The following is a 56950-nucleotide window of genomic DNA, read 5'->3' as shown; positions in this document are numbered from 1 at the left end:
CGTGACATTCCGCTGACGGTTGTGGATGATCCGGGTGTGCATCCGGATGATGTCGGTGCCATTAAAACTAATAATATGCGCTTATTTTAAGCGCTACATCGGGGAACTGCATGCTAGATCGGCTACTTGATTTTATGAAAGACATTCAGCAGAGCGTCATGGGGGAGCCTGCTGAGAATTTTTCTGATGATGATCCCCGTCTGGCAGCAGCAGCCCTTCTTTTACACATCATGGATGTGGACGGGGATCGTCGTGAAGCGGAACGCGATGTGCTTTACCGCACCCTGTCGGAAGCCTATGCCCTGCCCCGAGAAGCCGTCGAACGTCTGATTAAAGCCGCTGAAAAAGCCGATCAGGAAGCTATCGATATTTACGGATTTTCGATGGTGCTGAAACGGCATCTCAATCAGGCTGCACGGCTCGAATTTATCGAGCTGATGTGGGAAATGGTTTACAGCGACGGCGAAGCTCATGAACTGGAAGATGCCGTGATGTGGCGGCTGGCCGATCTGCTGGAAGTGGCAGAACCGGATCGCATGACCATCAAGCAGCGCGTTGAAAAACGCTTTTGCCCGCAAGCATAAATCCGGTTCTTATTCACCCATATCAAAGGCTGCAATTTTTAGTCTTTGCCGAGGAAGACTTTCCACGTCATGGCGCCGAGCGCCGCTCCTAATAATGGTGCCAGCCAAAACAGCCAGAGTTGGCCAAGAGCTGCTGTTTCTGCAAAGAGTGCCACACCTGTTGAACGCGCCGGATTAACCGAGGTATTAGTCACCGGTATCGATATCAGATGAATGAGGGTCAGGCTCAAGCCAATAGCAATCGGTGCAAAACCTTTAGGCGCTTGTTTTGATGTTGCCCCTAAAATGATCAGCAGAAAAAATGCGGTCAGCACGATCTCAATAATCAGTGCCGAAACCATATTAAACTCACCGGGGGACAAGTCTCCATAACCATTTGAAGCGAAGCTTTCAGGTGCAAAGGTGTCGTTGCCGGAAGCAATGATGAACAGCACCAGTGAAGCCGCTATAGCCCCTGCCAGTTGTGCCGCCCAATATGGCAATAGCTCACGACTTTGCATGCGGCCACCGATCAAAAGCCCCAGCGAAACAGCCGGATTGAAATGGCCGCCGGAGATATGCCCGACCGCATAAGCCATAGTCAGAACACTTAAACCGAAAGCAAAGGCAACGCCTAAAAAGCCAATGCCAAGCTCAGGAAATGTTGCAGCCAGAATTGCACTGCCGCAACCACCAAAAACCAACCAGAAGGTGCCGATAAATTCAGCCGTCAATTTATTAAGCATTTGTTAATCCTTCAATTAATAAAGTATTGTTTTTTTAAAATATTATTTAAACAAAGAATTACTATTAATTTGCACAGCCAATAAATGTATTCAATTCGAAATATTTATGTAATATTAATTTTAAACTGCTGCAGTGGATGAGTTAACAAAATAGTCGACCTAAGCCTTATTTAATTATAGACTGATTGAAAATGCTCTTTATTATTAGGAGCAACTAAGCCTGCCTTAAAACGTAGCGAGAATGCACAAAAAATGGATTTTAGCGTGTTATCATCATCTCATATCCGGCCTATAGCTGTGTTACTGCCGCTGCTGGCTTTCATGCAGGGGTGCAGCGTTAATACCTATGCTGAAAAAATCACGCTGGATAAAACGATTATGCCAACCGAATGCGCCGGCTGGGAAAAGATCGAACTCAAACAACGAACATCACTTTTCCTGATGCGTGAAGATCCGCGTCTGATCGTTGAAATCGACAGCCACAATCTTAAAGGCAAAAACCTCGGCTGCTGGCAATAATCATGCCTATGGTTTTCATGGTGCATACGATAAGGTATTGCGATGCATCCTGATATTATTGCTCTGCGCTCTTTTTACGATAGTAAACTCGGCATGATGGCCGAGCGCTCCATCACCATGACACTGAGCGCCCTTTGGGCGCGCATGCCCGATGAGCGCCTTGTAGGGCTTGGCTATACACTGCCTTTTCTTGACCGTTTCAAAGGCGATGCAGAGCGCACCTTTGCCTTCATGCCTGCCGGTCAGGGTGCCGTTGCATGGCCGCAACGGCAAGCAAACACCACAGCTCTGGTTTTTGATGAAGAATTGCCGCTGCCGGACACCTCCATTGATCGCATCCTGATGATACATTCACTGGAGTTTTCTGAAAACCCGGCCGAGACACTCAATGAGATGTGGCGGGTTCTTGCTCCCAATGGCCGCCTTTTGATTGTCGTGCCGAACAGGCGCGGTATCTGGGCCCGTTTTGAGCACACGCCTTTTGGCAGCGGGCGACCTTATAGTCGCGGCCAAATTATGTCCGCGCTACGTGAAGCCAATTTTACTGTGACAGCCACCAAAGATGCCCTGCATTTTCCGCCCACCTCAAAAAGCTGGCTGCAAAAGCCTGTCTCGGGGCTAGAACGGATTGCCCGTACATGCTGGCCGGTTTTTGCCGGTGTTTTGGTGGTGGAAGCGCAAAAGCGACTTTATCAAGGAGTGCCTGTAGCAAGGCGCACTTCACGGCGGGTTTTTGTGCCGGTTCTGACCCCGCAAGGCACTGCACGCAGTTCAGCCCGAAATGCGGCTCTACATAAAAGAAATAAAAACGGTCAGGCACAAAGCACCTGACCGCTTGTAAGAATTGTGATTAAAGATCAAAGCTCGCGATTACCGGCACATGGTCAGACGGACGCTCCCAACCGCGTGCTTCACGCAAGACCTGCAAATCCTTGATGTGATTTTCCAAATCCTGTGAGCCCCAAACGTGATCCAATCTGCGGCCACGGTCGGATGCATCCCAATCCTTGGCGCGGTAGCTCCACCACGTGTAAATCTTCTGATCCGCCGGAATAAGATGACGCATCAAATCGCTCCAGCCACCTTTGACGCGCAGATCTTCCAGCGTTTCGGTTTCAATCGGCGTATGGCTGACGATTTTCAACATCTGCTTATGTGACCAGACATCGTTTTCCAGTGGCGCAATATTGAGATCACCAACCAGAATAGATGAAAAACCGTCGCCTTGATCAGCAACGACATTGCGCATTTCTTCCAGAAAACCAAGCTTATGGGCAAATTTAGGATTGATATCCGGCTTTGGTTCATCGCCACCGGCAGGCACATAAAAATTATGTATGCGGATTTTTTTATTTCCGGCTTCCACCACCGAGCTTAGATGGCGGCAATCGCCCATATCGCAAAAACCGATTACATTGACATCGCTTAAGCGGCGGCGCGAAATTGTAGCAACACCGTGATAACCCTTTTGACCGCTAATCGCGATATGCTCATAGCCAAGCGCTTTAAAAGCATCATGAGGAAATAAATCATCCGGACATTTTGTTTCCTGCAAACACAAAACATCAGGCTGATAGGTTTGCAAAAACTGCTCGACCAAAGGCAGCCGCAGGCGCACAGAGTTGATATTCCAGGTCGCAACAGAAAATGCCATTTCACTCACTCGCTTTCATTAAAAAACGCGAGCACAGTAGCACTAAAGTCAAAAATAAAAACCGCTCTTCTCACGCATCCACAATAGAGACGGAAAAAAGCGGTTTCCCTGTTCTTTATTTATTTTTCTTGCCCTTCATGGCAATGCGCTGATAGTCAATTTTGAACATATCATCGGTAAAACGTACGCCGGTGCGCACATTGAAAACCATTACCGTGGTATCAAGGTTTTGCGCATCAGTGATTGTCCACTGCTTCAGCTCATAGGTCTTGGGATCAAACATCATGGTGATTTTGGAATCACCGAAAATCGACTTATCACCGACCACCAAAGTGGTCATGTCCGGTTCTTGTTTGATCTGTTTCAGGCGGCCGCCGCCTAAATCAATACGATCATCAAGAAGCATTTTAAGCGGTGTGGTCGAGAGTTTGTACTGATCCCATGTATCGAGCTTGCGGTTGTTAATCACCACAGACTGACCATCGGAAATCACACGGATCGGCGAGTTTTCATAGTTGAAACGAATTTTACCCGGACGCTCCAGATAAAATGTGCCGCCCTGCTGGTCGCCCTTCGGGCCGAACTGAACAAACTCACCTGTCATAGTGCGAATTCCGGAAAAATGATCTGCAATTTTCTGCGCTTGTGCATCGGCATTTTGTGCCTGCGCACTTACCGGTACCAGCGCTGCCATTGGCAAACTCATACCAACAGCTGCACAAACTGTTCCTGCAACAGAGATCGTTTTTACTTTATCAACCAGCTTGGAAAACAGCATATTCATTCGCTTCCAAATCTCTCTTTTCATTATCATCAAATATTATGTAGGTCGCCAGTTTGTCGTTAGTAAGGCGCTCGACATCACATCTGCCACAATCAACTTCAGGTACGCTCAGACCTTCTCAGGCACTTTGCCTTAGTAGTCGTCACCGTCGGTTGGCACTAAAATTTCGCGCTTACCGGCATGATTGGCCGGACTGATCAGGCCTTCTTCTTCCATCCGTTCAATGATGGTGGCTGCACGGTTATAACCAATGCCGAGACGACGCTGAATATAAGAGGTCGAAACCTTTTTATCACGCAATACGACAGCCACAGCCTGATCATAAGGATCATCGGAATCTTCCAGATTGGAAGTGCCGCCGGGCCCCATTCCTTCATCTTCATCGTCTTCAGTAATGGCATCCAGATATTCCGGCACACCTTGGCTCTTCAGGTGCTGCACAACCTGTTCAACCTCTTCATCGCCGACAAATGGCCCGTGAACGCGCTGAATACGACCGCCACCCGCCATAAACAACATGTCACCCATGCCAAGCAGCTGCTCGGCGCCCTGCTCACCCAAAATGGTGCGGCTATCAATTTTAGAAGTGACCTGAAAGGAAATACGGGTCGGGAAGTTGGCTTTGATCGTACCGGTGATGACATCCACAGACGGGCGCTGTGTTGCCATGATCACATGGATACCCGCCGCACGCGCCATCTGTGCCAGACGCTGCACCGCACCTTCAATATCCTTACCCGCAACCATCATCAAATCAGCCATTTCGTCGATGATAACGACGATATAAGGCATTGGCTGCAAATCGAGCTCTTCTGTCTCGTAAATTGCTTCGCCGGTGTTTCGGTCAAAACCGGTTTGCACGGTACGGGAAATTGATTCACCGCGTTTTTGCGCCTGCGCGACACGGGCATTGAAGCCGTCAATATTACGCACGCCCACTTTGGACATATTACGGTAGCGCTCTTCCATCTCGCGCACTGTCCATTTCAGCGCGACAACCGCCTTTTTCGGATCAGTCACCACAGGCGTAAGCAAATGCGGAATACCGTCATAAACCGACAATTCCAGCATTTTCGGATCAATCATGATCAGACGACATTCCTGCGGCGTCATCCGATAGACCAACGACAAGATCATCGTATTGATGGCCACCGATTTACCCGAACCAGTCGTACCCGCCACCAGCACGTGAGGCATCTTGGCAATATCGGCAATCACCGGTTCGCCATTGATATTTTTACCCAGCGCCAGCGCCAGCTTGGCCTTGTTCTGTTCAAAGTCACGGCTCGCCAGCATCTCACGCAAATAGACCATTTCACGTTTCTGATTTGGCAATTCAATACCAATGGCATTACGCCCCGGAACCACCGCCACACGTGCAGCAATAGCGCTCATGGAACGGGCAATATCATCGGCCAAACCAATGACACGCGAAGATTTAATACCAGGTGCCGGTTCAAGTTCATAAAGCGTTACCACCGGCCCCGGCTTAACGCTAATAATCTCGCCGCGCACACCAAAATCTTCCAGCACACCTTCCAGCATACGGGCATTTTGATCCAACACATCTTTCGACAATGTCGCATCGCGCATTACCGCTTTCGGCTCGGCCAATAGTTGCAAAGACGGCAGTTCGAAAGCGCCGCTGCGTTTACCACGCGCGGCACGGGCATTGCTACGGTTTGAAAATGCACGTTTAGTCGTTTGCGCGACTGCTGCTGGCTGCTCCTCATCCGACCAGTCATCATGATCATCATCACCCCCCATCGCAAATGGCGGTTCATCATGCGCGATATCATCGCCACCAAAGCCAGGTTCACGACGACGGCCGCTACCACGCAGATCACCAAAAGGATCATCATCGCGGCGCGCATCGCGTTTTTTGGTTGAACCCGTCAAGCGACGCATTAGTGCCTGTGCACTTAAATACCAATGGGTAACAGCACCGACAAACTGGAAGCGCGAAGGTGCTGGCTCGTCATCCTCTTCATCTTCATCGTAATAATCATAGTCCTCCGGCTCGGCATCATCGGCCGGCTGTGCACCAGATTTAATCAGACCGTTTTTACGGCCTGTCAGACCACCGGCAAAAGCACAAAGCCAAATAGCGGGAAACAGTAAAACCAGTGCGATAACAGAAGCGATAGCGCCGTGCGGAAACACGCCCAGAAAAAGGCCGGGCAGTTTCAGCATCATATCACCGAAAACACCGCCCAAGCCGATTTGCATCGGCCAGCTTGGCGGTACAGAAAAACAACTGGCAATGGCAGCAAACAGTAATGCCGATAAAATCCATGCCATAATTCTTTTTGGCAAACGGCCGATTTTACCCTGAACCATCAGCAAAATGCCCCAGAACACCAAGGGCAAAAGGGCTGTAACACTGGCAAGCCCCAAAAACTGCATGGCGAAATCGGCAAAAACCGCACCCGGATAACCAAGCGCATTGGTCGCTTCTTGCGATGTTGCATGGCTAAAACTCGGGTCAGTTACATTCCATGTAGCCAGCGCACCGATCGCCAAACCGACCAGAACCAGCAAAAACAGTCCGAGCAGAATATCGACCTGACGCCGCAACAACGTCATCAATCGTAATCTGTCACCATTTAGCCGTTCATCGTTGACCGGATATCCCTGCCGCATGAAATCTGTCCTGAATAACCCTGCTCTTTAAGCTCCTGCAAAATCAGCATGCCAAACACGATAATTTTGCAGATTCGGGACATCATAAAACACCGATAGTTAAGACCTCATTAACCATCGCCGAGCGCGATTATATATAAGAACTAAATTCGCGACCGTTTAAGCTTAATGTCATCAGATCTTTCTTTGCTTATTAAAATAGCAAATAAGATATGCTTGTATCAAACGTTTTGAACAATGCAAAAAGTGGAAAAAATCTCCTTCACGCAAACATGCATAAAGCGCATAAAGCGTAGTTTTTCCATGTATTTTTTTAAACTCATTCAAACACTGTTCAATTAAAAAAGCACATTTTTGCTTATCTGGATGTTTCGCTATTGCTTTGATAATTTGACGCAATTGCCAAGTTGCGAAATAAGTCGTGACCATATGAGATTTCTTGCTTAAAGCGCCTATGTTTTTCTCATATTTACTTTTTAGTTCATTGATTGCTTTAAGGCTTTCAATTTCCTTCTCAGCACTAAGCGACGATAAAATACTCCCTTCCCTGATACGATAAGCAAGGAACGGTTGATTTAGATAATAAGCTGTTTCGGCATATGCTGACAAAAGAGGAACAACAGCTACATCTTCAAATATTTTTCCGACCGGAAATTCTGTTCCAACCTTAAATAAATTTCTATTATAAACCTTTGACCAGGCATGTAATCTCGTACTTTTAACAGTTAAGTTATATAAAGAATTATCAATATTATGATGAAAACCTGGCTTTCCATCAAAACTAGTGCGCTGAAAGCCTTTACGTATCATACGTGGTGTAGGATCCTGATACCAAGTATTATAATCAAAAAATATAATATCAGGCTTGGATAATTGAATGCAATTAATCAAATTATTAATTGCACTATCAAGTATCTTATCATCAGAATCTAAAAACCAAACATATTGCCCGTTGGAGTGCTTGAGTAAACTGTTACGCGCATAGCTTAAGCCACGGTTCTCTTGCGCTAATATAAAACGCGCACCTGAATCTAAAACAATTCTATGCTCAGAAATTTTTTGAACTGTATCATCCTTAGAACCATCATCGTAAATGATAACCTCACACTCATCAGTCATCTGATCAGCGATGCTATCCAAACACTCATTTATGTATTTAGAAACATTATAACATGGAACAAGGATACTTAATTTAACATCACGATGATCAATATTCTGCATTTCTGACCATAATTTTTACCCGCAATGGGGTATCCATTTCTAATAATGATCCTTATTTATACCAAATAACAATCCAAAACCATATCTTCTTTCATATTAAGGCGAATGAAACACTCTACTTAAGTAGCAATATTTATTTTCAATTATAATGAAATCTATCTACGAACTCGGATCAAGCCTTCCTGCGTCACCGACGCGATCAGTATTCCGTCACGCGTATAGAAGGAGCCACGCGTAAAGCCTCGCGCGCCGGAAGCGCTGGGGCTGTCTTGCGTATATAGCAACCAATCATCCAGTTTACATGGCCGGTGAAACCACATCGAATGATCAAGGCTGGCAATCTGCAAATCAGGATCGAAAATCGAACGCCCATGCGCAAATAAAGACGTATCAAGCAGTGTCATATCCGACAGATAGGCCAGCACTGCCGCCTGTAATGTTCGCTCATCCGGCACCACATCCACTGCACGCACCCAGACCTGCTGGCGCGGCTCCAATTTTTCACGCGAGAAATAATGATCAAGCGAAACCGGCTTGATCTCAACCGGACGTTCGCGCTCCCAATATTTGCGCACAGCCGGTGGCGCTTTATTCAAGAACTTATCTTTCATGTCACCGTCGCTGAGCAATGCTTCCGGCATAACAACGCCAACCGGCATTGGCAGCTGATGATCAAACCCCGGCTCATCCAGCTGGAAGGAGGCCGAAAGGGTGAATATGTCTTTACCATGCTGCTTTGCCAGCACATGTCGCGTAGCAAAGCTCGAACCATCCCTGATCCGGTCCACCTCATAAATAATCGGAATAGACGGGTCCCCCGGCCGCATAAAATAACCGTGCAAAGAATGGACAAACTTGTCACGATCGACAGTACGCTGTGCCGCCACTAAGGCCTGCCCGATTACCTGCCCGCCAAACACACGCTGCCAGCCCACTTGCGGGCTATTACCGCGAAAAAGATTATGCTCCAACGTCTCCAGATCAAGAATGGTGAGAAGTTTTTGCATAGCGGACGGCGCAGATGCAGCAGATGGGTTCGCGTCATGTGACATAGACAAAACAACTCCCGATACACATATAAAAGACGACGAAATACGGAGGTTTGGTTATTAAAATCAATGATCAAAGCACGTTATCGTCAAAGATGCTCAAGCAAAATGCGTCAAAATTGCTGCGACAACAAGATATGCCTTTTGCTTGTGATATCATGTAGTAAATGCGAATATGCATATGTGCATAAGAACTGCAAAAAGGATGCCGGACATGAGTGCTAAAAAAAGCCAAGCTAAAACAGAGCAAGCTGACCTGACAGCCGATCTGGTAATTGCGGGTGCTGGCTATGTCGGGCTCACCACCGCAGTTGCTGTCAAAGCTGCCTCGCCGCATTTAAACGTGACCATTGTTGACGGTGCGCCAGCCGGTGCATGGAAAAAAGACCCGCGCGCCTCTGCGATTGCAGCCGCTGCCTCGCGTATGCTCAACCAGCTTGGCTGCTGGAAAGAAATTCTGCCGGACGCTGAACCAATCACTGAAATGGTGATTACAGATTCGCGCACATCCGATCCTGTGCGTCCTGTTTTCTTGACTTTTGACGGTGAAGTGGAGCCCGGCGAACCTTTTGCCCATATGGTCGAAAATCGTGTTCTTAATGGCTCCCTGCACAAACGTGCGAGCGAATTAGGCATCAAATTTATCGAAGCCACCAGTGTGGATGGTTTTGAAACACTGCCACAGGAAGTGCAGGTTCACCTCTCATCGGGTGAAACCATTCACACCAAATTGCTGGTAGCAGCCGACGGCGCAAAATCGAAATTGCGCGATCTGGCCGGCATTAAAACCGTTGACTGGGAATATGGACAGTCCGGCATTGTCTGCAATGTTGCCCATGAAAAACCACATAACGGCGTAGCCATTGAACATTTCCTGCCTTCAGGCCCATTTGCCATTTTGCCCCTGAAAGGCAATCGCTGCTCTTTGGTCTGGTCTGAACGCACAGCGGATGCTGAGCGCTTGATTAAAGAAGATGACTTCATCTTTGAAGCCGAGCTGGAACAACGCTTCGGCCATCATCTGGGGCCATTACGTGTCGATGGTATGAAACGCGCCTTCCCGCTTGGCCTTTCGCTCTCACGCGAGTTTGTCAAACCGCGCTTTGCGCTTGTGGGTGATGCGGCACACCGCATTCATCCCGTGGCAGGCCAAGGTCTGAATCTCGGCTTTAAAGATGCCGCAGCACTTGCACAGGTGATTGTCGAAACTGATCGTCTGGGGCTCGATATCGGTTCCTTTGCAGCCCTGGAGCGCTATCAGGCATGGCGTCGTTTTGATACGGTACGTATGGGCGTCACCAGTGACGTTTTAACCAGATTGTTCTCCAACGATCATCTGGCGCTGCGCACAGCGCGTACCATCGGTCTGGGGCTGGTGGATCGTCTGCCGGTATTGAAACAATTCTTCATTCGCCAGGCCTCCGGCCTGACACAAGATATTCCACGCCTTTTACAAGGTGAGCAAATCTAAGTTTGCGTATTTTAGATGATAAAAAAGGCAGGGAAATCCCTGCCTTTTTTATTGAAGTTTTCAAGAGGCCGATTGCCGTGATTACACGCGGCGCTCAACCATCATCTTCTTGATTTCGGCAATCGCCTTGGCAGGGTTCAGACCCTTAGGGCAAGTCTGCGCACAGTTCATAATAGTGTGGCAACGGTAAAGACGGAACGGATCTTCAAGGTTATCCAGACGCTCACCTTTTGCTTCATCGCGGCTGTCAATCAACCAGCGATAAGCCTGCAACAGAACAGCAGGGCCCAAATAGCGGTCGCCATTCCACCAATAGCTCGGGCAAGATGTCGAGCAGCAAGCACACAAAATGCACTCATACAAGCCATCAAGCTTAGCGCGATCTTCATGGCTCTGCAGCCATTCTTTCGCAGGCTCTGGGGAAACAGTCTTCAGCCATGGTTCAATAGAGCGGTGCTGAGCGTAGAAATTGCTCATATCCGGCACTAAATCCTTGACCACTTTCATATGTGGCAAAGGATAAACCTTAACTGTGCCCTTAACCTCATCCATACCTTTGGTACAAGCGAGCGTATTGGCACCGTCAATATTCATGGCGCAAGAGCCGCAAATACCTTCACGGCATGAACGACGCAGGGTCAGGGTCGGGTCAACTTTGTTTTTAATCCAAAGCAAACCATCAAGAACCATAGGGCCGCAATCATCGCGATCGACAAAATAGGTGTCCATGCGCGGATTTTCATCATCATCCGGCGACCAGCGATAAATTTTAAACTCTTTCAGATTATTGGAGCCGCTTGGGCGTTCCCAGGTTTTACCCTGTTTAATCTGCGAATTCTTGGGAAGTGCTAATTCAGCCATTGCTCTGTCCCCCGATCAATATACACGCGCTTTTGGCGCAATTTTTGCAAGGCTGATGCCGCCGTCTTCTTCTTTGACAAGCGGATCAACATGCACCGGACGATAACCGAGCTTCACGTCGCCATTTTCCGACAACCATGCCAGTGAGTGCTTGCGCCAGTTGACGTCATCACGATCCGGATAATCCTCATGCGCATGTGCGCCGCGGCTTTCCTTACGGGCTTCCGCTGCCACCACAGTGGTGATCGCATTGGCCATCAGGTTTTCCAGTTCCAGTGTTTCCACAAGATCAGAGTTCCAGATCATCGAACGGTCGGTTACTTTAATATCCGGCATTTCCTTCCAGATGGCGGCCATACGGACACAGCCCTCCTTCAAGGATTCGGATGTACGGAACACAGCCGCCTCTTCCTGCATAGTGCGCTGCATCTTATCACGCAGCACAGCCGTTGGTGTGGAACCATTGGCAAAACGCAGACGGTCAAAACGCTCCATGATCACATCACAGGCAGCTTCGTTAATGGCAGGAATTTTTGCTTCACGGTCGATCACTTCACCAGCGCGGATTGCAGCCGCACGGCCAAAGACCACCAAGTCGATCAGCGAGTTGGAGCCAAGGCGGTTTGCACCGTGAACGGACGCACAACCAGCTTCACCAACAGCCATCAGACCCGGCTGTACGCGATGCGGATCGGCTTCAGTCGGGTTCAGCACTTCGCCCCAATAGTTGGTCGGAATACCGCCCATATTGTAGTGAACTGTCGGGATAACCGGAATGGGTTCCTTGGTCAGATCTACACCGGCAAAAATCTTGGCGCTTTCTGAAATACCTGGCAGGCGCTCATGCAGAACAGCCGGATCCAAGTGATCAAGGTGCAGATAGATATGATCTTTATCTTTACCAACGCCGCGACCAGCGCGGATTTCCAGTGTCATACAACGCGAAACCACGTCACGCGACGCCAGATCCTTGGCAGAAGGAGCATAACGCTCCATGAAGCGCTCGCCTTCTGAGTTAACCAGATAGCCGCCTTCACCGCGCGCACCTTCTGTAATCAGGCAGCCTGCACCGTAAATACCGGTCGGGTGGAACTGAACAAATTCCATATCCTGCAAAGGCAGCCCCGCACGAGCCACCATACCGCCACCGTCACCGGTGCAAGTATGGGCTGATGTCGCGGAGAAATAAGCACGGCCATAACCACCGGTCGCCAACACAACCATTTTGGCCGAGAAGCGGTGGATGGTACCGTCATCGAGGTTCCATGCCACAACACCGGTGCAGACACCGTCAGTCATGATCAGATCAAGCGCGAAATATTCAATGAAGAACTGCGCGTTGTTTTTCAAAGACTGGCCGTAAAGCGTGTGCAAAATGGCGTGACCGGTACGGTCAGCAGCTGCGCAAGTACGCTGTACCGGCGGGCCATCACCAAAGTTCTGCATGTGACCGCCGAACGGACGCTGATAAATCTTGCCTTCTTCGGTACGTGAGAACGGCACACCGTAATGTTCCAGCTCGTAAACAGCAGCCGGTGCTTCACGCGCCAGATATTCCATCGCATCCATGTCGCCGAGCCAGTCCGAACCTTTGACGGTATCGTACATGTGCCACTGCCATGAATCCGGCCCCATATTGGACAGCGAAGCGGCAATACCGCCCTGCGCCGCAACGGTGTGCGAACGGGTCGGGAAAACTTTAGTGATACAGGCTGTTTTGAAGCCCTGTTCAGCCATACCGAGCGTTGCGCGCAAGCCCGCACCACCCGCACCAACGACAACTACATCAAATTTATGGTCAACATAGGTATAAGTACGACCACCAAATTTAACTTTATCAGCGCCTGCTGCTTTATTTTCTGTTTTAGCCATCGGGCTTATCAACCTCCGAAGCTGAGCTTGAGAACCGCAAATACAGCGGCAAAGCCAATCACAAACGAGAAGAATGTGTTGAGCATCACCAGAGCGATTTTCATGCCTTCGCTATGAATATAATCTTCCACAACAACCTGCATGCCAAGACGCATGTGGTAGGCGCCTGTTGCGATGAAAAGTGCCATAATGATGGCAATCACCGGATGGCCAAGTGTTGCTTTTACTGTCGCATAATCAGCGCCATTGAGAGAAACCAGCAAGCCAACAAAGAAAAGAACCAGCGGCACCAGAGCCACAGCGCTCATACGCTGTGCCCAAAAGTGGCCGGTGCCTTCTTTGGCAGAACCAAGTCCGCGAACCTTACCAAGAGGAGTACGCATATCTTTCATAGTCATCTCCTTTTAGCGCACCGAATAACCGATGACCCAAACCAGCACAGTTGCAACCAATGAAAAAATCAAAGTCGCCCATGCAATCTTGGAAGCAGTATGTTTTTCCATTGCCGCACCCATGTCCCAGATGAAGTGACGGATACCGCCAGCCATATGGTGCAACAAAGCCCAAGTGTAGCAAAACAGGATAATACGACCGATAATGGAGCCGTAAATCATGTTGACAAAATTGAAGCATTCTTCACTGATCGCAGCTGACAAAAGCCAGGCAGCGAGCAAAACCGTACCGGCATAAAGCGCGATACCGGTCAGTCGCTGCATGGTCGACATGGCCATCGTAATGGTCCAGCGATACACCGACAAATGGGGAGATAAAGGGCGCTGACGCGTTGATGTAGGTTGAGTCATGGCTTTTCGTAGGCTTCCCTTGCGTAACGTCCCGATCATAAGGGCTCGTAAATCCACGAACTCTTAAAGACATTAGTGCGCAATCCAGTCCTCACTTGCGCACCCGATCGGGTAAAATACGTTGAGATCGCAAAATACGATCATCTACTTGGTGGTTTACTGCTCTTTTGTGACCACGTCAAAGTCGCTTTTGGCTTAGATTTAAACATTTAGTCGCAGCTTTTGCCAAAATCCGCCATTCAGTGCACTTCAATCGGTTAAAACAGGAAACCCTTAAAAGTTGCTGATTTTAATCAACTTTTTAATCCTATATCCGGCACTTGCTTTTTTCAGGTGCCGAAGCGAATCACATAGCTGGACCAGTCAGCAGCGGTTGCTACCTGCTCATAAAGCTTGCGTCCGTCTTCCGGCACGCGCGGAGCATTAAGCATCAATTTACTCCAGCCGCGCTCTTCGGCTTTATCGGCCAGCACATCAATCAGCGCCTTGGCAATGCCTTTGCCGCGATGCTCATGATGCACGTAAATGTGATCGACCTGACCGGCACGCATACCTGAAACAGGCTCAGGCAGATCATAGAAAATCGTGAAACCGACGATTTCGCCGTTCAGACGTGCGCCTAAAATTTCGGCACTGCGATCCTGCAACAAATGTTCAGCATAATATTCATCAGGACGGCGCGGTGCGCCACGCTTCAAAGCTTGCGCGTAGCTTGCCAGCAAAGGGGCAAATTCATGGGCATCACGCAAATGCAACAAAGCAATATCAAAAGCATGCTCATTCGTCATTTAGGTCAGTCCTCCAAATCATATATGCCTCATCAGCATAAACCAGTTTCAAGAACGATCGTCTTGTTATTCCAAACTGACTTACCTTCTAGAGCATTTCAGACAAAAGTGCGAAGCGCTTTTACGTCACGGGTAAAAGCCAGCTATTTATCATCCGGTCTTAATAAAAAAGGGCACAGCCTGAACTGCACCCTTTTGAAATTCAATCGCCAAGGAAGGCTTATTTCCAATCGCGAATATCAACAAAATGGCCGGCAACAGCAGCGGCTGCGGCCATCGCAGGCGACACCAGATGGGTGCGGCCTTTAAAACCCTGACGACCTTCAAAGTTACGGTTTGAAGTCGAAGCGCAACGCTCGCCCGGTGCCAGACGATCATCATTCATCGCCAAGCACATTGAGCAGCCCGGCTCGCGCCAGTCAAAACCTGCTTCGATGAAAATCTTGTCCAGACCTTCTGCTTCAGCCATTTCTTTCACGAGGCCTGAGCCCGGAACGATCATCGCATTGACGGTGGAAGCAACTTTTTTGCCTTCAACCATGCGCGCAGCATCACGCAAATCTTCAATACGGCCATTGGTGCAAGAGCCGATAAAGACGCGATCAATCGCAATATCGGTGATCTTGGTGCCCGGCTTCAGATCCATATATTCCAGCGCACGCCATTTGGATGAACGCTTGGTATCATCCTTAATGTCATCCGGATTTGGAACAACATCGGTTACGAAAACCACATCTTCAGGCGAAGAGCCCCATGTGACAACCGGTGAAATTTCAGCTGCATCAAGGGTTACGACTTTATCGAAATGAGCGCCTTCATCGGAGCGAAGAGTCTTCCAATAAGAAATGGCCTGTTCCAGCTGCTCACCTTTCGGAGCGCGTGGCTTGCCACGGATATAATCAAATGTGGTATCATCCGGCGCAATCAGACCAGCGCGTGCACCGCCTTCAATTGACATATTGCAGACCGTCATACGGCCTTCCATGGTCAAGGAAGTGATTGCATCGCCAGCATATTCGATCACGTAACCAGTACCGCCAGCGGTGCCGATTTTACCGATGATTGCCAGTGTAATGTCTTTAGCGGTTACACCCGGTGCCAGTTTGCCATCCACACGCACCAGCATGTTTTTAGCCTTTTTCTGGATCAGTGTCTGAGTTGCCAGAACGTGTTCCACCTCAGATGTACCGATACCATGCGCCAAGGAGCCGAAAGCACCGTGGGTTGAGGTATGGCTGTCACCGCAAACAATGGTCATGCCCGGCAGCGTAAAGCCCTGTTCCGGACCAACGATATGCACAACGCCCTGTCGCTTGTCGCGTTCGGAATAATATTCAACGCCGAAATCAGCGGCGTTTTTCGCCAGTGCTTCAACCTGAATGCGGCTTTCTTCATTTTTGATACCGTTGATACGGTCAGGCGAAGTCGGCACGTTATGATCAACCACAGCCAGAGTGCGCTCCGGATGACGAACTTTACGTCCTGTCATACGCAGACCTTCAAAAGCCTGCGGGCTTGTCACTTCGTGGACAAGGTGGCGGTCAATATAGAGGAGGCAGGTACCATCATCCTGCTGATCCACCAGATGATCGTCCCAAATCTTGTCATAAAGTGTACGCGGCGCGCTCATTGCGGAGTATCCTTTGAACGGTTCTAAAAATAATGGTTGTCTATGCACTGACAGCACGGTTTCGTCAAGAAACAGCAAGCGCAACAGGGTGTCGCAGCAAGATTCCGAAACAAAATCGACCGAAAACATGCAAAAAACTTCGTTTGCACCCGGATTATAGCAGAATTACAGCCAGCAAGAATAGCGAAAAACGCTGTAAAACCCGCATTTTGAGCCATTCAGGCGGGATAAAAAGCCGCAGTACCAATGTTTTCTGTAACTTATCAGCTGTTTTGCATCATTCAGCACTGAAAAATTGCATATCCGCTTTTGTTTAACATGCGTTTTCACGCATCTTAATTGAGTCGGGATAAGGGACATTTTCGGTAATTCAGCCAATAAAAAAGGCGGCCCGAGAGCCGCCTTTTTCATATAGATTTTTACTGATCTTATTCAGCAGCAGCAGCTTTTGCAGCGGCTTCTTTAGCGGCAGCAATTTTGTCAGCTTCACGTTCTGCTTTGGTGCGGTTGTCTTTCTTTTCAGCAATACGAGCTGCTTTACCGGTCAGACCGCGCAGGTAGTAGAGCTTGGCGCGACGTACTTTACCGCGACGAACAACTTCAACACCTTCAACCAGTGGGGAGTAAACTGGGAATACGCGTTCAACGCCTTCACCGTAAGAAATCTTACGAACTGTGAAGTTTTCGTTGAGGCCTGCACCAGCGCGTGCAATGCAAACGCCTTCGTAAGCCTGTACACGTGTACGTGTACCTTCAGTTACGCGAACCAAAACACGTACAGTGTCACCTGGCTGAAAATCTGGAAGCTTGCGCTTTTCTTCGATTTTAGCAACCTGTTCAGCGTTGAGCTGGCTAATGATATCCATCGTTCTAATCCTTAGTAGTTCTTCTCAAACAGCCAGAGCGCCCAACGCTTCACTTGTAGCAACATGGCCACAAATTTATGCTTTTCAGCAGGGGCGGTTCACCATTTATTGATTTAGCGAACGTCCGGTTAGTTCCGGAACTGGCGTCGCAATACACTATTAGCACGAGTTAATCAACTCTATGTGCATCAGCAGCACGCAAGTTTTAATAGCTTCTTATATTTTTCTCCGGCCAATACGCCCCATATGCGTATCCTGAAAGCTCGACGCATATTTCAGCCCATAACCAAGCATCCGGTCAAAAGCGATATGCGCAAACCAGATCAGCATATAAGGCCACAACCATTCCTGATCGAAGATATGAATGAATATGGCTAAAGCAATCACGCCCAAAAAACTATGGCCGATATTATAAATGACCGCCCCTGCCCGATTGCCGAAAACATAACCGAGCATGGTTAAATCCGGCACCAGAAAACAAAGGGCAAACAGCCACCAGCTTGCGCCGCTGATCGCATAAAACCATAGAGCAATCAGTAAAACCGCCCCATATTCTGCGCGGCGCAAAATCAGCATTATTTCTTATGTCCTTTAAACGCTTCCCATAAATCAGGGCGGCGTGTTTTGGTAATTTCTTCAGCCTGCGCACGGCGCCATTTATCAATCGCACCATGATTGCCCGATGTCAGGATTTCAGGAATAGAGCGCCCTTCCCACACTTGCGGACGGGTATAATGCGGATGTTCCAAAAGCCCTGTTTCAAAGCTTTCGGTTTCCCCTGATTCCTGATTGCCCATAACGCCTGGCAGTAAGCGCACGATAGCATCAAGCAGAACGATGGCAGCAGTTTCGCCGCCTGAGAGAATATAATCGCCGATGGAAATCTCTTCCAGCTCGCGGCTTTCAATCACCCGCTCGTCCAGCCCTTCAAAGCGCCCGCACATGATGATTGCGCCATCACCTGCCGCAAGCTCACGCACGCGTTTTTGCGTCAAAGGTTTGCCGCGCGGGCTCATCAGCAGTTTCGGGCGATGATCGGCAACCGAATCGATGGCTCTTGCCACCACATCCGCTTTCATCACCATACCGGCACCGCCGCCAGACGGCGTATCATCGACCATGCGATGTTTATCTTCGGCAAAATCACGAATCTGAACTGTTTCCAGTGACCATTTGGCCTCGTTCAAAGCTTTCCCAGCCAAGGACACACCCAAAGGGCCCGGAAACATTTCTGGATAAAGCGTCAGCACCGATGCCTGAAATTTTTTCAATGTCATATCAGCGCTCATGCTTCACGATCACGTTCATCATCATAGCCATCGTCAGGATAATCATCATCCTGATCGGCGATAAGACCGGCTGCATAAGGATCAACAATGATCTTGCCATTGGTCAGATCGATCTCGGTGACTGCGGCTTCGGTAAACGGGATAAGCATTGGCTTGCGCCCTGTTAGACGCAGTTCAATCAGATCACCACCACCAAAATCAAACAAAGCATGGACACGGCCGTGATTGTTGCCTTGCTGGTCATAGGCTTGTAAGCCAATCAGATCGGCATAATAAAACTCGTCATCATCCAGATCTTCCGACAATTGCGAACGATCAATGAATAATTCAGTGCCGTTCAGCGCTTCGGCGGCATTGCGGTCATTGACACCGCGGAAACGAACGATGACTACTGTCTTCGCGTTGCGCACATCCAGCACTTCATAAGATTTGCCCTGCTTATCATAAAGCAGACCATAATCACCGATAGCCAACGGATCTTCCGTATAAGGTTTAACCCGCACTTCACCACGTATGCCGTGTGCAGCACCGATAACGGCGAGTTGGACAGGATTTTCCGGACGCGACATGATGGTTCCTAACATTCATCTGATCTTTCCCTTCCGATTAACCAATCTTCAGGCAAAGTCCAAGATAATTGATCGAGAAAAATAATATGTAAGCTCTGAGTAATAACTCAATGGCACAATAGTTGCATCGCTTAACTCATCAAACGGCATATTTTAAAGCGCATGAGCACAGTTTCCAAATCACAAGAATTTCTGATCCCTGCGCGCGCAGATTTGCAGGCTGCGCGTGAAGAATGGTTGAAAAGCTTAAGCGAAACCCGCCGCCTCTCCGACAATACGCTGCAAGCCTATGAACGCGATACACGCCAGTTCCTGCAATTTTTAACCGGTCATTTGGGTGAACCGCCGAGCCTGAAAGATGTCAGCGCTTTGCGGGTTGCTGATTTACGTTCATTTTTAGCCAATCGCCGTAATGATGGTGCCGGTGCGCGCACGCTTGGGCGCGGCCTTGCCGGTGTGCGCTCGCTATTGCGCCATCTGGAGCGCCGCGGCCTTGCCAATGCGGCAGGGGCAAGCGCTATCCGCGCACCCAAACAGCCAAAATCATTACCGAAACCTTTAACCACGCAAGATGCGCTTAAAGTTGTCAGTACAATTGAGCAACTGGCAGAAGAGCCGTGGATTGCCGCCCGCAATGCAGCCGTGCTGACACTGCTTTATGGTTGTGGTTTGCGTATTTCAGAAGCGCTCAACCTTAACGGAGATGCGCTCAGTGATCCCAATGAGCGCTCAATCGTCCTCATCGGTAAGGGCGGCAAAAGCCGCATGGTGCCGCTATTGCCCGTCATCCACCGTGCCGTGGCCGATTATCGCAAACTCTGCCCCTATGATTTAAGTGCCGATCAACCGCTTTTTCGCGGTGCCAAAGGTGGCCGCTTGCAGCAAGGCATCATCCAGCGTGAAATGCAAAAAATGCGCTCCGCTCTTGGTCTGCCGGACAGCGCCACACCGCACGCTTTGCGCCATTCTTTTGCGACCCATTTATTAGGGCGCGGCGGCGATTTGCGCACGATTCAGGAACTGCTCGGCCATGCCAGCCTTTCCACCACACAGGTCTATACCGGTGTGGACACCGATCGCCTGTTGGAAATTTACGATAAAGCGCATCCACGTATGTAATTTCACAATTTTACGCCTATATTCTTCTCATGAAAAATATGTGGCACCACCTCAAAACCCCCGCGCGTTTTTTAACGCTGACATTATTATTGGCAGCCGGATCCTTTGCTTTCACGCAAAATTCTTATGCACAAGAAGCACAAACGGCGGCTTGTAAGCCCGCTAAAAATCTGCTGCCGGATTTTATCAAAAAACATCCGGACACCTATCAAAAACTGCAAGCTGAAGCTGAAAAAACACCCAACCATTCCGGCCTGTTGTGGAAAATCACCAAGCCGAATGTAAAAACCTCTTATCTTTTCGGCACAATGCATTTAAGCGATCCGCGTATTTCCAATGCGCCTGCCCCCGTTTTGGCCTTACTGGACAAGTCTGAAACCATGATTATCGAAACCACCGATGTACTTGATCCGGCGTTTCTGGTTCAAATTCTGAGTACCCAGCCTAACCTCATCCAAATGCAAGGCAATGACACATTGTCCAAGCTGTTTTCCGAAGAAGAACAACTGGAAATTCGTCAGCAATTATCCAAACGCAATCTCAGCCTCGCCGCCTTTGATAAGCTTCAGCCATGGATTGTCACCAATCTATTGAGCATACCGCAATGTGAAAGCGTGCATCAGGCACAAGGTAAAGTCGCGCTGGACATGATGCTGGCAAAACGCGCTCAAGAACTGGATAAACATCTGGTCGGCTTGGAAACAGCAGCAGAGCAATTGGAAGCTATGAAAGCGCTGCCGATGGAGTTTCATCACAAAGGCTTGCTCGCAAGTGTACGCGCCCTTGATGAGATCGATGATTTCATGGAAACACTCACCCATCTTTATCTCGAAGGGCGTATCGGCCTGATGGCGCCTATCTTACAGGCTCTTGATGAAGACGGTCTCAGCGATGAGGATTATCAAAAATTTGAAGAAATCATGGTCAACAAACGTAACCACAATATGATGGAACGTGGCCTGACCTTCTTCAATCACGGCGATGTTTTTATGGCTGTTGGCGCGCTGCATTTACCGGGCGAAGACGGCCTTGTGGAATTGTTGCGCGCACAAGGCTTTACCGTCGAGAATGTGCCGCTGAACTAACAAGCGCATCCCGCCGCATATCAAAACAAAAAAGCCCGGAGGAACCATCCGGGCTTTTCTCATTTGCACAATGCAAATTACATATGGATTGGTTTTCCACTGGTTGCCATGGCCGATTCACGGACAGCTTCCGACATGGTTGGATGCGCATGGCAGGTACGCGCCAGATCTTCTGACGAGCCACCAAACTCCATCAGCACGGTCAGTTCATGGATCATTTCACCGGCATTGTAGCCGAGGATATGTGCGCCCAGAACTTTGTCGGTGGCTTTGTCTGCAAGAATTTTTACAAAACCATCGGTGTGCTGCATTGCACGCGCACGACCATTTGCAGTGAACGGGAATTTGCCGACTTTATATTCAACGCCGGCAGCTTTCAGTTCTTCTTCGGTTTTACCAACAGAAGCTACTTCCGGCTGGGTGTAAACAACGCTTGGGATAACGTCGAAATTCACATGTCCGGCCTGACCGGCGATCAATTCAGCAACGGCCACGCCTTCATCTTCAGCTTTATGCGCCAGCATCGGGCCTTTAACCACGTCACCGATGGCATAAATGCCGGCAACATTGGTCTGCCAATGATCGTTAATCGCAACGCGGCCACGTTCATCAAGCGCCACACCGGCCTCTTGAAGACCCAGACCATCGGTGTAAGGACGGCGACCGGTTGCAACCAGCACCACATCGGCTTCCAGCACTTCCGCATCGCCGCCTTTAACCGGCGAATAGGTCACTTTCGCGCCCTTACCAGCTTTTTCAACGCCGGTGACTTTCGCACCCAGCTTGAAAGCCAGACCCTGTTTTTCCATCATGCGCTGGAAGTGTTTAGATACATCACCGTCCATCGCGCCCAGAACCTTGTCGAGATATTCAACAACGGTCACCTTGGTGCCAAGACGTGACCAGACAGAACCCAGTTCCAGACCGATAACACCGCCGCCCACAACGATCATGCTTTCCGGTACTTTGTCAAAAGACAGAGCGCCGGTTGAAGAAACGATGATCTTTTCATCGAATGCAACTTCAACGCCCGGAATACCGGCAACATCAGAACCCGTAGCGATAATGATGTTTTTGGTGGTCAGTTCTTCAACTTTACCATCTTCGGATGTGACCGAAACTTTGCCCTGCGCAACCACTTTACCGGTACCGGTGAAAGCAGTGATCTTGTTCTTCTTGAACAGGAACTCAACGCCGGTGACGTTCGCTTTAACAGTGTTGTCTTTATGCGCCAGCATTTTTTCCAGGTTCAGCTTCGGCTTGCTTACTTCAACGCCGAGTGCATCAAAAGAATGGCCAGCTTCTTCATAAACTTCAGAAGCATGCAGCAGTGCTTTTGAAGGAATGCAGCCAACATTGAGGCAGGTGCCGCCATATGTCTTACGCTTTTCAATAACCGCTACTTTAAGGCCTAACTGCGCGGCTTTAATAGCTGCCACATAACCGCCTGGTCCGGTTCCGATGACGACGACATCGTAAGACATTCAATAATCCTCTTTACTTTCAACGAGAGCAAATCTGCCCTTTGATTGATGGTAACCCACGTTTTCCATAACGATGAGTCATTGATCTTCACATCTGCCTTATCAGGCAGATTTAAACTTATTCTGCTTCCTGCGTGCAGGTTTTGAAACGGAACGCTTCCCATGTCAGCGGTTCGGCTGGCTTTGCTTCGCCAAAATCATAAACATCCAGCGCACCGAGCAAATCCGGAAACAGCACTGTCTGGGCGGCAGGTTCTTCTGCCTTTGGCAATGGCTCAGCTTCGGCTGTCTCTTTCAGCGCATAAACAACGCCCTGCCAAATGCTGCAATCTTCCAGATCTTCGGAGGACGCACCCGCACCACCACAATTATACATAATCATCGCCAGCGGACGTTTAACCGCCTCTTCCGGCCAAACCACCAGACCTGTCAGCTTGAATTCCGGCTTTTCATTATAAGTGATTGTAAATTCATTGGTCGGAGCCGGACTGAAATTCAGATCATTGGGCTCTTCAGGACGGAAAGTCAGCGTATAATTATCATCGCGATCTGTATAAACCGCACGATTTTGCATGCAGGCCGCAAAGGCGCCCGAAGGGGCAGCCACGATACCAGCCAACAACATGACAGAAGCAGTTTTTAAAATCGTGCGATAACAGCTCATATGTTTTCTCCTTGAGAATCCCCGTCAATATGCTCAGTGAATAGAAAATCACATGCGATTAGATATGGGCCTTTTCTGTGGCCAGTTTCAGTCCCAGCGTGATAAAAACCAAACCACTGACCCGATCAATCATTTTGCCCGCCCGCGCAAATGCTGCCTGCATATGCGGCGTTGTCATAAACAGTGACACACAGACAAACCAGCTAATCAGACATACGGCCATCAGCACGCCATAGCCAAGCTTGATCTGCGTCGGCGTACCAACGCTCACCACGGTTGAAAAGATCGAAAGGAAGAAAAACACAGCCTTAGGGTTCAACGCATTGGCTGCAAATCCAAGGCTGAAAGCTTTCATGAAGCTTTGCTGTTTGCCAAGAATTTTTGATGCAGTCTGCGCAGTGCCTTCAGGGCTGATTTGCACGAAGCCGCCCGAAGAGCGCAATGCCTTGATGCCGATATAAACCAGATAGGCCACACCGCACCATTTCACCAGATTAAACAAATAGATCGATTTGGAGATAATGAGGCCAAGCCCCAGCACTGTATAGCTTACATGCATCATCAGTGCGGCACCAATACCAAAACTGGTGATAATTGCCTGTTTGCGCCCGTGCACCATAGCCTGCCGCATAACCATAGCCAGATCAGCGCCGGGCGAAATCACTGCAAAAGCAAAAATCGCCATCAATGATGCCAGTTCGATCAGGTATGCGTGCATGGTTCTGACCCGGTAAAATGCGACAAAACAAACAAATCAAGAGAATGAGCGGCGGCTATTATAACCGCCGCTCTGAGCAATATTAGAGATCGAGAACCAGACGTTCCGGATCTTCCAGGCTATCCTTGACGCGAACGAGGAAGGTTACTGCTTCCTTGCCGTCAACGATGCGGTGGTCATAAGACAGAGCCAGATACATCATCGGACGGATAACAATCTGACCACCAACAACAACCGGACGCTCCTGAATCTTGTGCATGCCAAGAATACCGGACTGCGGTGCATTGAGGATTGGTGAAGACATCAGGGAGCCATAAACACCACCATTGGTGATGGTGAAAGTGCCGCCCTGCATGTCAGCGACAGAAAGCGAACCGTCACGGGCAGCTTTTGCCAGACGACCCAGTTCCTTTTCAACGCCGGCAATCGACATCTGATCGGCATCACGGATAACCGGAACAACCAGACCCTTATCGGTGCCAACAGCCATACCCACATGAGCAAAGTTCTTGTAGATGATGTCGTTGCCGTCGATTTCAGCGTTAACAGCCGGAATTTCTTTCAAGGCATGGGTTACAGCTTTGGTGAAGAAGCCCATGAAGCCGAGCTTCACGCCGTGTTTCTTCTCAAAGATATCCTTGTAGCGCTTACGCAGATCCATAACCGCAGACATGTCCACTTCGTTGTAAGTGGTGAGCATGGCAGCAGTGTTCTGCGCGTCCTTCAAACGACGTGCAATGGTCTGGCGCAGACGGGTCATTTTCACGCGTTCTTCACGCACTTCATCACCAGCCGGTGAAGCCGCACGGGCAACAGCCGGAGCTGCCACAGGTGCTGCTGAAATGCCCTTGGCAACGGCATCAAGCACATCGCCTTTAAGAACCTGACCACGCTTGCCGGAACCGGCAACCTGATCAGCACTCACGCCGCTTTCAGCCAACAGCTTGGCAGCAGATGGTGCTGGTGCCATTGCCAAGCCCGAAGAGGCTGCAACTGGTGCTGGGGCAGCTGCAGGTGCGCTAGCGGCTGGCTTTGGGGTGGCTGCAACAGCTGCACCATCAGTAGAAATCTGGCCAAGAAGAGCGTTTACTTCAACAGTATCGCCTTCCTGTGCAGTGATTTCTGCCAGAACGCCGGCAGCAGCGGCTGGAACTTCAATCGTTACTTTATCGGTTTCCAGTTCGACAAGCGGTTCATCGAGAGCGACAGCTTCGCCGACTTTTTTGAACCATTTGCCAATGGTTGCCTCAGAGACGGATTCCCCAAGTGTAGGAACGCGGATTTCGGTGGCCATGGTTTTATCTTCCGTTGATCTCAAGTCTGAAAATTCTGATGAAAGGCGTCCGGCTCATTAAGAGCCGAGCGCATCTTCAAGGAATGCTGCAAGCTGTTCCAGATGTCTGGACATCAAGCCTGTTGCAGGTGATGCCGCAGCCGGACGGCCTGTATAACGAGCGCGCGGATATTTTGCATCAATATGCGCAAGTACCCATTCCAGATAAGGCTCGATGAACGACCAGGCGCCCATGTTCTTCGGCTCTTCCTGACACCATACAATTTCCGCACCGCGGAAACGGGACAGTTCATTGATGAGCGCCTTAGCCGGGAACGGATAGAGCTGCTCGACGCGCAACAGATAGATGTCGTCGATACCGCGTCTCTCACGCTCTTCGTAAAGATCATAATAGACCTTACCGGAGCAAAGAACCACACGACGGATTTTCGCATCTTTTTGCAGCTTGATCGGCTGATCTTTCAGATATTGCGCATCATCCCACAACAGACGGTGGAAGGATGAATCGCCTGAAAGTTCACTCAATGTCGAAATCGCACGCTTATGACGCAGCAATGACTTTGGTGTCATCATGATCAAAGGCTTGCGGAAATCGCGTTTCATCTGACGGCGCAGAATATGGAAGTAGTTCGCCGGTGTGGTAACGTTGGCCACTTGCATATTATCTTCCGCGCAAAGCTGGAGATAACGCTCGAGACGGGCGGATGAATGCTCAGGACCCTGACCTTCATAACCATGCGGCAGAAGGCAGACGAGACCGGACATACGCAGCCACTTGCGTTCACCTGACGAGATGAACTGGTCAAACACAACCTGTGCACCGTTGGCGAAGTCACCAAACTGGGCTTCCCAAAGGGTCAGCGCACGCGGATCGGACAGCGAATAACCATATTCGTAACCAAGGACGGCCTCTTCGGAAAGCATCGAGTTGATGGCTTCGTAAATTGCCTGACCCTTCTGAATATTATTCAGCGGTGTATAGCGGTTCTGGTTTTGCTGATCGTAGAGAACAGTGTGACGCTGGGAGAAGGTACCGCGTTCCACATCCTGACCCGAAAGGCGGATCGGATTGCCTTCAGAAACAAGAGTACCGAAAGCCAGCGATTCTGCCGTTGCCCAGTCAATGCCCTCACCGCTTTCAATCATCTTGGCGCGGTTATCGAGGAAACGCTGAATGGTGCGATGCACGTTGAAGTCGCTTGGAACTTCAACCAGCTTCTTACCGATTTCTTTCAGAGTTTTCAGCGGTACGCCGGTTTTACCGCGGCGCTGCTCATCTGCATTATCCGCAGTGCGCAAGCCTGTCCATGCACCGTCCAGCCAGTCAGCCTTGTTTGGCTTATAGCTCTGACCTGCTTCAAACTCTTTTTCCAGATTTTCGCGCCATTGCGCTTTCATCTGGTCAACTTCTTCCTGTGTCACCAGACCTTCAGCAATCAGCTTGTCGCTATAGAGCTGCAAAGTGGTCTTGTGCGCACGGATTTCCTGATACATCAAAGGCTGGGTGAACGCAGGCTCATCACCTTCGTTGTGACCAAAGCGACGGTAGCAGAACATATCAACCACAACTGGCTTATGGAATGTCATGCGGTATTCAATCGCGACCTTGGCTGCAAATACAACAGCTTCCGGATCATCACCATTAACGTGGAAAATCGGCGCTTCGATCATCTTAGCCACATCGGACGGATATGGGGACGAACGGGAGAAAGCCGGATTGGTGGTGAAACCGATCTGGTTATTGATGATGAAGTGAACAGTACCGGCAACGCGGTGACCGCGCAGACCGGAAAGCCCCAGACACTCAGCCACAACACCCTGACCGGCAAAAGCCGCATCACCATGAAGCAGCAATGGCAGCACTTTGGCACGTTCAGTCAACGGCACCAGATCATCACGGGTGCGGCCGACAAGCAGATCCTGCTTGGCGCGTGCTTTACCCATCACAACCGGATTGACGATTTCAAGGTGGGACGGGTTGGCTGTCAGCGAAAGATGCACTTCATTGCCGTCAAATTCACGGTCGGATGATGCACCCAGATGGTACTTCACGTCGCCTGAACCTTCCACATCATCAGGAGCGTAAGAACCGCCTTTAAACTCGTGGAAAATAGCACGGTGCGGTTTGCCCATAACCTGAGAAAGCACGTTGAGGCGGCCACGGTGAGCCATACCAAACACGATTTCTTTCAAGCCCATGGAGCCGCCGCGCTTGATGATCTGCTCAAGAGCAGGGATCAGCGATTCACCGCCATCCAGACCAAAACGCTTGGTGCCTTTATATTTAACGTCGATGAACTGTTCGAAGCCTTCTGCTTCAACCAGCTTCGACAGAATTGCTTTTTTACCTTCAGGGGTAAATGCAAAGCCTTTATCCGGGCCTTCGATACGTTCCTGAATCCAGGCTTTTTCAGCCGGATTGGAAATGTGCATGAACTCTACGCCCATGGTGGAGCAGTAGGTGCGCTTCAAAATAGCCAGCATTTCCGGAATAGTGGCATATTCCAGACCAAGCACATTATCGATGAAAATTTTGCGGCTATAATCAGCCGGTGTAAAACCGTAATTTTCCGGTTCCAGCTCATTATAAGCATCAGGCTTGTCGGCAAGACCGAGCGGATCCAGATTGGCATGCAAATGGCCGCGCATACGATAAGCGCGGATCATCATAATGGCATGAACGGAATCGCGGGCAGCCTGTGTCAGCTCTTCTGCGGTCAGTGTCGCTTTCGCGCCATTGTCTGACTTAGCTTTCAGCTTGTCGGTGACGTGTTTTTCAACATCTGCCCAGTTACCGTCCAGCGCTGAAACCAGTTCGCCGCTTTCAGCAAGCGGCCAGTTCGGCTTGGTCCATGATGCTCCCTGCGCATTTTTGCGCACATCGTCAGCATCGTCATTCAGTTCTGAGAAGAAATCACGCCACTGCTGATCGACAGAGTTCGGATCATCCTGAAACTTAGCGTATAGTTCCTCAATATAATCGGCATTTCCGCCGTAAAGGAACGAAGTGAGGGCGAAAACGTCGTTAGCCTGTTCTTGCCTTGCCATAACTTATCCGGAGGCCGAGCCCCGTCTCCTCTTAGCAGTTCATCTTCGCGCGGGTTGAAAGCTTCTCCCCTCACGCGGTCAGGGCGGAACTGTGCGGCACCCCTGACATTATGGACCGTATAAAACTTCAAAAATCAGGCCGATTTAAGGGCAGTTTCATACAAACATTCAAATAGTTAGTCCGGTACTGAAAATCCTGCCTCATTGCGCAAATCCCGGCACCAGCTGAAAAGCCGGAACCGGGAAATATTTAACGAGAGCCGTTCATCCTCAGCCCTTCAGCACTTCAACGAGCGTCTTGCCAAGCTGTGCCGGTGATGGGGATACGCGGATACCCGCAGCTTCCATCGCAGCAATCTTGTCTTCCGCTCCGCCTTTACCGCCAGAAATGACGGCACCGGCGTGACCCATGGTGCGGCCTGGAGGTGCTGTACGTCCTGCGATGAAACCAACCATTGGCTTCTTGCGGCCGCGCTTGGCTTCGTCAGCGATGAACTGTGCAGCTTCTTCTTCAGCCGAACCACCGATTTCACCGATCATGACGATCGACTTGGTTTCATCATCAGCAAGGAACATTTCCAGCATGTCGATGAATTCTGTACCCTTAACAGGGTCGCCACCAATACCAACAGCAGTTGTCTGGCCGAGGCCTTCGTTGGAGGTCTGGAACACTGCTTCATAGGTCAGTGTACCCGAACGCGACACAACGCCAACCGAGCCTTTTTTGAAGATATTGCCCGGCATAATGCCGATTTTGCATTCTTCAGGGGTCAGGATGCCCGGGCAGTTAGGGCCGATGAGGCGTGATTTTGAACGGATCAGACGATCCTTCACACGCACCATGTCCATAACCGGAATACCTTCGGTGATGCAGACGATGAGGCCGATTTCAGCTTCAATCGCTTCGAGAATTGCATCCGCTGCGCCTGCTGGCGGCACATAGATCACGGAAGCATCAGCTTTGGTGCGATCTTTGGCTTCTGCAACGCTTGCAAAAATAGGCAGGGTTTCGCCGCCGGCGCCTGTCCAGGTTTCACCACCCTTTTTCGGGTGAATACCACCAACCATCTGGGTGCCGTAATAAGCCAGCGCCTGTTCGGTGTGGAATGTACCGGTTTTACCGGTCAGACCCTGTACGAGAACCTTGGTGTCCTTGTTAATCAGAATGGACATGCCTCAATTTCCCTTCACTGCTGCGACGATTTTCTGCGCCGCATCGTCGAGATCGTCAGCTGAAATAACATTCAGGCCGCTCTCGTTGATGATTTTCTTACCCAGTTCCACGTTGGTGCCTTCAAGACGCACAACGAGAGGAACTTTCAGACCAACTTCCTTAACAGCTGCGATCACGCCTTCTGCGATGATGTCGCATTTCATGATGCCGCCGAAGATGTTGACCAGAATACCTTCAACAGCCGGATCAGCTGTGATGATTTTGAAAGCTGCGGTTACTTTTTCTTTGGTAGCGCCGCCGCCAACATCGAGGAAGTTTGCAGGTTCTGCGCCGTAAAGCTTGATGATGTCCATGGTGGCCATTGCAAGGCCTGCACCATTGACCATGCAGCCGATGTTGCCATCAAGTGCTACATAAGCCAGATCATATTTCGATGCTTCGATTTCCTTGGCATCTTCTTCGCTTGTGTCGCGCAGTTCCATGATATCGGCATGACGATACAAAGCGTTGCCATCAAAAGATACTTTGGCATCCAGCACGCGCATGCGGCCGTCTGTCATGACGATGAGCGGGTTGATTTCCAACAGGCTCATGTCTTTTTCAGTGAAGGCTTTGTAAAGAACCGGGAAGAGTTTCAGTGCATCTTCACGAGCCTGACCTTCAAGCTTCAGCGCATCTGCAAGTTTGTTGGCATCTTCTGCAGTCACACCATCTTCCGGTGCAATCGCAACATTGATGATTTTTTCAGGTGTTGCTTCTGCAACAGCTTCAATATCCATGCCGCCTTCAGTGGAAACCACGAATGCAGGACGACCAACGGTGCGGTCGATCAGGATCGAGAGATAGAGTTCGCGATCAATGTCTGCACCATCTTCGATGTACAAACGATTGACCTGCTTACCGGCAGGACCAGTCTGTGCGGTTACCAGTGTATTGCCGAGCATTTCTTTTGCATTGGCAACAACTTCTTCAACCGACTTGGCAAGGCGTACACCGCCCTTTGCATCAGGGCCGAGCTCTTTGAACTTACCCTTACCGCGACCACCTGCGTGGATCTGGCTCTTGACCACATAAAGCGGACCAGGAAGCGTTTTTGCCCATTCTTCCGCCTGTTCAACGGAATAAACAGCCACACCATTGGCGATTGGCGCACCGAACGAGTGCAGCAGACGCTTGGCCTGATATTCATGAATATTCATCTGGATGTCCTTTGCGGATTTCCCGATCTCTTGTTTTCAAGGATCGTTTCAGAAAAGCTTAAAAAATGGCCGGTAGCGGATCCCATCGGCCATTTTTAGCAAATTATTTAAGTGCTGGTGCAATGCCCTTACAAGCATCGCAAAGACCGGCAACGGAAGCGACCGACTTCTCGAACTCGGCTTTTTCAGCTTCGTTCATTTCGATCTCGATGACGCGTTCAACACCGTTGGCGCCAATGATGGTCGGAACACCGACATACATGTCGTTAACGCCATACTGGCCGGTGAGCTGTGCAGCAACCGGCAGAACACGCTTCTTGTCCTTCAGGTAGGATTCAGCCATCTGGATGGCAGAAGAAGCAGGTGCATAGAATGCAGAACCGGTCTTCAGCAGACCAACGATTTCTGCGCCGCCGTCACGGGTACGCTGAACGATCTGGTCCAGCTTTTCCTGGCTTGTCCAGCCCATCTTCACCAGATCCGGCAAAGGAATACCGGCAACGGTGGAGTAACGGGTCAGCGGAACCATGGTGTCACCGTGGCCGCCCAGCACGAATGCTGTAACGTCTTCAACGGAAACTTTAAATTCTTCGGAGAGGAAGTAGCGGAAACGTGCGCTATCCAGAACACCGGCCATACCGACAACCTTATTGGCTGGCAGACCGGAGAATTTCTGCAATGCCCAAACCATCGCATCAAGCGGGTTGGTGATGCAGATAACAAAAGCGTCAGGTGCGTACTGCTTAATGCCGGCACCGACCTGCTCCATAACCTTCAGGTTGATACCCAAAAGGTCATCGCGGCTCATGCCCGGCTTACGTGGTACACCTGCGGTCACTATTACAACATCAGCGCCTGCGATGTCCTTATAATCGTTGGTACCGGAATAATTCGCATCAAAACCATCAACAGGTGACGATTCTGCAATATCAAGCCCCTTACCCTGCGGGATACCTTCAGCAATATCGAACAATACGACATCACCGAGTTCTTTCAGGCCGGCCAAGTGAGCCAGCGTACCGCCGATCATACCAGAACCAATTAGGGCAATCTTGCTGCGTGCCATGTTAGTTTCTTTCCTCAAGCTGTGATTCACAGAAACGCCGAAACAAGCTCCGGCGACAGCCCGGAAATAGCTTTAGCGCTGATGCTCACTAAGCTCTTTCCGGGAATAACTCAACTAATAAATTTCACCTCAATGATTTCAATCGGTTAGATTTATAAGTTCTTACGTAAGCGTCAAAATTTTGATTCTCTGAAGAGCTTTTTTGTACTTCGAAAACCAAAAAATCGAATGAAATGGTGCGGGATGATTTCAGCAAAATTGTGACCTCCGGACAGGTTTCCGGACGTCTTTAAAATCTGAAACAGGCAGCTGTTTCATGCTGTTAACAGATCTTCGAATTGCTCAAACCTCCCAAGTTCAATCCGGCAATACGCATAAAAAATCATGCCATATTCCCGTTCAGACATTAGAGCCCGTGCGCCGGACCTGGCACATAAAGGTCGCTCTAACACTTTAAAATTAGAGCATAATTTTACCTTAAACTGATCCAAGTTTAAGGAATTATGCTCTAGCCTGATTAACCTCAACTCCCGTATAAAATCCCGTGGCATCACCTTGTGACTTTATACATTTAAACCGGTAAGCCCTGCCTTCAATCCTCATTTAAGCAGCGCACCTACCAAGACAATTGCCTGCATCCGATAAAACCGGAAAGAATTCCAGTTCTACGAAAGCATTAGAGCAGTTTTATAAGACAAATATGAAACCGGTTTTTGTCTTTAAAAACTGCGGTATTACCGGCAATGAAGCGACTGATCAGTTCAGCACCAATATAATCGCTCTGCCCGGCCATTCACGACCTCAACAATGAGCCACAAAAGCCGTTCTTACCTGCTCTTTTGCAGCTTTCATTTATTAGAATAGAGCAGTTATCACAAAATCACAACCAGCGACAGACCCAGCCCATTCACCCTATTGTTACGGGCAATTCAGCTCAAAATTCCAGCTCAAACAGGCTCCACCGCCGCCAGATATTCCGCACTCTGCATTTCAAATAAACGTGAGGCAGTGCGGTCAAACTCGAAAGCTTCCGTTCCCGAACGCGCAATATAAAGTTTCTCAGGTGCAGCCTCTGCCGAAACAAACAATTTTGCATGATGATCGTACAAAGTATCAATCAACAAAATGAAGCGCTTGGCTTCATTGCGTTTTGCCAGATCAAGCACCGGCACATGATCGAGAAAAATTGTCGGAAACTGGCTGACAATGGCAATATAATCCGCTGCAGCCAGCGGTTTGGCGCATAATTCATCAAAGGAAAACCGCGCGGCACCTGCAACACTGCGTGAAACAATAATTTCACGCCCCTTAATACGAATGATCGCCTGTTCTTCCTTTGCGCCTGCTTTCTGGGCCTCCCAGGCCTCATCCATTTGCCTGTCGGCATCATCACTTAAAGGCGTGAGATAGACCGGCTGAAGATCAAGCTTTTCCAGACGATAATCAGTGCGTGAATCCAGATTGATCACGCGTACATATTGCTTGAGCAAAGTGATGAATGGCAAAAAGAGCTGCCGGTTCAAACCATTACGATAAAGATTATCAGGCGCGACATTGGAGGTGGCAATCAGTACCACGCCGCGCTCAAAAAGAGCCGCAAACAAGCGCGATAAGATCATAGCATCAGTAATATCGGTGACGGTAAACTCGTCAAAGCACAAAACCCAAGCCTGCTCGCTTAAAGCGTCAGCAACCGGCAGGATCGGGTCTTCGATTTTGGTGGTGCCGTTTTTAAATGCCTGACGATGGGCATGAATACGATCATGCACATCGGCCATAAAATCATTGAAATGCGCACGGCGCTTGCGCTCAATCGGCAAGAGCTGAAAGAACATATCCATCAGCATGGTTTTGCCGCGCCCAACTTCACCATGGACATAAAGCCCCTGAATGATGGTCTGCGTCTGCTTATTACGCCCGAACAACCATCCAAGCGCACTGGACTTGCGCGATAGTCGTTTGTTGCAAATAGCGGTAATCAGCTGATCATAAAGATCGGTCAGTTCCAGCTGCGCCGGATCCTTATCCACATCTCCGGCCTGAACCATAGCTTCATAATGCTCACGCACAGAAGGGAACGCCTTCAAACTGCCATCAAAAGACATATCTAAATCATATCCTGTCTGCACGTTAATTTGGCTCATGAAAAAGGGCACTTTATCAGTGCCCCATTCTTATAACTGCAACTTTTCTATCAAGCTTTTACTGCTAATCAATGATTAACGGGAAAGGCTTACTGGCTGACCACTTGAGGTCTGCCCATCAAAACGGCTTGCACCGCTTGAATAAAGCGAAGCAACTGTATCGCCATTTGCATTATAAAGGGTGAGCTGCTTGCCACTCACTGCCCATGAAGCAAGGCTTGCCAATTCGCCCGGACAACGCAGCGGACCTGCACGGTAGCCCTGACCAAACTTGGTCTGCGGCGTTGCAATCTTACAGCTCTGACCGCCGAGATTCGCATTCCAAACGCCTGCAACACTACCAGCAGTAAGCGCTGGAGCGGATTCAGGCGGCAGACTTGCTACCTGCTGACCACCTTCCGGCAGACCTGCATTCATATTGCCGTCCGTGCCTGTTGTTGGCGCAGTCGGAAACTGATTCGGATTAGCGGGTGTCAAAGGCTGCTTTTGAACTTTTGCAGTTGGCGCCGGACGCAATGGCGCTGCCGGAGCTGCTTTCGGTGTGTCGAACCGGGAACTTTGACAACCGGCCATCAGAATGCCCGCTACAGCAACAGTGAGCAAACTAGCTTTTGAAATTCCCATACGGATCTCCATTGCGTCAGAGGAATATTATTCCGCCTGCCATAATCTACAAGTTACTAATAAAATAGGCATAAGATAAAAATGCAACATTGTTGATGGATTTTTTAAGGCACCAGCGATGCGGAACCGCCATATTAGTATTTTTAAAACGGACTGGGGCTTAACAGCCACAGTTAAAAAGCCCGAAACGCTCATTTTATACTAAAGAAGCAGTTTTATCACAGAATCAGTCGCGGCAATTCACCCAAAGCCTGTTCAAGACACTGGCAATTTCGTGTCTTTTCCCCCATATAGAGGCCTGTTTTCATCATCAAACCGGAAATCTAAATGAGCGAGATGGCGCCTTTTGCCAAAATGAACGGATTAGGCAATCAAATTATTGTTGCCGATATGCGCGGACGTGCTGATCGCATCACGCCGGCTGCTGCCGTTTATCTGGCGCAGGATGCTGCCACCCGCTTTGATCAGATCATGGCCATCCATGATGCACGCACAGAAAACACCGATCATTATATCGAGATTATCAATTGTGACGGCACACAGGCACAAGCTTGCGGCAATGGCACGCGCTGCGTGGTGCAAGCGCTCTATGCAGAAAATCGCCAGACACATTTCACCTTTGAAACACTTGCAGGCATATTAACCGCCGATATGCAGGACAACACTCATATCAGCGTTGATATGGGCACTCCGCGCTTTGGCTGGCAGGATCTGCCGCTCAGCCACGATATCGGTGATACCAAGCAAGCCGATATTTTTAAAACCTTGCGTGAAAAATACGGCCTGCAAATGCCGTCTCTTGCCTCTATCGGCAACCCGCATGTGATTTTCTGGGTTGATCAGGATGTCTGGTCTTATCCACTCGAACACTTTGGCGCGATCATTGAAAATGACCCGTTGTTTCCGCAGCGCATCAATGTTTCGATTGCACAAGTAACCTCAGAGCACGACATTCATTTACGCACATGGGAGCGCGGTGCCGGTTTGACACGCGCCTGCGGTTCAGCGGCCTGTGCAGCAGCTGTCTCGGCTGTCCGAACAAATAAAACAAAACAACATGTGACCATGCATCTGCCGGGCGGTGATTTAACCGTAAAATGGCGCGATGATGATCATATTATCATGACAGGGCCCGCAGAATGGGAATTCTCCGGCCTTTTTGATCCGCAAACCGGCCACTGGAAAAGTGATCAGGGCAAGAAAGACAAGCAATCTTCAAATGCTTCTTCACCCTCTGGCCGTTTTGGCAAATTGACGAATAAAGGTACTTTGTAATGGCTGTAGAAATCGTAACTTTTGGCTGCCGTCTCAATACCTATGAATCCGAAGTGATGAAACGCGAGGCCGATGCTGCGGGCTTAGGCGAGCTGAAAGACGGCGCGATTATTTTTAACACCTGCGCCGTGACCTCCGAGGCTGTGCGTCAGGCACGTCAGGCCATCCGCAAAGCTCGGCGCGAAAATCCGGAAGCACGTATTATCGTCACCGGATGTGCTGCACAAACAGAAGCCGAAAACTTTGCCGCAATGGGCGAAGTGGACATGGTGCTCGGCAATGAAGAAAAGCTGAAATCCAATTCCTATCGCATGTTGCCGGATTTTGGCGTCAACCAGTTTGAAAAAGTGCGCGTCAACGACATTATGGAAGTGCGTGAAACCGCTTCCCATATGGTTGATGCTATTGAAGGTCGGGCGCGCGCCTTTGTGCAGGTGCAAAACGGTTGTGACCATCGCTGCACTTTCTGCATCATTCCTTATGGCCGCGGTAATTCCCGCTCGGTGCCGATGGGTGGCGTGGTCGATCAGGTCAAGCGACTGGTCGATAATGGCTATGCGGAAGTGGTGCTCACCGGCGTTGACATGACCTCTTACGGCCCTGACTTGCCGGGTAATCTGCGCCTCGGCAAGCTTGTTAAAACCGTACTGGGTCAGGTGCCGGATTTGCAGCGCCTTCGCCTTTCTTCCATTGACTCGATTGAAGCTGATGATGATCTGATGGATGCGCTTGCCAATGAAAGCCGCCTGATGCCGCATCTGCATCTTTCGTTGCAATCGGGCGATGACATGATTTTAAAACGTATGAAACGTCGCCATTTGCGCGATGATTCCATTCAGTTTTGCGAAACTGTGCGCCAAATCCGCCCTGATATTGTCTTTGGTGCCGATATTATTGCCGGTTTTCCGACCGAAACCGAAGCAATGTTCCAAAATTCAATGAAGATCGTTGAAGATTGCGGCCTCACCCATTTGCATGTGTTTCCCTATAGCCCGCGTGAGGGCACACCGGCAGCAAGAATGCCGCAAGTGCGCCGCGATATCGTCAAAGAACGTGCTGCGCGTTTGCGTGGTGAAGCAGATCGTGCTTATGCTGCACATTTGAAGGCTTTGGACGGCAGTGTGCAAAAATTGCTGATTGAACGGGAAAGCGTCAACGGACAACCTGGTATCGGCCGCACTGAAGGCTTTACCATGGCAGCATTTACGGCAGATGATGCCGAGAATGTACCGGGTAAAATCATCGAGCGTCGCATTACAGGGCATGATAAAGATAAGCTGCTGACCAGCACTCTTTAATCAGGGTGAAACAGCAGCTTCAATAGAACAAGAAAAAGACAGACCATGGCAATCGGCTTTATCAAAAAAATGTTTTCCTTCGGCAAGAAGGAGGCTGAACTTGTTGAAGAACAAGTCGATGATCGTGTTGTTGCTGAAGATGCCGCAGCTGTTGAAGAACAGCCTGCAGCTCCTGCGCCAAGCCCGACAGAAGAAGAGGTTGCCCCTGCCCCTCATGTCAGCGAGCCTGAGCAAACATTAGAAGAAGAGCCACAAGCTGGCGCACCGGAAGCTATTATTGAAGCGATAGCCCCACAGGCCGAAGAACCTGTTGCTGAAGAAAATCCAGAGCCCCAGCCTGAACCGACACCAGCGCCTACGCCGGTTGCCCCAGCGGCAGCGACACCAGAAGCACCAAAACCGCTTAAAGTGCAGGTCAGCAAAGCAGTTGCCGTCAAGCAAGACGAACCGGAGCCAGTCGCGGAACCTGAAATAAAACTTTCATGGTATGAGCGTCTGCGCCAAGGTTTGGCACGTTCTTCCAGTAATTTAAGCGATTCCATCGGCGGCATTTTCACCAAGCGCAAGCTTGATGATGATACATTGCAGGAGCTGGAAGATGTGCTGATACAGGCCGATCTCGGCCTTGAAACTGCCATGCGCGTGACCGATGCACTTTCTGCCAGCCGCTATGGCAAAGATGTTTCCACGGATGAAGTGCGCGCGATCATGAGCGCGGAAATTGAAAAAGTGCTGACACCTGTTGCCAAGCCATTGGAACTGGATCTGTCGCACAAGCCGCATGTGATTTTGGTAGTCGGTGTCAACGGCACCGGCAAAACCACCACGATTGGCAAACTGGCCGCAAAACTCACCGCTGGCGGCTTGAAAGTCATGCTGGCTGCCGGTGATACATTCCGTGCCGCAGCGATTGAACAGCTCCATATCTGGGGCGAGCGCACCGGTTCGCCGGTGGTTTCCTCCAAGCTTGGCGCCGATGCAGCAGGGCTTGCCTATGACGCATGGGAAAAAGCCAAAGAAGCTGGCAGCGATGTGCTGATTATCGACACAGCCGGTCGTTTGCAAAACAAAGCCGAACTGATGGACGAACTCGCTAAAGTAGTGCGTGTGCTTGGCAAACATGATCCGGAAGCACCGCATACTGTGCTGCAAACACTGGATGCCACCACCGGCCAAAATGCCCTTAATCAGGTAGAGATTTTCAAGAATATCGCAGGGGTCAACGGCCTTGTGATGACCAAGCTGGATGGCTCGGCACGCGGCGGTATTCTGGTTTCGATTTCCGCCAAACATAAATTACCGGTTTATTTTATTGGTGTGGGTGAAGGTATTGATGACCTTGAACCCTTTGCCGCCAAAGATTTTGCCAAAGCGATTGCAGGAGTAGCGTCATGAACCAGCCGATTTTTGAACGCGATCCTTCGCAAACAGCCGGCAAGGCCAAAAACGACGTTAATCCATTGCTGAAACTGGCATTGGAAATCGGGCCCTTGATGGTGTTTTTCTTTACCAATGCGCGCGGTGAAATGTTGCAGGAAAAGTTTCCGGTTCTGGCCTCCATCGGCGAACCGATCTTTATGGCAACAGCCTTGTTTATGGGCGCAACCTTTATCGCGCTGGCCATTTCATGGGCGCTCACCCGCAGCCTGCCGGTGATGCCTTTGGTATCGGGCATTGTGGTGCTGGTTTTTGGTGCACTTACCCTTTACCTCCACAATGACACTTTCATTAAAATGAAGCCGACCATTGTTAACACCCTGTTTGGTGTCATTCTGCTTGTCGGCCTTGCTTTTGGTAAATCTCTGCTTGGCTATGTTTTTGCCTCCGCTTTCAAACTGGATGCCGAAGGCTGGCGCAAACTTACCCTACGCTGGGGCGTGTTTTTTATCTTTTTAGCTATCGTCAATGAAGTTGTCTGGCGCGGTTTTTCCACGGACACATGGGTGTGGTTCAAGGTGTGGGGCATTATGCCGATCACCGTTTTGTTCACCTTGTTCCAGATGCCGCTCATTCAAAAACATACACTGCCTGAAGAAGCGAAAAACTAAGCTTTCGCCTTAGATTAGCCATTTCGGCTTGTCAGATTTCAGCGGTTCAGGTGAGCCGCTGAAAAACATTTAAGGGAGATGGAAATGGGCGTACTCGAAATCGAACAATTCATCTGCCGCAGCGATAATATCGGCGTGCTGATCCATGATCCGGTCAATAATCTAACCGCTGCCATTGATGCACCGGAAGAAGCGCCGATATTGGCAGCACTGCAACGGCACGGCTGGAAGCTGGATTATATCTTTACCACCCATCACCATCACGATCATGTTGAGGCCAATTTTGCTCTCAAGCAAAAATTCGGCCTTACCATTTATGGCCCGCACTCTGAGGCCGATAAAATCCCTGAAATTGATGTGACCTTAAATGATGGTGACAGTTTCCAGTTGGGCCAGTTTGAAGTGCAAGTGCTCAGCACTCCCGGCCACACCAAAGGCGAAATTTCTTACTATATTCCGCAATCCAAAGTGGCCTTTACCGGCGACACATTATTCTCGCTTGGTTGCGGGCGTTTGCTGGAAGGCACACCTCAGCAAATGTTTAAATCTTTGCGCGTTTTAACTGCGCTTCCCGCCGATACGGCCATTTATTGCGGCCATGAATATAGCGCCAGCAATGCCCGCTTCGCATTGACGATTGATCCCGACAATGAAGCCTTGCAACAACGCGCGGCGGAAATCACGCGCCTGCGCGCCAATGATCAGCTGACATTGCCGACAAGCATGGCGCAGGAGCTGGCGACCAATCCTTTTCTGCGCGCATCCGACGCTCAAATTCGCGCCCATCTTTCGATGACCGATGCGAGTGATGAACAGGTCTTTACCCGTATCCGCGCTTTAAAAGATAATTTTTAAGAGAAACCCCATGTTGAACAAATCATTCCTGCTTCATGTTTTTACAGCCCTTGCTCTGACTACAACCAGCCTGTCCGCGCTGCCTTTGGCGGCACAGGCACAAAGCTTTTCTGAAGTGGCGCCGCCGCCTGTTCCAGCGGAGGTTAATGCGTTCAAACTGACACCTGAATTTTTGAGCAAAATGGAAGCGGTACAAACATCGCTCAACGGGCTTGATCTATCCGCCATGCCGGAGCCGGACAACGAAGAAGAGCCAACCATTGCCATGCTAATTAAAGGCGTTGAAGATAAGCCGGAAATTATGGCCATTCTCAATCAGCATGAGCTTTCAGCCAGTGATTATATCACCGGTTATTTTGCTCTGATGAGCGGTCTGGCTGGTGCCGAGGCTGAAGATGAGGAACAAATGGTTGATGAACTCAAAGGCATCAATCCGCAACATGTGGAATTTGCCAAGACCTATCAGGAACGTATCCTGCAATTACTCGGCGAATAAACTTCAACAAAAAAAGCCGTCCTGAAAATGTTTCAGGACGGCTTTTTCATTTTCATATTTTAATTATCAGCGGGCTCGCAAAAGCCGCAGCGCATTCATGGTTACCAGAACGGTTGCACCCGTATCGGCCAGAATAGCAGGCCAGAGACCGGTAATCCCCAACACGGTTGTTACCAAAAACACAAGCTTCAGCCCAAGAGCAATCGTGATGTTCTGGAAGATGTTGCGCATGGTACGCTTGGAAAGCTCCACCATTTCTGCCACATCCGACACACGGCCATGTAAGACAGCCGCATCGGCGGTTTCCAGCGCCACATCTGTGCCACCACCCATCGCAATGCCGACATCAGCCGTCGCAAGTGCTGGCGCATCATTGATACCGTCACCCACTTTGGCAATGATCAGACCTTCTTTTTGCAAGTCGGCAATGATCTTCTGCTTGTCTTCCGGCAGCAATTCAGCCCGCACTTCAATGCCGATATCGCGTCCGACAGCTTCCGCCGTCCGGCGATTGTCGCCGGTCAGCATGATGGTGCGGATCCCTGAAGCATTCAAACGCTTCAGACCGGCAATCGCATCGGCACGCGGCTCATCACGCATGGCAATCGCACCAGCGATCTTGCCATCAGCAACCAGCACAGAGACAGTTTTACCATCATCGTTGAGTGCTGCAAGCTTTGCTGCAAATGCATCGCTCATCGTAGCCTGAGCCCGTGCAGCCTTGGCCGAGCCTAGGAACAATTCCATGCCCTGCGCTTGACCTGCCACGCCCTTACCGCCAATCGCCTTGCCTTGCATTACATCCGGCCATGTCAGGTTGCGCGCTTCTGCGGCGCTGACAATGGCAATTGCCAGCGGATGGCTTGAGCCTGCATCAAGGGCAGCCGCCAAGCGAAGCACATCATCTTCCGCCAGCTCACCGGCAACCACATCGGTTACCTTAGGCTTGCCTTCGGTCAGTGTTCCGGTCTTGTCAAAAGCAGCAGCGGTAATTTTACCGATGGTTTCCAGCACCGAGCCACCCTTCATCAACAACCCGCGCTTGGCGCCCGATGAAAGCGAAGCGGCAATTGCCGCCGGTGTTGAAATCACCAATGCACAAGGGCAACCGATCAGCAAAATTGCCAGACCTTTATAGACCCACTCATTCCAGTTTCCGCCAAAAAACAGCGGCGGAATGATTGCAACCAAAGCTGCCACAACAACAACACCCGGCGTATAATAGGTAGAAAAGCGGTTGATGAAGCGCTCGGTCGGGGCTTTGGCATCCTGCGCCTCTTCCACCAGTTTGACCACACGGGCAATGGTGTTGTCAGCCGCAGCGGCGGTGACACGCACGCGCAAAACGCCATCGCCGTTGATCGTACCGGCAAAGATATTTTCACCTTCACCTTTATTAACTGGCGTACTTTCACCGGTGACAGGTGCTTCATCAATGGCACTCTCACCAGCGATAATTTCACCATCCGCCGGAATACGATCCCCCGGACGCACAACAATCATCTGACCTGGCTGCAATTGATCGGCAGGCACTTCAACCATACCGGAACCCTGCTCCAGATAGGCAATTTTAGGTACCAGATCGCTCAAAGACTGAATGCTGGCACGCGCCTTACCGGCTGCAACACCTTCCAGCAGCTCCCCCACCAGAAAGAGAAACACGACAGCTGCGGCTTCTTCTGCAGCACCGATAAAGATCGCGCCAATAGCAGCAATCGTCATCAGCATCTCGATAGAAAATACCGTGCCGTTTAATGCACCCATCACTGCACGGCGGGCAATTGGCACCAGCCCCAAAAGCATGGCAGCCAGAAACGCATAAAGTGCGACAGGTGGATAAATAAGACCAATAATATAAGCGGCAACCAAACCGCCACCACTGATAAACATCAGCCTGGCTTTAGCTGTCTGCCACCATTTTGGCGGCGTTTTTTTAACCACGGCTGCAACGGGTGCTGCGGCATGAGAGTGACTATGCCCATCGCCATGAGCGTGGTCGTGGTCGTGGTCGTGGTCGTGGTCGTGGTCGTGACAATGTGCCTGCGTCTTTACCTTGGCAAGCGATGTATCAGCCAGAGCAATTTTATAGCCCAGACTTTGCACCTTTTTCATGATCTCAGCATCAAGGTTACCCGCAGTGCTGATAGTCATCGAACCATTGGTGACAGACACAGAAACCGCCTCAACGCCTTTAATGCGGCGCATTGCGGTTTCAACTTTACCGGCACAAGAACCGCAATCCATGCCTTCGATCTGAAAGCGTTTTTCAGTCACATTATTTGTCTGTGGTGCATCGCGGCTGACTTTATAGCCAAGACTCTGCACTTTCTTGATGATTTCTGCATCGCGGTCACCCTGATAGCTGACCTTCATCGACCCACTGGTCACCGACACCGAAACATCTTCAACGCCTTCAACACGGCGCACGGCTGTGTCAATTTTGGTTGCGCAGGACGCGCAATCCATACCTTCAATCTGATAGCGGATTTGTTGGCTGTTTCCGCTCGAATCCCCTGCCATAATGACTGCTCCTTGAATCTCAATTAAAGAGAGCTTACTTCCTCTAGTGACTAGAGGAGCAAGAGCAAAAATGAAAAATTTCACCATCGGGGAAGTTTCTTCGGCAAGCGGCGTCAAAATACCGACAATCCGCTATTATGAGCAGTCCGGTCTCATTCCTGTTCCTGATCGTACCGAAGGCAATCGTCGCCTTTATGAGCAGGCTGACATCCGCCGCCTGATTTTTATCAGACATTCGCGCGAGCTTGGCTTTGAAGTGGATGCCATCCGTGCACTTCTACAATTGCAGGATAATCCTGATCAGCCTTGCACGGTCGCGGATCAGCTGGCGCGTGAAAGGCTGATTGATGTGCAGCAGCGCATTGCAAAACTTAACGCCCTACAGGCAGAACTGCAAAAAATGCTGGAAGGCTGCGCCCATGGCCGTGTGGATGAATGCCGCGTCATTGAAGTTTTGAGCAATCACGACGAGTGCATTCACCATCAGGCTTTATGACTTACGTTTAAAAATCATATCCTTTGCCGCCAGAACCGCACCAGCCGTAATGAGCAAACAAGCAGCCAGAATACGCCAGCTTGGCTCTGCCGCCCCTGCCACAATCAACACAAGCGTGGATAATAAAGGGGCTGCATAGCTGGCCGCGCCCAAAACCTGAATATTGCCGCGCTTAACGCCGTAGTCCCATGCGTAAAAGGCAGCACCAACAGGCAAAAGCCCCAAGCCCACAATAGCAATCCACTGGTTGGTCGTTTCCGGCCAGACAGTTTGCTCCAGCAACAAATGACATAAAAACGACAATAGCGCAGTTGCTACACAAAAGCCTGTAACCGCATCGGTCGGCACTTGTTTGAAACGGCGTGACAGCAACGAATATGTTGCCCATGTCACCGCACATAGGGCTGCCATCAGATAGCCAAAACCGTAGCGCGCCTCAAAACCAACGCCGCCGCCTTTAGTGACAACCAGCACCATGCCACCAAGCCCAAGCAGCGTTCCGGCAATGTGATAATATTTAAGCTTTTCACCCGGCATCAATGCCGAGCCGACCACAATCAGCAGCGGCCAGAGATAAGCAATCAAGCTGGCATCCACCGGCGGTGCATTACGCAAAGCAGTAAAATATAAAAAGTGATAGCCAAACAGTCCGACCACACCCACCAGCCAGACAATTGCAGGCTGGCGAAGATTTTTAATCGCTTGTGGCCGCCAGATCCAGGATAGAATGCCCAGACAAGCACCAATCGCAAAAGTCATTGCAGAAAGCTGAAATGGCGGCACCTGACCTGACCCAGCCGTGAATAAAGCGAGCAAAGCCCACATAATAATGGCTGCAAAGCCAACCAGTGTTGCCACGTCCCCTCCCGTTCAATTCACACTGACCGCTATCCCCGCTCTTCACACTTATCCTGCTTTGAGTGCGATCAGTTTACTTTCTCAAAACGCATGGCTGAAACTTTAACTGTTCCTATTTTTGTGCCAATCCGCGCTTCGACCGGAGCATAAATGCCTGAATTACCCAGTGATGCAAAACTTATACTGATCTTACTCTTGTTGGCCAGATAATTAATTGATTCTTTGTCCTTTTGATAACCAGCAACCGGCACAAAACGTGCAGTACATTCAACCGTCGCACCTTTAAAACCTTTAGTGGAATATTTGCCCGTGCCTGAATAGCTCAAACGTAAATCTGCACGCGTCTGCCCGTCGAAGGTTTTCAGCGTTTGCGCACACACATCCTGTGGCGATTTCGCTTTGATCATCATAGCTGAAATCGGATCGGTGATGTTTTTAAGCTGCGCAGGCGTTAGCTCCACCCAAGGATCGCGCTTTTTCACCGGCGGTGAATTTTTGGTGCCCGTCACCTGCCCGTTGCTGAAACTTATGCTGGTGGATTTGGCCTTTTTCTTATGCTGATATTGCAAATGATAAGAATCAGGCAGAAAGCCGCTTTTATTGACTTTGCCGGCAATCGATAAAGTTCCATCTGTCTGGTCAAATATACGAGCGATTCCCGAACTGGCAAAATCACCTTTCAAGCGATAAGAGTTTTGCCCGATATGCGTTTGTGTATTGGCACGTGCAATCGTTAAACCGATCACAGAGATTTTATATTGGGTGGCATAAATATCATCAGCAAGTGCACCAGCACTTTGTGAAATCAGGCCAATGCCAGCAACACATCCTGCCAATAAAAACTTCATTTTCATCATCAATAGGCCTCCAAGCACTGATTCAGACCATATTTTCCGCAAATTTATCCTTTAAAACTTGTATCAAGAGCTGAAACAGGTAAAACAGGCAAAGTTATGTTTCGTTAACTTATGCCGCATAAAGAGCGTTAGGCCGATCTTTTGTGGTAAGGTAGACCAAGCAAAATAGCCTTGACGTTGCAAAGCGACTTGACTGTTTGCGCTCCGGACACTATAGAAACGCAACTTTCCCTTTAGGCCGCCTGTCCGATATCGCGCGCCAGCAGCAGTTTTAAGCTGTTATGTGCATTAGTTCGGGCATTCAGGTCGGGGCCTTGAGAAACAGAATTTTGAAGGTGAGACCAAAATGTCCCGCGCTTGTGAATTGACCGGTAAAGCGGTCCAATACGGCAACAACGTCAGCCACGCGAACAACAAGACGCGTCGCCGCTTTTTGCCAAACCTTTGCAATGTAACTCTGATGTCCGATGCTTTGGGCATGAGCTACCGTTTGCGTGTTTCCGCTCATGCTCTGCGTTCAGTAGAACATCGCGGTGGCCTGGATTCATTCCTTGCTAAATCAGACGACAAAGAGCTGTCACAGCGCGCACGTCTTCTGAAGCGCCAGATTGCTAAAAAGCAAGCTGAAGCTGTAAGCGCTTAATATTTAAGCCTTTTATGGCTAAATAATCGTGGGGTCGACCTTGGTCGACCCTTTTTGCTGTCCTAAGATCTCTGATCTGCAACTGGTTCCATTACCCAGGATAAAAAAATGTTCAATTTACGAACTTTTTATACTTCCGCTTTGATTCCCGCCGTTCTGGCGATGTGCGTCTCTGTTGCCGCCTCCAATATCCTCGTCCAATATCAGTTCAACTATTTCGGACTTGGCGATATTCTGACATGGGGCGCATTCACTTATCCGCTGGCCTTCCTTGTCAATGACCTCACAAACCGCCGCTTTGGCCCGCAGGCTGCACGCAAAGTCGTGTTGGCTGGTTTTGTCCTTGGCGTAATTATGTCGATCTGGCTGGCAACGCCGCGAATCGCCATCGCATCCGGCAGTGCATTTTTATTCGCGCAATTGCTGGATATTAGTGTGTTTGACCGCCTGCGCCGTCTGTCATGGTGGAAAGCGCCATTTGCCGCGGCCATGGTCGGCTCTGTGCTGGATACGATCCTGTTCTTTGCCATTGCCTTTGCGGCGCAATTTGCATGGATTGATCAGATGACAGGGCACACTGATTCTTCGCTGACGGAGATTGTACCCTTTCTGGGGCAGCCAGTGGTGCTGTGGATATCATTGGCAATCGGTGACTTCCTTATCAAGGTTATCATGGGAACACTGATGCTGGTGCCTTATGGCGCGATTCTGGCAATCTTCATGCCAACCGTCTATGCACCAAACAAAAAGCAATAATATCTGCCTTTAGAGCCGCTCATTTCAAAAGAGCGGCTCTTTTTCTTTATCTGATGAAATCTTCAAACCGGTTTGCTGAAACGCTGTTTTTAAGCTTTACTATAGCTTTCAATCCAATATTTCTGCGCCGTTTTTATTATTTTCAGATAAGGAATTTTTACATGTCAGTGCATAAACCAAAGCTCCCGCTTGTCATTATCACCGGTGCCAGTTCCGGTATTGGCCTTGCAACTGCCAAGCTCTTTTCCGAGCGTGGTCATCCATTATTATTGCTTGCGCGCCGTCTTGAAATCATGAACGCGCTTCATTTACCGCATAGTTTATGCAAGGCCGTAGATGTCACCGATCGTGTAAAACTGTTGGAAGCAGTGCAAGAAGCAGAAGGCCTATATGGTGCAGCTGATGCAATCATCAATAATGCTGGCATTATGTTGTTAGGCGACATCACCAAACAAAATCCTGACGAATGGGATCGTATGCTTGAGGTCAATGTCAAAGGCCTGCTGAATGGCATTCACACGGTAGCTGCCGCAATGGTCAAACGCCAACGCGGCACCATCATTAATATCAGCTCCGTCGCAGGGCGAAAAAGCTTCGCTAATCACGTGGCTTACACAGCGACAAAGTTTGCCGTCCACGGCCTTTCTGAAAATCTGCGTGAAGAAATGGCACCTCATGATGTGCGGGTAGTGACCATCGCACCGGGTGCCGTTGAAACGGAGTTGCTAAGTCACACCAGCGATGAAAACATCAAGGCCGGTTATCAAGACTGGAAGAACAATATGGGTGCTTCCGTCTTAAGCCCTGAAGATGTCGCACGTGCCATTCTTTATGCCTATGAACAACCGCAAGGTGTTTGCATTCGGGAAATTGTACTGGCAGCAACCCGCCAACAGGCATAGTTCATCAAAAAGAAAAAGCCCCCGGAAACAGTTCAGTTTCCGGGGGCTTTTTTGTCTTCAATAAACGGTTTAGCGTTTAGAGCCGCGGCCGCGTGTTTGTTCATCAAACAAAGAGGCCAGCTGTTCAGTCATTGCGCCTGCCAGCTCTTCGGCATCCACAATCGTCACAGCCCGCTGATAGTAACGCGTCACATCGTGGCCGATACCAATCGCAATCAGCTCTACCGGTGAGCGGGTTTCAATCTCTTCAATCACACCACGCAAATGGCGCTCAAGATAGTTGCCCGGATTAACCGATAGTGTGGAATCATCGACCGGAGCACCGTCAGAAATCACCATCAGAATTTTACGCTGTTCGGAGCGTGCCAGCAAACGCTGATGTGCCCAAATAAGCGCTTCACCGTCGATATTCTCTTTCAGCAGCCCTTCCCTCATCATAAGACCAAGATTGCGACGTGCGCGTCTCCACGGGGCGTCTGCGGCTTTATAAATGATATGACGAAGGTCGTTGAGGCGACCAGGAGCAGCAGGCTTACCACGCGCAAGCCATGCTTCACGCGATTGACCGCCCTTCCATGCTTTGGTGGTAAAGCCCAAAATCTCGACCTTAACACCGCAACGCTCCAATGTGCGTGCCAGAATATCAGCGCAGGTTGCTGCCACCGTAATCGGGCGACCACGCATCGAACCGGAATTATCGATCACCAGTGTCACCACCGTGTCGCGGAAATCCGTATCGCGTTCCCATTTATAAGAGAGCGGCTGGGTCGGGTCGATCACCACACGCATCAAACGTGCGGTATCAAGATAGCCTTCTTCCAGATCGAAATCCCATGAACGGTTTTGCTGAGCCATCAAACGGCGCTGCAAACGGTTGGCAAGCCGCCCGACGACACCTTGCAAATTCGCAAGCTGCTTATCAAGGAAGCCGCGCAAACGCTCAAGCTCTGCCTCATCGCACAGATCCGTTGCTTCCACCGTTTCGTCAAACTCACGGGTGAAAACTTTATAATCAAGCTGCTGTGCCAGATTATCAAACGGCTGGCCGGGACGACGGGCTTCACCCGGCGTTTCGGCATCGATTTCCTCGCCGTCATCCAGATCATCCGAATTGGCATCAGCGGCTTCCATTTCGCCCTGTTCACCATCGTCGCTGGAATCTTCCGATTCTTCGTTCTCAGTCTGGTCAGAGCCTTCCTGCTCTTCAGCACCGCCGTCTTCATTCTCTTCAGGATCCGGCGTATCGTCGCTCTGTTCCTCATTATTGTCGTCCTGAGGATTTTGCGACAGCTCTTCCGCCATCTCCATCGAAGCCAGCATGTTGCGCACAACACGCGCAAAAGCATCCTGATCTTCAAGGCTTTCAGCCAGATGGTCGATATCTGTGCCGGCTTTTTCTTCAATCCAGTCGCGCCACAAATCCAGTACATTGCCGGCTTCTTGCGGCGCCTGACGACCGGTCAGCTTTTCACGGATCAACAAAGAGACAGCTTCTTCAAGCGGCGCCTCTTCTCTTTCCGTAACGGCTGTATAGTTAGCGCGAGAATATTTATCGGCCAGCATCGAGCTCAGATTATCGCCGACACCCACCATGGCACGCGCGCCGATAGCCTCGACACGCGCTTGTTCAACCGCGTCAAAAATAGCGCGCGCTTGTTTGCCTTCAGGTGCCAGAACCGCATGAATGCGCGGATTATGGCGTGCCTGACGCAGCGCCATGGAATCGCCCAAGCCACGCGTGATAGCAATATCATTCGCGGTTGGTCGCTTCGGCAGATCCGGCAATCTGGCGCGATTACCGGTCAAAGCCGGACGATCATTACTAAAACCGACCTCGAACTCGTTGGAACCGGCAATAGCCCGCATACATGCGGTTACTGCCCGTTTGAACGGTTCCGAATCGATTGGCGTCTGCCGCTTTTGCCGCGAATTATCGCCTGCCCCAGCCATGATTTTTCACCGCCTTTAAGCAAGAGCGACGTTGACTGCCGACTCAGGCAATTCAGCACCAAATGCACGCTGATAGAATTCAGCAACAATCGCACGTTCCAGCTCATCACATTTGTTGAGGAATGTTACGCGGAAAGCAAAACCAACATCGTTGAAGATTGCAGCGTTTTCAGCCCATGTGATCACTGTACGCGGGCTCATCACAGTGGACAGATCGCCATTGATGAAGGCCTGACGGGTCATATCAGCAACGCGCACCATCTTGCCCACGATATCGCGGCCTTCTTCATTCTGGTAATGCTTGGCTTTAGCCAGAATGATCGCAACTTCGTTGTCATGCGGCAGATAGTTCAGCGTGGTCACGATTGACCAGCGATCCATCTGTGCCTGGTTGATCTGCTGTGTACCGTGATAAAGGCCGGTCGTATCGCCAAGACCTACAGTGTTGGCGGTTGCAAACAAACGGAAAGACGGATGCGGATTGATCACGCGGCTCTGATCGAGCAGGGTCAAACGGCCAGCGGCTTCCAGCACGCGCTGGATCACGAACATCACATCAGGGCGACCGGCATCATATTCGTCAAACACCAGCGCGACATTGCGCTGATAAGCCCAAGGCAGAATACCATCTTTAAACTCGGTAACCTGCATACCGTCTTTAACAACGATTGCATCTTTACCGACGAGATCGATACGGCTGACATGACTGTCGAGGTTCACACGGATACAAGGCCAGTTAAGACGGGCTGCAACCTGTTCGATATGGGTAGATTTACCAGTACCGTGATAACCCGACACCATAACGCGGCGGTTATAGGCAAAGCCTGCCAAAATCGCCAAAGTGGTCTGTTTATCAAACAGATAATCAGGATCAATGTCCGGAACATTCGGATCACGCATAGAAAATGCAGGGACCTGCAAATCGCTATCAATTCCGAATACTTCACGCACCGAAACCGTTGTATCCGGCAAATTGGTGATATCCCGCTCAACCTTATTCATCATGCCTCCAAAGCGGCGGATAAGGAAACCAGCCGCTCATTCCTTTTGCTTTGCTCGCAAGCGATCCGTTTTTAGTGAGAACGGAATGCCCTGTTAATTACACTTAATCATACCGGGCATCTTGGCATGAGCTTGACTAAACGCTATGCGACAAAAAATGTCCGTCTATAGTTCACATTTTTGTAACGTCTGAACTGCCACGGTTCAAGCTGAACTCGCAAGCGCATCAAACATTTATTTCACCGCTCACTCCAAAAGAGTAATATTGCTCTTCTGTTAAGCGGTCATGCGATCAATATTGAAGCTTTTTACGAGCAAAAGCCCGATGACTTCAACAATTGATAAGCCTGGATAACGTCGCGGAAGCGATCTTCGGAAGCACGATCACCGCCATTGGCGTCCGGATGGTGCTGTTTGACCAGTTCCTTATACTTGGTTTTGATGTCATCGCTTGTGGCGCTGGCATCAAGCCCTAATGTACCAAGCGCTTTTGCTTCCAACGCACGCGGTTTGCGCAATTGTGCGGCAGCGCGCGCATTATCCTTCTCATCCTTAAACAAATTAAAAGGATCGCGCATACGGTTGTGATAAGCGGCCGACCCCGAACGCATTCGTGCCATATCAGGCGAAGTGCGGGAAGCACCGGATGAAGCGTTAGACGAGGTTGTCCAAGTAGGCCGGTTACCGGTCAGGGCTTCTTTTTGCAGACGTGCAGCTTCGCCGTCTGAAACGCCGGAGAAGTAGTTAAAGCTCTTATTATATTCCCTGACATGATCGATACAAAAATGAAAATATTCACCTTCACGATCACGTCCGACCGGCGCTTTATGCGTACCAGGCTTGAGGCACCCATCCCATCGGCAATCAGGCACCGACGACTTAGCCTCGGCCTTCTTCTTGCCACCAATACGAATGCTGTCGAAATATTTTGAATTGATTGTCATGATGTCAGATTATGCGGATAAAGAGTTTTCAAACAAGAATTGACTTTTTATCATGATGCAGATTCATGATAAAGCGAGGACGAAACATCTGCTTCCTGTGCGGATTTGCCCCACATCAAGACGTGCCTACGTCACTTATATGGGGGTTAGTACCTATATGGGGAGAACTTGACCAAATGTCCATGAATAACAGCATACAAACCACTATTGAACAGAAACTTAATCAGGCCTTCTCTCCTGAACATCTCGAAGTTCGCAATGAAAGCCACCTTCATGCCGGCCATCATCATGAAGAAAACGGCCATCATGAGGTCTATGACGGAACCGGTGAGACACATTTCCGTGTCATCATCGTTTCAGACAAGTTTACCGGCCTTTCCCGCATTGCCCGTCATCGTGCAATCAACGAATTGCTAACGGACGAGCTTAACAACGGTGTTCATGCTTTGGCGCTTGAGCCAAGTGCACCGGGCGAACCAGGCCGCCGTTAAAAGTGTTTTGATCTTGAGGGAGCTAATAATCAAGCTCCCTTAGATTTCATATTCAACCGGCTGATTGGCATTGGTCGGTTTGCCTTCCGCGTCCAATGCAACGATTCGCAGGCGGGCAATGCGATTTTTCTCACGCTTCAAAACAGTAAAACGCTTATCATGGAAGGTAAAAGCTTGCTTTACCTCCGGAATGGACTGCGTTTCATGAATGACAAGTCCGGCAATCGTCGTTGCTTCTTCATCCGGCAATGACCAGTCAAGCGCACGGTTCAAGTCGCGGATCGGCAATGAACCATCAACGATATAAGATCCGTCCGGCTGCGGGCGTACACCCTGCATATCAATGTCATGCTCATCGGCAATATCGCCGACAATCTCTTCCAGAATATCTTCCAGTGTGACAAGCCCCTGCACATCGCCATATTCGTCCACCACAATGGCAATATGTGCTTTACGGCGCAAAAAGGCGTTGAGCTGATCCTGCAATGTTGTTGTGTCTGGCACAAACCACGGTTTGGTTGCCACTTTTAAAATATCGACACGGGAAAAATCATTATCGACTTCATAAAGCGCACGCACCAGATCCTTGGTGTGAACAATGCCGACGATATTATCAATATCATCACGCCATAAAGGCATACGTGTATGCGGGCTTGCCAGAATTTCCTTAACAAGCACCTCAGCAGAGTCATCGGCGTTGATTGTGCCCATCGCAGTACGATGCACCATCACATCGCTGACTTCCAATTCACGCAAATCCAGCAAACCGCCAAGCTGATCACGATCGGCTTTGATCACTGAGCCGTCACGATGTAACACCTCCACCGCGCCGCGCAATTCTTCTTGTGGTGACAGCATAGAGCCGGCAGCCCCCAAATTAACACCGCAGATGCGCATGATCGTGCGCACAATCCAATTGACCAAGCTTGAAAGCGGACCAATCACTGAAACAATCACCGAAACAGGGCGCGCAACTGTCAAAGCAAAACGATCAGGTGTAGAAATTGCCCATGATTTTGGCAAAACTTCCGCGAAAATCACCAAAATGATCGTCATCGCAATGGTGGCATAGGCCACACCAGCATCACCGAAAATATTCAAAAAGATTGTCGTTGCAATCGACGATGCTAAAATATTGACCAGATTATTACCGATCAACAATGCCCCGATTAAGCGGTCACGCTGTGCGATCAAACGCTGCACAACAGTTGCGCGTTCCTCGCCCTGCTGTTCAAAACTCAGCATTCTGGCACGTGATGCAGCGGTCAGCGCCGTTTCAGAGCCTGAGAAAAAAGCCGATAAAATCACACATAAAAGGATGATGCCACACATGATCCACAATGCGGTTGTCATCGGAGTTCTCCGTTTTCATGGGCATTGCGGGCCCAGATTTTCTTTATCCAGAACCCGCAAATACAAAATAATAATAAAACCAAAAGCCAGTGCAATGCACTAGTGGTTCAGACTGTCTTTCAAAAACTCTAATACGGCAGAGTGTGGCACATCTTTGGCGATAAAGCTCTGGCCGATGCCGCGGGTTAAAATAAATGTCAGCGCACCGCGCGACACTTTTTTATCCTGCGCAATTGATGCCATCAGGCTTGTCGCATCCGGCAAACCACCTGGCACCTGTGAAAGCTTTGTCGGCAGACCGACAGCCTGTAAGTGAGCTTCCACACGTTCTGCTGCTTCTACGGAAGATAGGTTCATGCGGGCAGAAAAACGATAGGCGAGCGCCATACCAATTGCCACACCCTCTCCATGAACAAGACGTGATGAATCATAATTCGTCGCTGTTTCCAGCGCATGACCAAATGTGTGACCAAGATTGAGTAAAGCGCGGTCGCCATGTTCGCGCTCGTCACGCGCCACAACAGCAGCCTTCGAGCGGCATGATTCTGCAATCGCATGGGTACGTGCTGCCCCGCCGGCAAAAACATCGCTCCAGTTTTTCTCCAGCCATTCAAAAAAATCAGGACGGTCGATCAGGCCATATTTAGCCACTTCCGCATAACCGGCACGAAATTCACGCGGCGATAAAGTGTTCAAAACACCGGTATCAGCCAGCACCAATTGCGGTTGATAAAAAACACCAACCAGATTTTTGCCGTGCGATGTGTTGATACCGGTTTTACCACCAACGGAGGAATCAACCTGTGCCAGCAAAGATGTCGGAATTTGAATAAACTTCATGCCACGGCGCACAATGCCCGCAACAAAACCGCTCAAATCGCCGATAACGCCACCGCCAAGAGCAACAACAGCATCGCCGCGCTCCAGACGCGCTGCCAATACAGCATTGGTGACCATCTCCAATGTGGCGAAAGCTTTAGATTTTTCACCCGCTGATACGATAATCGGCGTTGCATCAATGCCTGCTTCCGCAAGGCTTGTTGTCAGGCGTTCCAGATGGTGTTTCGCGACATTTTCATCCGTAACCACAGCCACTCGGATTTTGCCAAGCCGTGAAGCGATTTCCGCACCAGCGCGCTCAATCAGCTTGTCACCAATGATGATATCATAAGAACGATCCCCCAGCACAACCGGAACAGTCACGGCCTCAACATTGTTATGTGTTGTGTTTTGCTGCGGGGCATTCATTCTTTTGTCTCCTCTTTGGCAATTAGAATTTCTATCAGTTCTTTTCAGCTTCAAGATATTCAAGAAGCAGATCAATCACTTCACTGGCGATCACATCTTTACGGTCTTCACGGGACATAAAACGCAAATCAGCCTGTGCATAAACCGGATAGCGTTCATCAATCAGACGGCTCATCACACCACGCGGATCACTGTTTTTCAAAAGCGGCCGGTTCTGACGTCTTGAAACGCGCTCCATCAACACATCAAGCTCAGCATCAAGCCACAATGAAATGCCATGATCTGCAATGCTTTGACGGGTTTCTGCATTCATATAAGCGCCGCCACCGGTCGCCAAAACCATTGGTCCGGCTTCCAGCAAACGCAGAATCACGCGGCGTTCCAGATCACGAAACTCTACTTCACCGTAACTTTCAAAAAGTTCGGGCACGCTCATGCGTGAAACGCCTTCGATTTCGTTGTCGCCGTCTTTAAAGGCCAGCCCCAGCAACATCGCGATCTTTTTACCGATGGTGGACTTGCCCGCTCCCATAAGCCCCACGAGCACCAACACCCGCGAACCAAGCAATTCTTTTACCCGTTCAGCATGTTCATGGAGGTTTGTATTTTTACTACTGCTTGTCATTGCCCTCATCCGGTCTTCTGATTTGGTTCCACATGAAAACACAGCCTACGTCAATTGCTTTATCGGTGCTTAAGCGCCAAAAACGCATTATAATCGGCTTCATCAAGACAGACCTTGCTTTCTAAAGAGCTTGCGAGCATAAAAACTGCATGCCCACACTTACACGTCTGGTTCTGGTTCTCGCCCTGATCGCTGCTGCCATTTATGGTATTATGCTGGCATTGGTCACTTATGTGGAGCCAGTACAAACCGATATTACTATTAAAATTCCAGCCAAAGACCTGAAGCCTGTTCCGCTGCCAGCACCTGTTTCTCCACAGGATGCACAAGAACAGCCCAATGATGGTCTTGAGGAAATGAACTAAAACATGCGTGCAGCTGTTGCGATTGAAAGCTTTCTGGAAATGATGAGTGCGGAACGCGGTGCCGCACAAAACACGCTTGAATCCTATCGGCGTGATCTGGAAGCTTGCACAGAACTTTTACAGACAAACTCTGTCAATCTGGTGGAAGCACAACCGCAAGATTTGCGTGATTGTCTCAATCAGATGGCAGTGCTTGGTTTTGCCGCCAGTTCGCAGGCGCGCCGCCTCTCCGCGCTTAAACAGTTTTTCCGTTTTCTTTATACTGAAAACCTGCGGGGTGATGATCCGACCGGCACGCTTGATGCACCTAAAAAACAAATGGCACTGCCAAAAATCATGAGCGAAGATACGGTTTCAAAACTGTTGGATCGCGCTCAGGCGGAAGCAGAAACCCCACCCGAACCGCTGACAAAATTTCAATGCGTGCGCCTTTATGCGCTGCTTGAAACTTTATATGCAACGGGCTTGCGTGTTTCCGAGCTTGTCAGTCTGCCAGTGAGTGTCGCGCGTTCCGATCAGCGTTTTTTGCTGGTACGCGGTAAAGGCTCCAAAGAACGGATCGTGCCTTTATCATCAAAAGCGCGTGAAGCTTTACAGTTTTATCTGGATTTGCGCGATGCGCGTGCCGATTATGAAGAAAATCCATGGCTCTTTCCAGCACCGTCTGAAAGCGGCCATCTGGCGCGTCAGGTCTTTGCCCGCGATTTAAAAGCACTGGCAGCACGCACCGGAATTTCAGCCAATAGTGTCTCACCGCACGTTCTTCGCCATGCTTTTGCCAGTCATTTATTGCAAAATGGCGCAGATTTACGTGCTGTACAGCAATTATTAGGGCATTCGGACATCTCTACGACACAAATTTATACCCATGTGCTCGAAGAAAGACTGCACAAACTTGTAAATGATCATCATCCGCTTGCCGATTGAGCCCGCGGAAGGTATGAGAAGAAAAAACTTTTGCCTCGGATTTGCACTTTGGGGTAAGAGTGAATATCTATAACTTGTCGAGGCTCAGTCCTCA

General features: G+C 49.8%; 54 protein-coding genes and 2 pseudogenes (1 of these 56 only partly in view). 20 read left to right on the top strand and 36 right to left on the bottom strand.

Going from position 1 to position 56950, the window contains the following annotated elements; genetic code table 11:
* Window positions 1-90, top strand: the 3' portion of a protein-coding gene (locus ABDZ76_RS05930; RefSeq protein WP_343802625.1) for a heme biosynthesis protein HemY. Its footprint begins 1521 nt before the window's first position; the window shows 90 of its 1611 coding nt (coding positions 1522-1611); its start codon lies beyond the left edge, outside the window; the stop codon is at window positions 88-90.
* Window positions 91-110: 20 nt separating this feature from the next.
* Window positions 111-584 (top strand): tellurite resistance TerB family protein, encoded by a 474-nt coding sequence (locus ABDZ76_RS05925; RefSeq protein ID WP_343802622.1) that lies wholly within the window; start codon window positions 111-113, stop codon window positions 582-584.
* 38 nt (window positions 585-622) lie between these two features.
* On the opposite strand, the gene aqpZ is transcribed toward ABDZ76_RS05925, so the two are convergent.
* Window positions 623-1309, bottom strand: a complete 687-nt coding sequence (gene aqpZ, locus ABDZ76_RS05920) for an aquaporin Z (RefSeq protein ID WP_343802619.1) — start codon at window positions 1307-1309, stop codon at window positions 623-625.
* A 321-nt stretch (window positions 1310-1630) separates the two neighbouring features.
* Here aqpZ and ABDZ76_RS05915 point away from each other — a divergent pair, with 321 nt between their 5' ends.
* Together ABDZ76_RS05915 and ABDZ76_RS05910 are read left to right on the top strand one after the other, a co-directional pair.
* A complete protein-coding gene (locus ABDZ76_RS05915) occupies window positions 1631-1828 on the top strand; it encodes a hypothetical protein (protein WP_343803157.1) in 198 nt (65 codons plus the stop codon).
* Window positions 1829-1870: 42 nt separating this feature from the next.
* Window positions 1871-2659: a class I SAM-dependent methyltransferase gene (locus ABDZ76_RS05910; RefSeq protein ID WP_343802616.1), complete on the top strand. Its 789-nt coding sequence runs from the start codon at window positions 1871-1873 to the stop codon at window positions 2657-2659.
* A gap of 19 nt (window positions 2660-2678) precedes the next feature.
* On the opposite strand, the gene ABDZ76_RS05905 is transcribed toward ABDZ76_RS05910, so the two are convergent.
* The 6 genes and pseudogenes from ABDZ76_RS05905 to tesB all read right to left on the bottom strand — a co-directional run bounded on the left by ABDZ76_RS05905 (window position 2679) and on the right by tesB (window position 9182).
* Window positions 2679-3482, bottom strand: a complete 804-nt coding sequence (locus tag ABDZ76_RS05905; protein WP_343802613.1) for an exodeoxyribonuclease III — start codon at window positions 3480-3482, stop codon at window positions 2679-2681.
* A 115-nt stretch (window positions 3483-3597) separates the two neighbouring features.
* Window positions 3598-4260 carry an outer membrane lipoprotein carrier protein LolA gene (locus ABDZ76_RS05900; protein WP_343803154.1) on the bottom strand — a complete coding sequence of 221 codons (663 nt, stop codon included), beginning with the start codon at window positions 4258-4260 and terminating at the stop codon, window positions 3598-3600.
* Between the two features lie 138 nt (window positions 4261-4398).
* Window positions 4399-6090 (bottom strand): annotated as a pseudogene (locus ABDZ76_RS05895) (DNA translocase FtsK); the annotation flags it as partial.
* Window positions 6091-6441: 351 nt separating this feature from the next.
* Window positions 6442-6852: pseudogene (locus tag ABDZ76_RS17670) on the bottom strand (DNA translocase FtsK 4TM domain-containing protein); the annotation flags it as partial.
* 231 nt (window positions 6853-7083) lie between these two features.
* Window positions 7084-8130: a glycosyltransferase family 2 protein gene (locus ABDZ76_RS05890; RefSeq protein ID WP_343802607.1), complete on the bottom strand. Its 1047-nt coding sequence runs from the start codon at window positions 8128-8130 to the stop codon at window positions 7084-7086.
* A 155-nt stretch (window positions 8131-8285) separates the two neighbouring features.
* Entirely contained in the window at window positions 8286-9182 is an 897-nt protein-coding gene (gene tesB, locus ABDZ76_RS05885; RefSeq protein WP_343803151.1) for an acyl-CoA thioesterase II, read from the bottom strand.
* Between the two features lie 211 nt (window positions 9183-9393).
* Here tesB and ABDZ76_RS05880 point away from each other — a divergent pair, with 211 nt between their 5' ends.
* Entirely contained in the window at window positions 9394-10650 is a 1257-nt protein-coding gene (locus ABDZ76_RS05880; protein WP_343802604.1) for a ubiquinone biosynthesis hydroxylase, read from the top strand.
* An 81-nt stretch (window positions 10651-10731) separates the two neighbouring features.
* On the opposite strand, the gene ABDZ76_RS05875 is transcribed toward ABDZ76_RS05880, so the two are convergent.
* The 10 genes from ABDZ76_RS05875 to rimM all read right to left on the bottom strand — a co-directional run bounded on the left by ABDZ76_RS05875 (window position 10732) and on the right by rimM (window position 19328).
* Window positions 10732-11511 (bottom strand): succinate dehydrogenase iron-sulfur subunit, encoded by a 780-nt coding sequence (locus ABDZ76_RS05875; RefSeq protein WP_343802601.1) that lies wholly within the window; start codon window positions 11509-11511, stop codon window positions 10732-10734.
* Between the two features lie 15 nt (window positions 11512-11526).
* Window positions 11527-13383, bottom strand: coding sequence for a succinate dehydrogenase flavoprotein subunit (sdhA, locus tag ABDZ76_RS05870; RefSeq protein WP_343802598.1), 1857 nt, complete (start codon window positions 13381-13383; stop codon window positions 11527-11529).
* 8 nt (window positions 13384-13391) lie between these two features.
* Window positions 13392-13775: a succinate dehydrogenase, hydrophobic membrane anchor protein gene (sdhD, locus tag ABDZ76_RS05865; RefSeq protein ID WP_374844595.1), complete on the bottom strand. Its 384-nt coding sequence runs from the start codon at window positions 13773-13775 to the stop codon at window positions 13392-13394.
* Window positions 13776-13787: 12 nt separating this feature from the next.
* Entirely contained in the window at window positions 13788-14186 is a 399-nt protein-coding gene (sdhC, locus tag ABDZ76_RS05860) for a succinate dehydrogenase, cytochrome b556 subunit (RefSeq protein ID WP_343802592.1), read from the bottom strand.
* A 329-nt stretch (window positions 14187-14515) separates the two neighbouring features.
* Window positions 14516-14974 carry a GNAT family N-acetyltransferase gene (locus ABDZ76_RS05855; RefSeq protein WP_343802589.1) on the bottom strand — a complete coding sequence of 153 codons (459 nt, stop codon included), beginning with the start codon at window positions 14972-14974 and terminating at the stop codon, window positions 14516-14518.
* A gap of 220 nt (window positions 14975-15194) precedes the next feature.
* Entirely contained in the window at window positions 15195-16604 is a 1410-nt protein-coding gene (gene leuC / locus ABDZ76_RS05850) for a 3-isopropylmalate dehydratase large subunit (RefSeq protein WP_343802586.1), read from the bottom strand.
* 428 nt (window positions 16605-17032) lie between these two features.
* The gene (gene rplS, locus ABDZ76_RS05845) at window positions 17033-17470 is read right to left on the bottom strand and encodes a 50S ribosomal protein L19 (RefSeq protein ID WP_343802583.1); all 438 of its coding nucleotides are present in this window, start codon (window positions 17468-17470) and stop codon (window positions 17033-17035) included.
* Window positions 17471-17686: 216 nt separating this feature from the next.
* Window positions 17687-18046 carry a DUF4260 domain-containing protein gene (locus ABDZ76_RS05840; RefSeq protein ID WP_343802580.1) on the bottom strand — a complete coding sequence of 120 codons (360 nt, stop codon included), beginning with the start codon at window positions 18044-18046 and terminating at the stop codon, window positions 17687-17689.
* Window positions 18046-18747 carry a tRNA (guanosine(37)-N1)-methyltransferase TrmD gene (gene trmD, locus ABDZ76_RS05835; RefSeq protein ID WP_343802577.1) on the bottom strand — a complete coding sequence of 234 codons (702 nt, stop codon included), beginning with the start codon at window positions 18745-18747 and terminating at the stop codon, window positions 18046-18048. The genes ABDZ76_RS05840 and trmD overlap by 1 nt, the downstream gene beginning before the upstream one ends.
* An 8-nt stretch (window positions 18748-18755) precedes the next feature.
* Window positions 18756-19328, bottom strand: coding sequence for a ribosome maturation factor RimM (gene rimM, locus ABDZ76_RS05830; protein WP_343803148.1), 573 nt, complete (start codon window positions 19326-19328; stop codon window positions 18756-18758).
* 162 nt (window positions 19329-19490) lie between these two features.
* Between rimM and ABDZ76_RS05825 the strand changes: the two genes are divergently transcribed.
* Entirely contained in the window at window positions 19491-20447 is a 957-nt protein-coding gene (locus tag ABDZ76_RS05825) for a tyrosine recombinase XerC (protein ID WP_343802574.1), read from the top strand.
* A gap of 38 nt (window positions 20448-20485) precedes the next feature.
* Window positions 20486-21532: a TraB/GumN family protein gene (locus tag ABDZ76_RS05820; protein WP_343802571.1), complete on the top strand. Its 1047-nt coding sequence runs from the start codon at window positions 20486-20488 to the stop codon at window positions 21530-21532.
* Window positions 21533-21609: 77 nt separating this feature from the next.
* On the opposite strand, the gene lpdA is transcribed toward ABDZ76_RS05820, so the two are convergent.
* From lpdA to ABDZ76_RS05770, 10 genes are all read right to left on the bottom strand, one after another.
* Entirely contained in the window at window positions 21610-23016 is a 1407-nt protein-coding gene (gene lpdA / locus ABDZ76_RS05815) for a dihydrolipoyl dehydrogenase (RefSeq protein ID WP_343802568.1), read from the bottom strand.
* 118 nt (window positions 23017-23134) lie between these two features.
* Window positions 23135-23680, bottom strand: coding sequence for a hypothetical protein (locus ABDZ76_RS05810; protein ID WP_374844594.1), 546 nt, complete (start codon window positions 23678-23680; stop codon window positions 23135-23137).
* Between the two features lie 58 nt (window positions 23681-23738).
* A complete protein-coding gene (locus ABDZ76_RS05805) occupies window positions 23739-24398 on the bottom strand; it encodes a LysE family translocator (protein ID WP_343802565.1) in 660 nt (219 codons plus the stop codon).
* Window positions 24399-24480: 82 nt separating this feature from the next.
* Window positions 24481-25692 (bottom strand): 2-oxoglutarate dehydrogenase complex dihydrolipoyllysine-residue succinyltransferase, encoded by a 1212-nt coding sequence (gene odhB, locus ABDZ76_RS05800; RefSeq protein WP_343802562.1) that lies wholly within the window; start codon window positions 25690-25692, stop codon window positions 24481-24483.
* Window positions 25693-25749: 57 nt separating this feature from the next.
* Window positions 25750-28740, bottom strand: coding sequence for a 2-oxoglutarate dehydrogenase E1 component (locus tag ABDZ76_RS05795; RefSeq protein WP_343802559.1), 2991 nt, complete (start codon window positions 28738-28740; stop codon window positions 25750-25752).
* Window positions 28741-29010: 270 nt separating this feature from the next.
* Window positions 29011-29913: a succinate--CoA ligase subunit alpha gene (gene sucD / locus ABDZ76_RS05790; RefSeq protein WP_343802556.1), complete on the bottom strand. Its 903-nt coding sequence runs from the start codon at window positions 29911-29913 to the stop codon at window positions 29011-29013.
* 3 nt (window positions 29914-29916) lie between these two features.
* Complete coding sequence (sucC, locus tag ABDZ76_RS05785) at window positions 29917-31113, bottom strand: ADP-forming succinate--CoA ligase subunit beta (RefSeq protein WP_343802553.1); 1197 nt, start codon at window positions 31111-31113, stop codon at window positions 29917-29919.
* A 103-nt stretch (window positions 31114-31216) separates the two neighbouring features.
* Window positions 31217-32179 carry a malate dehydrogenase gene (gene mdh / locus ABDZ76_RS05780; protein WP_343802550.1) on the bottom strand — a complete coding sequence of 321 codons (963 nt, stop codon included), beginning with the start codon at window positions 32177-32179 and terminating at the stop codon, window positions 31217-31219.
* A 947-nt stretch (window positions 32180-33126) separates the two neighbouring features.
* Window positions 33127-34284 (bottom strand): cell division protein ZapE, encoded by a 1158-nt coding sequence (zapE, locus tag ABDZ76_RS05775; protein WP_343803142.1) that lies wholly within the window; start codon window positions 34282-34284, stop codon window positions 33127-33129.
* Between the two features lie 114 nt (window positions 34285-34398).
* Window positions 34399-34947, bottom strand: a complete 549-nt coding sequence (locus ABDZ76_RS05770) for a protease inhibitor Inh/omp19 family protein (RefSeq protein WP_343802547.1) — start codon at window positions 34945-34947, stop codon at window positions 34399-34401.
* 327 nt (window positions 34948-35274) lie between these two features.
* Between ABDZ76_RS05770 and dapF the strand changes: the two genes are divergently transcribed.
* The 6 genes from dapF (at window position 35275) to ABDZ76_RS05740 (ending at window position 40919) form a co-directional block, all read left to right on the top strand.
* Window positions 35275-36222, top strand: a complete 948-nt coding sequence (gene dapF, locus ABDZ76_RS05765; protein WP_343802544.1) for a diaminopimelate epimerase — start codon at window positions 35275-35277, stop codon at window positions 36220-36222.
* Window positions 36222-37520 carry a tRNA (N(6)-L-threonylcarbamoyladenosine(37)-C(2))-methylthiotransferase MtaB gene (gene mtaB / locus ABDZ76_RS05760; protein ID WP_343802541.1) on the top strand — a complete coding sequence of 433 codons (1299 nt, stop codon included), beginning with the start codon at window positions 36222-36224 and terminating at the stop codon, window positions 37518-37520. Before dapF ends, mtaB begins: the two co-directional genes overlap by 1 nt.
* Window positions 37521-37565: 45 nt before the next feature.
* Complete coding sequence (ftsY, locus tag ABDZ76_RS05755; RefSeq protein ID WP_343802538.1) at window positions 37566-38915, top strand: signal recognition particle-docking protein FtsY; 1350 nt, start codon at window positions 37566-37568, stop codon at window positions 38913-38915.
* A complete protein-coding gene (locus tag ABDZ76_RS05750) occupies window positions 38912-39568 on the top strand; it encodes a septation protein A (protein WP_343802535.1) in 657 nt (218 codons plus the stop codon). The genes ftsY and ABDZ76_RS05750 overlap by 4 nt, the downstream gene beginning before the upstream one ends.
* A gap of 84 nt (window positions 39569-39652) precedes the next feature.
* Complete coding sequence (gene gloB, locus ABDZ76_RS05745; RefSeq protein WP_343802532.1) at window positions 39653-40423, top strand: hydroxyacylglutathione hydrolase; 771 nt, start codon at window positions 39653-39655, stop codon at window positions 40421-40423.
* Between the two features lie 10 nt (window positions 40424-40433).
* On the top strand, window positions 40434-40919 hold the full coding sequence (locus ABDZ76_RS05740) for a hypothetical protein (protein WP_343802529.1): 486 nt from the start codon (window positions 40434-40436) through the stop codon (window positions 40917-40919).
* A gap of 66 nt (window positions 40920-40985) precedes the next feature.
* On the opposite strand, the gene ABDZ76_RS05735 is transcribed toward ABDZ76_RS05740, so the two are convergent.
* Window positions 40986-43439, bottom strand: a complete 2454-nt coding sequence (locus tag ABDZ76_RS05735) for a heavy metal translocating P-type ATPase (RefSeq protein WP_343802526.1) — start codon at window positions 43437-43439, stop codon at window positions 40986-40988.
* Window positions 43440-43509: 70 nt separating this feature from the next.
* Between ABDZ76_RS05735 and ABDZ76_RS05730 the strand changes: the two genes are divergently transcribed.
* Complete coding sequence (locus tag ABDZ76_RS05730; protein ID WP_343802523.1) at window positions 43510-43935, top strand: MerR family transcriptional regulator; 426 nt, start codon at window positions 43510-43512, stop codon at window positions 43933-43935.
* Here ABDZ76_RS05730 and yddG read toward each other — a convergent pair.
* Window positions 43930-44760 carry an aromatic amino acid exporter YddG gene (gene yddG / locus ABDZ76_RS05725; protein WP_374844599.1) on the bottom strand — a complete coding sequence of 277 codons (831 nt, stop codon included), beginning with the start codon at window positions 44758-44760 and terminating at the stop codon, window positions 43930-43932. The genes ABDZ76_RS05730 and yddG overlap by 6 nt on opposite strands.
* 101 nt (window positions 44761-44861) lie before the next feature.
* On the bottom strand, window positions 44862-45650 hold the full coding sequence (locus ABDZ76_RS05720; protein ID WP_343802517.1) for a DUF3108 domain-containing protein: 789 nt from the start codon (window positions 45648-45650) through the stop codon (window positions 44862-44864).
* A 346-nt stretch (window positions 45651-45996) separates the two neighbouring features.
* Here ABDZ76_RS05720 and rpmB point away from each other — a divergent pair, with 346 nt between their 5' ends.
* From rpmB to ABDZ76_RS05705, 3 genes are all read left to right on the top strand, one after another.
* The gene (gene rpmB / locus ABDZ76_RS05715) at window positions 45997-46293 is read left to right on the top strand and encodes a 50S ribosomal protein L28 (protein ID WP_343802514.1); all 297 of its coding nucleotides are present in this window, start codon (window positions 45997-45999) and stop codon (window positions 46291-46293) included.
* A gap of 108 nt (window positions 46294-46401) precedes the next feature.
* On the top strand, window positions 46402-47049 hold the full coding sequence (locus ABDZ76_RS05710; RefSeq protein WP_343802511.1) for a VUT family protein: 648 nt from the start codon (window positions 46402-46404) through the stop codon (window positions 47047-47049).
* A gap of 161 nt (window positions 47050-47210) precedes the next feature.
* Complete coding sequence (locus ABDZ76_RS05705) at window positions 47211-47951, top strand: SDR family oxidoreductase (protein ID WP_343802508.1); 741 nt, start codon at window positions 47211-47213, stop codon at window positions 47949-47951.
* A gap of 69 nt (window positions 47952-48020) precedes the next feature.
* On the opposite strand, the gene cobT is transcribed toward ABDZ76_RS05705, so the two are convergent.
* From cobT to ABDZ76_RS05690, 3 genes are all read right to left on the bottom strand, one after another.
* Entirely contained in the window at window positions 48021-49901 is a 1881-nt protein-coding gene (gene cobT, locus ABDZ76_RS05700; protein ID WP_343802505.1) for a cobaltochelatase subunit CobT, read from the bottom strand.
* A gap of 15 nt (window positions 49902-49916) precedes the next feature.
* Window positions 49917-50903 (bottom strand): cobaltochelatase subunit CobS, encoded by a 987-nt coding sequence (cobS, locus tag ABDZ76_RS05695; protein ID WP_343803140.1) that lies wholly within the window; start codon window positions 50901-50903, stop codon window positions 49917-49919.
* Window positions 50904-51211: 308 nt separating this feature from the next.
* A complete protein-coding gene (locus ABDZ76_RS05690; protein WP_343802502.1) occupies window positions 51212-51847 on the bottom strand; it encodes a J domain-containing protein in 636 nt (211 codons plus the stop codon).
* A 176-nt stretch (window positions 51848-52023) separates the two neighbouring features.
* Between ABDZ76_RS05690 and ABDZ76_RS05685 the strand changes: the two genes are divergently transcribed.
* Window positions 52024-52338: a BolA family protein gene (locus ABDZ76_RS05685; RefSeq protein ID WP_343802499.1), complete on the top strand. Its 315-nt coding sequence runs from the start codon at window positions 52024-52026 to the stop codon at window positions 52336-52338.
* Between the two features lie 39 nt (window positions 52339-52377).
* On the opposite strand, the gene ABDZ76_RS05680 is transcribed toward ABDZ76_RS05685, so the two are convergent.
* The 3 genes from ABDZ76_RS05680 to ABDZ76_RS05670 form a co-directional block, all read right to left on the bottom strand.
* Window positions 52378-53691: an HlyC/CorC family transporter gene (locus tag ABDZ76_RS05680; RefSeq protein WP_343802496.1), complete on the bottom strand. Its 1314-nt coding sequence runs from the start codon at window positions 53689-53691 to the stop codon at window positions 52378-52380.
* 99 nt (window positions 53692-53790) lie between these two features.
* The gene (aroB, locus tag ABDZ76_RS05675) at window positions 53791-54939 is read right to left on the bottom strand and encodes a 3-dehydroquinate synthase (RefSeq protein ID WP_343802493.1); all 1149 of its coding nucleotides are present in this window, start codon (window positions 54937-54939) and stop codon (window positions 53791-53793) included.
* A gap of 34 nt (window positions 54940-54973) precedes the next feature.
* Window positions 54974-55564, bottom strand: a complete 591-nt coding sequence (locus ABDZ76_RS05670) for a shikimate kinase (RefSeq protein ID WP_343802490.1) — start codon at window positions 55562-55564, stop codon at window positions 54974-54976.
* 149 nt (window positions 55565-55713) lie between these two features.
* Here ABDZ76_RS05670 and ABDZ76_RS05665 point away from each other — a divergent pair, with 149 nt between their 5' ends.
* Both ABDZ76_RS05665 and xerD read left to right on the top strand, forming a co-directional pair.
* Window positions 55714-55929 (top strand): recombinase, encoded by a 216-nt coding sequence (locus tag ABDZ76_RS05665; RefSeq protein ID WP_343802488.1) that lies wholly within the window; start codon window positions 55714-55716, stop codon window positions 55927-55929.
* Between the two features lie 3 nt (window positions 55930-55932).
* Window positions 55933-56856, top strand: a complete 924-nt coding sequence (gene xerD / locus ABDZ76_RS05660; RefSeq protein WP_343802485.1) for a site-specific tyrosine recombinase XerD — start codon at window positions 55933-55935, stop codon at window positions 56854-56856.
* Window positions 56857-56950: the final 94 nt, after the last annotated feature.

Source organism: Paenochrobactrum glaciei (assembly GCF_039522165.1).
In the GTDB taxonomy this organism is placed as follows: domain Bacteria; phylum Pseudomonadota; class Alphaproteobacteria; order Rhizobiales; family Rhizobiaceae; genus Paenochrobactrum; species Paenochrobactrum glaciei.
The sequence above is the reverse complement of the archived record's forward strand: the minus strand, read 5'-3'. Positions and strand labels throughout refer to the sequence as shown.

What these genes read in the sequence shown, in the direction of transcription:
- ABDZ76_RS05915 (WP_343803157.1), top strand. Translation starts at nt 1,631, where the DNA reads ATGCAGGGGTGCAGCGTTAATACCTATGCTGAAAAAATCACGCTGGAT.
- ABDZ76_RS05900 (WP_343803154.1), bottom strand. Translation starts at nt 4,260, where the DNA reads ATGCTGTTTTCCAAGCTGGTTGATAAAGTAAAAACGATCTCTGTTGCA.
- odhB (WP_343802562.1), bottom strand. Translation starts at nt 25,692, where the DNA reads ATGGCCACCGAAATCCGCGTTCCTACACTTGGGGAATCCGTCTCTGAG.
- leuC (WP_343802586.1), bottom strand. Translation starts at nt 16,604, where the DNA reads ATGAGCGCGCCGCGTACACTTTATGACAAGATTTGGGACGATCATCTG.
- sucD (WP_343802556.1), bottom strand. Translation starts at nt 29,913, where the DNA reads ATGTCCATTCTGATTAACAAGGACACCAAGGTTCTCGTACAGGGTCTG.
- ftsY (WP_343802538.1), top strand. Translation starts at nt 37,566, where the DNA reads ATGGCAATCGGCTTTATCAAAAAAATGTTTTCCTTCGGCAAGAAGGAG.
- ABDZ76_RS05795 (WP_343802559.1), bottom strand. Translation starts at nt 28,740, where the DNA reads ATGGCAAGGCAAGAACAGGCTAACGACGTTTTCGCCCTCACTTCGTTC.
- sdhA (WP_343802598.1), bottom strand. Translation starts at nt 13,383, where the DNA reads ATGGCTAAAACAGAAAATAAAGCAGCAGGCGCTGATAAAGTTAAATTT.
- ABDZ76_RS05910 (WP_343802616.1), top strand. Translation starts at nt 1,871, where the DNA reads ATGCATCCTGATATTATTGCTCTGCGCTCTTTTTACGATAGTAAACTC.
- ABDZ76_RS05810 (WP_374844594.1), bottom strand. Translation starts at nt 23,680, where the DNA reads ATGAGCTGTTATCGCACGATTTTAAAAACTGCTTCTGTCATGTTGTTG.
- ABDZ76_RS05735 (WP_343802526.1), bottom strand. Translation starts at nt 43,439, where the DNA reads ATGGCAGGGGATTCGAGCGGAAACAGCCAACAAATCCGCTATCAGATT.
- sdhC (WP_343802592.1), bottom strand. Translation starts at nt 14,186, where the DNA reads ATGACTCAACCTACATCAACGCGTCAGCGCCCTTTATCTCCCCATTTG.
- xerD (WP_343802485.1), top strand. Translation starts at nt 55,933, where the DNA reads ATGCGTGCAGCTGTTGCGATTGAAAGCTTTCTGGAAATGATGAGTGCG.
- ABDZ76_RS05855 (WP_343802589.1), bottom strand. Translation starts at nt 14,974, where the DNA reads ATGACGAATGAGCATGCTTTTGATATTGCTTTGTTGCATTTGCGTGAT.
- ABDZ76_RS05805 (WP_343802565.1), bottom strand. Translation starts at nt 24,398, where the DNA reads ATGCACGCATACCTGATCGAACTGGCATCATTGATGGCGATTTTTGCT.
- ABDZ76_RS05925 (WP_343802622.1), top strand. Translation starts at nt 111, where the DNA reads ATGCTAGATCGGCTACTTGATTTTATGAAAGACATTCAGCAGAGCGTC.
- ABDZ76_RS05705 (WP_343802508.1), top strand. Translation starts at nt 47,211, where the DNA reads ATGTCAGTGCATAAACCAAAGCTCCCGCTTGTCATTATCACCGGTGCC.
- ABDZ76_RS05685 (WP_343802499.1), top strand. Translation starts at nt 52,024, where the DNA reads ATGTCCATGAATAACAGCATACAAACCACTATTGAACAGAAACTTAAT.
- ABDZ76_RS05905 (WP_343802613.1), bottom strand. Translation starts at nt 3,482, where the DNA reads ATGGCATTTTCTGTTGCGACCTGGAATATCAACTCTGTGCGCCTGCGG.
- yddG (WP_374844599.1), bottom strand. Translation starts at nt 44,760, where the DNA reads ATGTGGGCTTTGCTCGCTTTATTCACGGCTGGGTCAGGTCAGGTGCCG.
- gloB (WP_343802532.1), top strand. Translation starts at nt 39,653, where the DNA reads ATGGGCGTACTCGAAATCGAACAATTCATCTGCCGCAGCGATAATATC.
- trmD (WP_343802577.1), bottom strand. Translation starts at nt 18,747, where the DNA reads ATGACATTGAAAAAATTTCAGGCATCGGTGCTGACGCTTTATCCAGAA.
- sucC (WP_343802553.1), bottom strand. Translation starts at nt 31,113, where the DNA reads ATGAATATTCATGAATATCAGGCCAAGCGTCTGCTGCACTCGTTCGGT.
- mdh (WP_343802550.1), bottom strand. Translation starts at nt 32,179, where the DNA reads ATGGCACGCAGCAAGATTGCCCTAATTGGTTCTGGTATGATCGGCGGT.
- rimM (WP_343803148.1), bottom strand. Translation starts at nt 19,328, where the DNA reads ATGTCGCGTCCGGAAAATCCTGTCCAACTCGCCGTTATCGGTGCTGCA.
- ABDZ76_RS05890 (WP_343802607.1), bottom strand. Translation starts at nt 8,130, where the DNA reads ATGCAGAATATTGATCATCGTGATGTTAAATTAAGTATCCTTGTTCCA.
- rplS (WP_343802583.1), bottom strand. Translation starts at nt 17,470, where the DNA reads ATGGATATCATTAGCCAGCTCAACGCTGAACAGGTTGCTAAAATCGAA.
- ABDZ76_RS05770 (WP_343802547.1), bottom strand. Translation starts at nt 34,947, where the DNA reads ATGGGAATTTCAAAAGCTAGTTTGCTCACTGTTGCTGTAGCGGGCATT.
- ABDZ76_RS05730 (WP_343802523.1), top strand. Translation starts at nt 43,510, where the DNA reads ATGAAAAATTTCACCATCGGGGAAGTTTCTTCGGCAAGCGGCGTCAAA.
- tesB (WP_343803151.1), bottom strand. Translation starts at nt 9,182, where the DNA reads ATGTCACATGACGCGAACCCATCTGCTGCATCTGCGCCGTCCGCTATG.
- mtaB (WP_343802541.1), top strand. Translation starts at nt 36,222, where the DNA reads ATGGCTGTAGAAATCGTAACTTTTGGCTGCCGTCTCAATACCTATGAA.
- sdhD (WP_374844595.1), bottom strand. Translation starts at nt 13,775, where the DNA reads ATGAAAGATATGCGTACTCCTCTTGGTAAGGTTCGCGGACTTGGTTCT.
- ABDZ76_RS05740 (WP_343802529.1), top strand. Translation starts at nt 40,434, where the DNA reads ATGTTGAACAAATCATTCCTGCTTCATGTTTTTACAGCCCTTGCTCTG.
- rpmB (WP_343802514.1), top strand. Translation starts at nt 45,997, where the DNA reads ATGTCCCGCGCTTGTGAATTGACCGGTAAAGCGGTCCAATACGGCAAC.
- ABDZ76_RS05665 (WP_343802488.1), top strand. Translation starts at nt 55,714, where the DNA reads ATGCCCACACTTACACGTCTGGTTCTGGTTCTCGCCCTGATCGCTGCT.
- ABDZ76_RS05710 (WP_343802511.1), top strand. Translation starts at nt 46,402, where the DNA reads ATGTTCAATTTACGAACTTTTTATACTTCCGCTTTGATTCCCGCCGTT.
- ABDZ76_RS05750 (WP_343802535.1), top strand. Translation starts at nt 38,912, where the DNA reads ATGAACCAGCCGATTTTTGAACGCGATCCTTCGCAAACAGCCGGCAAG.
- ABDZ76_RS05875 (WP_343802601.1), bottom strand. Translation starts at nt 11,511, where the DNA reads ATGGCTGAATTAGCACTTCCCAAGAATTCGCAGATTAAACAGGGTAAA.
- ABDZ76_RS05880 (WP_343802604.1), top strand. Translation starts at nt 9,394, where the DNA reads ATGAGTGCTAAAAAAAGCCAAGCTAAAACAGAGCAAGCTGACCTGACA.
- zapE (WP_343803142.1), bottom strand. Translation starts at nt 34,284, where the DNA reads ATGTCTTTTGATGGCAGTTTGAAGGCGTTCCCTTCTGTGCGTGAGCAT.
- ABDZ76_RS05680 (WP_343802496.1), bottom strand. Translation starts at nt 53,691, where the DNA reads ATGACAACCGCATTGTGGATCATGTGTGGCATCATCCTTTTATGTGTG.
- cobT (WP_343802505.1), bottom strand. Translation starts at nt 49,901, where the DNA reads ATGGCTGGGGCAGGCGATAATTCGCGGCAAAAGCGGCAGACGCCAATC.
- ABDZ76_RS05825 (WP_343802574.1), top strand. Translation starts at nt 19,491, where the DNA reads ATGAGCACAGTTTCCAAATCACAAGAATTTCTGATCCCTGCGCGCGCA.
- cobS (WP_343803140.1), bottom strand. Translation starts at nt 50,903, where the DNA reads ATGAATAAGGTTGAGCGGGATATCACCAATTTGCCGGATACAACGGTT.
- ABDZ76_RS05720 (WP_343802517.1), bottom strand. Translation starts at nt 45,650, where the DNA reads ATGATGAAAATGAAGTTTTTATTGGCAGGATGTGTTGCTGGCATTGGC.
- dapF (WP_343802544.1), top strand. Translation starts at nt 35,275, where the DNA reads ATGAGCGAGATGGCGCCTTTTGCCAAAATGAACGGATTAGGCAATCAA.
- lpdA (WP_343802568.1), bottom strand. Translation starts at nt 23,016, where the DNA reads ATGTCTTACGATGTCGTCGTCATCGGAACCGGACCAGGCGGTTATGTG.
- ABDZ76_RS05820 (WP_343802571.1), top strand. Translation starts at nt 20,486, where the DNA reads ATGTGGCACCACCTCAAAACCCCCGCGCGTTTTTTAACGCTGACATTA.
- ABDZ76_RS05690 (WP_343802502.1), bottom strand. Translation starts at nt 51,847, where the DNA reads ATGACAATCAATTCAAAATATTTCGACAGCATTCGTATTGGTGGCAAG.
- aroB (WP_343802493.1), bottom strand. Translation starts at nt 54,939, where the DNA reads ATGAATGCCCCGCAGCAAAACACAACACATAACAATGTTGAGGCCGTG.
- ABDZ76_RS05670 (WP_343802490.1), bottom strand. Translation starts at nt 55,564, where the DNA reads ATGACAAGCAGTAGTAAAAATACAAACCTCCATGAACATGCTGAACGG.
- aqpZ (WP_343802619.1), bottom strand. Translation starts at nt 1,309, where the DNA reads ATGCTTAATAAATTGACGGCTGAATTTATCGGCACCTTCTGGTTGGTT.
- ABDZ76_RS05840 (WP_343802580.1), bottom strand. Translation starts at nt 18,046, where the DNA reads ATGCTGATTTTGCGCCGCGCAGAATATGGGGCGGTTTTACTGATTGCT.